The sequence below is a fragment of the Ralstonia sp. 22086 genome (assembly GCF_052045975.1).
Classification (GTDB): Bacteria; Pseudomonadota; Gammaproteobacteria; order Burkholderiales; family Burkholderiaceae; genus Ralstonia; species Ralstonia wenshanensis.
Genome location: NZ_JBQEPZ010000001.1, coordinates 852,058 through 909,198, shown reverse-complemented (window position 1 = coordinate 909,198; position 57,141 = coordinate 852,058). Strand labels below are relative to the sequence as shown.

General features: G+C 63.3%; 53 protein-coding genes and 6 tRNA genes (2 of these 59 cut by a window edge). 49 read left to right on the top strand and 10 right to left on the bottom strand.

Annotation, left to right across the window (positions count from 1 at the left end; all coding sequences use genetic code 11):
• From ACTJK6_RS04255 to nagZ, 22 genes are all read left to right on the top strand, one after another.
• Positions 1–56, top strand: partial view of a YceD family protein gene (locus ACTJK6_RS04255; protein WP_440816735.1) — the 3' end only. 481 nt of this gene lie to the left of the window's left edge; the window shows 56 of its 537 coding nt (coding positions 482–537); its start codon lies off the left edge, out of view; its stop codon occupies positions 54–56.
• A 116-nt stretch (positions 57–172) separates the two neighbouring features.
• Positions 173–352: a 50S ribosomal protein L32 gene (gene rpmF / locus ACTJK6_RS04250; protein WP_003268823.1), complete on the top strand. Its 180-nt coding sequence runs from the start codon at positions 173–175 to the stop codon at positions 350–352.
• Between the two features lie 190 nt (positions 353–542).
• Positions 543–1,604 carry a phosphate acyltransferase PlsX gene (plsX, locus tag ACTJK6_RS04245; RefSeq protein WP_232042399.1) on the top strand — a complete coding sequence of 354 codons (1,062 nt, stop codon included), beginning with the start codon at positions 543–545 and terminating at the stop codon, positions 1,602–1,604.
• 36 nt (positions 1,605–1,640) lie between these two features.
• Entirely contained in the window at positions 1,641–2,621 is a 981-nt protein-coding gene (locus tag ACTJK6_RS04240; RefSeq protein WP_232042400.1) for a beta-ketoacyl-ACP synthase III, read from the top strand.
• Between the two features lie 32 nt (positions 2,622–2,653).
• Positions 2,654–3,583 (top strand): ACP S-malonyltransferase, encoded by a 930-nt coding sequence (gene fabD / locus ACTJK6_RS04235; protein ID WP_440838400.1) that lies wholly within the window; start codon positions 2,654–2,656, stop codon positions 3,581–3,583.
• A 14-nt stretch (positions 3,584–3,597) separates the two neighbouring features.
• On the top strand, positions 3,598–4,347 hold the full coding sequence (gene fabG / locus ACTJK6_RS04230; protein WP_045204394.1) for a 3-oxoacyl-ACP reductase FabG: 750 nt from the start codon (positions 3,598–3,600) through the stop codon (positions 4,345–4,347).
• Positions 4,348–4,532: 185 nt separating this feature from the next.
• Positions 4,533–4,772 (top strand): acyl carrier protein, encoded by a 240-nt coding sequence (gene acpP / locus ACTJK6_RS04225; protein ID WP_004635650.1) that lies wholly within the window; start codon positions 4,533–4,535, stop codon positions 4,770–4,772.
• Positions 4,773–4,885: 113 nt separating this feature from the next.
• Positions 4,886–6,118, top strand: coding sequence for a beta-ketoacyl-ACP synthase II (gene fabF, locus ACTJK6_RS04220; protein WP_232042402.1), 1,233 nt, complete (start codon positions 4,886–4,888; stop codon positions 6,116–6,118).
• A 600-nt stretch (positions 6,119–6,718) separates the two neighbouring features.
• Positions 6,719–7,318, top strand: a complete 600-nt coding sequence (gene rpoE / locus ACTJK6_RS04215) for an RNA polymerase sigma factor RpoE (RefSeq protein WP_004635646.1) — start codon at positions 6,719–6,721, stop codon at positions 7,316–7,318.
• Between the two features lie 107 nt (positions 7,319–7,425).
• Entirely contained in the window at positions 7,426–8,058 is a 633-nt protein-coding gene (locus tag ACTJK6_RS04210; protein ID WP_316868711.1) for a sigma-E factor negative regulatory protein, read from the top strand.
• A gap of 11 nt (positions 8,059–8,069) precedes the next feature.
• Positions 8,070–9,167 (top strand): MucB/RseB C-terminal domain-containing protein, encoded by a 1,098-nt coding sequence (locus ACTJK6_RS04205; protein ID WP_440838399.1) that lies wholly within the window; start codon positions 8,070–8,072, stop codon positions 9,165–9,167.
• Between the two features lie 83 nt (positions 9,168–9,250).
• Positions 9,251–10,762 (top strand): DegQ family serine endoprotease, encoded by a 1,512-nt coding sequence (locus tag ACTJK6_RS04200; RefSeq protein WP_322016471.1) that lies wholly within the window; start codon positions 9,251–9,253, stop codon positions 10,760–10,762.
• On the top strand, positions 10,759–11,034 hold the full coding sequence (locus tag ACTJK6_RS04195) for a glutaredoxin family protein (protein ID WP_322016472.1): 276 nt from the start codon (positions 10,759–10,761) through the stop codon (positions 11,032–11,034). The genes ACTJK6_RS04200 and ACTJK6_RS04195 overlap by 4 nt, the downstream gene beginning before the upstream one ends.
• 216 nt (positions 11,035–11,250) lie before the next feature.
• Positions 11,251–13,050 carry a translation elongation factor 4 gene (gene lepA / locus ACTJK6_RS04190; RefSeq protein ID WP_316877920.1) on the top strand — a complete coding sequence of 600 codons (1,800 nt, stop codon included), beginning with the start codon at positions 11,251–11,253 and terminating at the stop codon, positions 13,048–13,050.
• Between the two features lie 30 nt (positions 13,051–13,080).
• Positions 13,081–13,974 (top strand): signal peptidase I, encoded by an 894-nt coding sequence (gene lepB / locus ACTJK6_RS04185; RefSeq protein ID WP_440838398.1) that lies wholly within the window; start codon positions 13,081–13,083, stop codon positions 13,972–13,974.
• 62 nt (positions 13,975–14,036) lie between these two features.
• Positions 14,037–14,405, top strand: coding sequence for a DUF4845 domain-containing protein (locus ACTJK6_RS04180; protein WP_092971570.1), 369 nt, complete (start codon positions 14,037–14,039; stop codon positions 14,403–14,405).
• Between the two features lies 1 nt (position 14,406).
• Entirely contained in the window at positions 14,407–15,177 is a 771-nt protein-coding gene (rnc, locus tag ACTJK6_RS04175; RefSeq protein WP_004635630.1) for a ribonuclease III, read from the top strand.
• Positions 15,178–15,185: 8 nt separating this feature from the next.
• A complete protein-coding gene (gene era, locus ACTJK6_RS04170) occupies positions 15,186–16,124 on the top strand; it encodes a GTPase Era (protein ID WP_004635627.1) in 939 nt (312 codons plus the stop codon).
• Positions 16,125–16,155: 31 nt separating this feature from the next.
• Positions 16,156–16,977 carry a DNA repair protein RecO gene (recO, locus tag ACTJK6_RS04165; RefSeq protein ID WP_232042409.1) on the top strand — a complete coding sequence of 274 codons (822 nt, stop codon included), beginning with the start codon at positions 16,156–16,158 and terminating at the stop codon, positions 16,975–16,977.
• Complete coding sequence (gene pdxJ / locus ACTJK6_RS04160) at positions 16,974–17,765, top strand: pyridoxine 5'-phosphate synthase (protein WP_232042410.1); 792 nt, start codon at positions 16,974–16,976, stop codon at positions 17,763–17,765. The genes recO and pdxJ overlap by 4 nt, the downstream gene beginning before the upstream one ends.
• Entirely contained in the window at positions 17,762–18,202 is a 441-nt protein-coding gene (gene acpS, locus ACTJK6_RS04155; protein WP_232042411.1) for a holo-ACP synthase, read from the top strand. The genes pdxJ and acpS overlap by 4 nt, the downstream gene beginning before the upstream one ends.
• Positions 18,199–19,248, top strand: coding sequence for a beta-N-acetylhexosaminidase (gene nagZ / locus ACTJK6_RS04150; protein WP_316868720.1), 1,050 nt, complete (start codon positions 18,199–18,201; stop codon positions 19,246–19,248). The genes acpS and nagZ overlap by 4 nt, the downstream gene beginning before the upstream one ends.
• Positions 19,249–19,323: 75 nt before the next feature.
• On the opposite strand, the gene efp is transcribed toward nagZ, so the two are convergent.
• Both efp and earP read right to left on the bottom strand, forming a co-directional pair.
• Positions 19,324–19,893: an elongation factor P gene (gene efp / locus ACTJK6_RS04145; protein ID WP_024542043.1), complete on the bottom strand. Its 570-nt coding sequence runs from the start codon at positions 19,891–19,893 to the stop codon at positions 19,324–19,326.
• Positions 19,894–20,015: 122 nt separating this feature from the next.
• Complete coding sequence (gene earP / locus ACTJK6_RS04140) at positions 20,016–21,209, bottom strand: elongation factor P maturation arginine rhamnosyltransferase EarP (RefSeq protein ID WP_440838777.1); 1,194 nt, start codon at positions 21,207–21,209, stop codon at positions 20,016–20,018.
• A 91-nt stretch (positions 21,210–21,300) separates the two neighbouring features.
• Between earP and uvrC the strand changes: the two genes are divergently transcribed.
• From uvrC to ACTJK6_RS04080, 12 genes are all read left to right on the top strand, one after another.
• Positions 21,301–23,274, top strand: a complete 1,974-nt coding sequence (gene uvrC, locus ACTJK6_RS04135; protein WP_440076868.1) for an excinuclease ABC subunit UvrC — start codon at positions 21,301–21,303, stop codon at positions 23,272–23,274.
• Between the two features lie 67 nt (positions 23,275–23,341).
• On the top strand, positions 23,342–23,917 hold the full coding sequence (gene pgsA / locus ACTJK6_RS04130; RefSeq protein ID WP_232042414.1) for a CDP-diacylglycerol--glycerol-3-phosphate 3-phosphatidyltransferase: 576 nt from the start codon (positions 23,342–23,344) through the stop codon (positions 23,915–23,917).
• 135 nt (positions 23,918–24,052) lie between these two features.
• Positions 24,053–24,128, top strand: a tRNA-Gly gene (locus ACTJK6_RS04125).
• Positions 24,129–24,181: 53 nt separating this feature from the next.
• Positions 24,182–24,257, top strand: a tRNA-Gly gene (locus tag ACTJK6_RS04120).
• A 92-nt stretch (positions 24,258–24,349) separates the two neighbouring features.
• Positions 24,350–24,423 (top strand) — tRNA-Cys (locus ACTJK6_RS04115).
• A 240-nt stretch (positions 24,424–24,663) separates the two neighbouring features.
• Positions 24,664–25,896 carry an MFS transporter gene (locus ACTJK6_RS04110; protein WP_440838397.1) on the top strand — a complete coding sequence of 411 codons (1,233 nt, stop codon included), beginning with the start codon at positions 24,664–24,666 and terminating at the stop codon, positions 25,894–25,896.
• Between the two features lie 395 nt (positions 25,897–26,291).
• On the top strand, positions 26,292–27,005 hold the full coding sequence (locus ACTJK6_RS04105; RefSeq protein WP_045204378.1) for a response regulator transcription factor: 714 nt from the start codon (positions 26,292–26,294) through the stop codon (positions 27,003–27,005).
• Positions 26,989–28,668, top strand: coding sequence for a FecR family protein (locus ACTJK6_RS04100; protein ID WP_414560416.1), 1,680 nt, complete (start codon positions 26,989–26,991; stop codon positions 28,666–28,668). The genes ACTJK6_RS04105 and ACTJK6_RS04100 overlap by 17 nt, the downstream gene beginning before the upstream one ends.
• Complete coding sequence (locus ACTJK6_RS04095) at positions 28,661–30,994, top strand: CHASE2 domain-containing protein (RefSeq protein WP_440838396.1); 2,334 nt, start codon at positions 28,661–28,663, stop codon at positions 30,992–30,994. Before ACTJK6_RS04100 ends, ACTJK6_RS04095 begins: the two co-directional genes overlap by 8 nt.
• Positions 30,995–31,170: 176 nt before the next feature.
• Positions 31,171–31,371 carry a hypothetical protein gene (locus tag ACTJK6_RS04090; RefSeq protein ID WP_260804236.1) on the top strand — a complete coding sequence of 67 codons (201 nt, stop codon included), beginning with the start codon at positions 31,171–31,173 and terminating at the stop codon, positions 31,369–31,371.
• 34 nt (positions 31,372–31,405) lie between these two features.
• Positions 31,406–32,119 carry a response regulator transcription factor gene (locus ACTJK6_RS04085; RefSeq protein ID WP_440838395.1) on the top strand — a complete coding sequence of 238 codons (714 nt, stop codon included), beginning with the start codon at positions 31,406–31,408 and terminating at the stop codon, positions 32,117–32,119.
• 26 nt (positions 32,120–32,145) lie between these two features.
• On the top strand, positions 32,146–32,397 hold the full coding sequence (locus tag ACTJK6_RS04080; protein ID WP_232042421.1) for a GlsB/YeaQ/YmgE family stress response membrane protein: 252 nt from the start codon (positions 32,146–32,148) through the stop codon (positions 32,395–32,397).
• 310 nt (positions 32,398–32,707) lie between these two features.
• On the opposite strand, the gene ACTJK6_RS04075 is transcribed toward ACTJK6_RS04080, so the two are convergent.
• Positions 32,708–33,463: a FadR/GntR family transcriptional regulator gene (locus tag ACTJK6_RS04075; protein ID WP_232042422.1), complete on the bottom strand. Its 756-nt coding sequence runs from the start codon at positions 33,461–33,463 to the stop codon at positions 32,708–32,710.
• Positions 33,464–33,548: 85 nt separating this feature from the next.
• On the opposite strand from ACTJK6_RS04075, the gene gudD reads away from it, so the two are divergent.
• The 5 genes from gudD (at position 33,549) to ACTJK6_RS04050 (ending at position 40,966) form a co-directional block, all read left to right on the top strand.
• On the top strand, positions 33,549–34,919 hold the full coding sequence (gene gudD / locus ACTJK6_RS04070) for a glucarate dehydratase (RefSeq protein WP_440838394.1): 1,371 nt from the start codon (positions 33,549–33,551) through the stop codon (positions 34,917–34,919).
• 88 nt (positions 34,920–35,007) lie between these two features.
• Positions 35,008–36,300 carry an MFS transporter gene (locus ACTJK6_RS04065; RefSeq protein ID WP_440838393.1) on the top strand — a complete coding sequence of 431 codons (1,293 nt, stop codon included), beginning with the start codon at positions 35,008–35,010 and terminating at the stop codon, positions 36,298–36,300.
• Positions 36,301–36,310: 10 nt separating this feature from the next.
• Positions 36,311–38,722, top strand: coding sequence for a TIM-barrel domain-containing protein (locus ACTJK6_RS04060; RefSeq protein WP_440838392.1), 2,412 nt, complete (start codon positions 36,311–36,313; stop codon positions 38,720–38,722).
• A 94-nt stretch (positions 38,723–38,816) separates the two neighbouring features.
• The gene (locus ACTJK6_RS04055; protein ID WP_440816787.1) at positions 38,817–40,025 is read left to right on the top strand and encodes a porin; all 1,209 of its coding nucleotides are present in this window, start codon (positions 38,817–38,819) and stop codon (positions 40,023–40,025) included.
• The gene (locus ACTJK6_RS04050; protein ID WP_440838391.1) at positions 40,025–40,966 is read left to right on the top strand and encodes an aldose 1-epimerase; all 942 of its coding nucleotides are present in this window, start codon (positions 40,025–40,027) and stop codon (positions 40,964–40,966) included. The genes ACTJK6_RS04055 and ACTJK6_RS04050 overlap by 1 nt, the downstream gene beginning before the upstream one ends.
• A gap of 286 nt (positions 40,967–41,252) precedes the next feature.
• Here ACTJK6_RS04050 and ACTJK6_RS04045 read toward each other — a convergent pair.
• Both ACTJK6_RS04045 and ACTJK6_RS04040 read right to left on the bottom strand, forming a co-directional pair.
• Positions 41,253–41,328, bottom strand: a tRNA-Lys gene (locus ACTJK6_RS04045).
• Between the two features lie 39 nt (positions 41,329–41,367).
• Positions 41,368–42,294: a LysR family transcriptional regulator gene (locus ACTJK6_RS04040; protein WP_433866798.1), complete on the bottom strand. Its 927-nt coding sequence runs from the start codon at positions 42,292–42,294 to the stop codon at positions 41,368–41,370.
• Positions 42,295–42,386: 92 nt separating this feature from the next.
• On the opposite strand from ACTJK6_RS04040, the gene ACTJK6_RS04035 reads away from it, so the two are divergent.
• Together ACTJK6_RS04035 and ACTJK6_RS04030 are read left to right on the top strand one after the other, a co-directional pair.
• On the top strand, positions 42,387–43,490 hold the full coding sequence (locus ACTJK6_RS04035; RefSeq protein WP_440838390.1) for a YeiH family protein: 1,104 nt from the start codon (positions 42,387–42,389) through the stop codon (positions 43,488–43,490).
• 149 nt (positions 43,491–43,639) lie between these two features.
• Entirely contained in the window at positions 43,640–44,374 is a 735-nt protein-coding gene (locus ACTJK6_RS04030) for a DUF899 domain-containing protein (RefSeq protein ID WP_440838389.1), read from the top strand.
• 39 nt (positions 44,375–44,413) lie between these two features.
• Here the strand turns inward: ACTJK6_RS04030 and ACTJK6_RS04025 are convergent.
• The 5 genes from ACTJK6_RS04025 to ACTJK6_RS04005 form a co-directional block, all read right to left on the bottom strand.
• A tRNA-Leu gene (locus tag ACTJK6_RS04025) sits at positions 44,414–44,504 on the bottom strand.
• A gap of 79 nt (positions 44,505–44,583) precedes the next feature.
• Positions 44,584–44,659: transfer RNA gene (locus ACTJK6_RS04020), tRNA-Asn, on the bottom strand.
• 110 nt (positions 44,660–44,769) lie between these two features.
• Positions 44,770–45,099 (bottom strand): ferredoxin FdxA, encoded by a 330-nt coding sequence (fdxA, locus tag ACTJK6_RS04015; RefSeq protein ID WP_004626101.1) that lies wholly within the window; start codon positions 45,097–45,099, stop codon positions 44,770–44,772.
• A 178-nt stretch (positions 45,100–45,277) separates the two neighbouring features.
• A complete protein-coding gene (gene recJ / locus ACTJK6_RS04010; protein ID WP_440818229.1) occupies positions 45,278–46,972 on the bottom strand; it encodes a single-stranded-DNA-specific exonuclease RecJ in 1,695 nt (564 codons plus the stop codon).
• 12 nt (positions 46,973–46,984) lie between these two features.
• Positions 46,985–48,064, bottom strand: coding sequence for a hypothetical protein (locus tag ACTJK6_RS04005; RefSeq protein WP_316877868.1), 1,080 nt, complete (start codon positions 48,062–48,064; stop codon positions 46,985–46,987).
• Positions 48,065–48,135: 71 nt separating this feature from the next.
• Between ACTJK6_RS04005 and ACTJK6_RS04000 the strand changes: the two genes are divergently transcribed.
• The 8 genes from ACTJK6_RS04000 to ACTJK6_RS03965 form a co-directional block, all read left to right on the top strand.
• Positions 48,136–49,386: a lipoprotein-releasing ABC transporter permease subunit gene (locus ACTJK6_RS04000; RefSeq protein WP_253536806.1), complete on the top strand. Its 1,251-nt coding sequence runs from the start codon at positions 48,136–48,138 to the stop codon at positions 49,384–49,386.
• Complete coding sequence (gene lolD / locus ACTJK6_RS03995) at positions 49,379–50,107, top strand: lipoprotein-releasing ABC transporter ATP-binding protein LolD (RefSeq protein WP_440838388.1); 729 nt, start codon at positions 49,379–49,381, stop codon at positions 50,105–50,107. Before ACTJK6_RS04000 ends, lolD begins: the two co-directional genes overlap by 8 nt.
• 84 nt (positions 50,108–50,191) lie before the next feature.
• The gene (locus ACTJK6_RS03990; RefSeq protein ID WP_440818230.1) at positions 50,192–51,004 is read left to right on the top strand and encodes a TatD family hydrolase; all 813 of its coding nucleotides are present in this window, start codon (positions 50,192–50,194) and stop codon (positions 51,002–51,004) included.
• Positions 51,005–51,013: 9 nt separating this feature from the next.
• Positions 51,014–53,536 carry a DNA internalization-related competence protein ComEC/Rec2 gene (locus ACTJK6_RS03985; protein ID WP_440838387.1) on the top strand — a complete coding sequence of 841 codons (2,523 nt, stop codon included), beginning with the start codon at positions 51,014–51,016 and terminating at the stop codon, positions 53,534–53,536.
• A gap of 105 nt (positions 53,537–53,641) precedes the next feature.
• Positions 53,642–55,126 (top strand): circularly permuted type 2 ATP-grasp protein, encoded by a 1,485-nt coding sequence (locus tag ACTJK6_RS03980; RefSeq protein ID WP_260802704.1) that lies wholly within the window; start codon positions 53,642–53,644, stop codon positions 55,124–55,126.
• 65 nt (positions 55,127–55,191) lie between these two features.
• Positions 55,192–56,142 (top strand): alpha-E domain-containing protein, encoded by a 951-nt coding sequence (locus ACTJK6_RS03975; protein ID WP_232042438.1) that lies wholly within the window; start codon positions 55,192–55,194, stop codon positions 56,140–56,142.
• A 57-nt stretch (positions 56,143–56,199) separates the two neighbouring features.
• The gene (locus tag ACTJK6_RS03970) at positions 56,200–57,045 is read left to right on the top strand and encodes a transglutaminase family protein (RefSeq protein WP_343619079.1); all 846 of its coding nucleotides are present in this window, start codon (positions 56,200–56,202) and stop codon (positions 57,043–57,045) included.
• Between the two features lie 83 nt (positions 57,046–57,128).
• Positions 57,129–57,141 carry the 5' portion of a peptidase gene (locus ACTJK6_RS03965; RefSeq protein ID WP_316868760.1) on the top strand. It continues 890 nt past the right edge of the window, so 13 of the gene's 903 nt are visible here — the first part of the coding sequence; the start codon lies at positions 57,129–57,131; the stop codon falls past the right edge of the window.

The window sequence follows — 57,141 nt, the reverse complement described above, 5'->3', positions numbered from 1 at the left end:
CTGAAAAGAAGCCATCGCCGTTCGCGGTGCTGGCCAACCTGAAGACCAAACATTAGGCGTGCGCGAACATTCGCGCGCGCTGATGGCAGTACGTTTCACACGCCTACCGGAATGGCTACGCTCCGGCTCCGTGTGATGTGATAAAATTGATCAAATTGCTTAGGAGTCAGTCATGGCTGTTCAACAAAACAAGAAGTCGCCGTCCAAGCGCGGCATGCATCGTTCGCACGATTTCCTGACGACGGCCCCGATCGCTGTCGAGCCGACCACCGGCGAAGTGCACCTGCGTCACCACGTGAGCCCGAACGGCTACTATCGCGGCCGCAAGGTTGTGAAGACCAAGAACGACTGATGCGATTTGCCAGTTTTCTGGCAAGCGTGTTGGGCTGGTCTGAACGCACAGGTTCATGATGCAAGCGAAAAAGCGGCAAGCCAATTTGCCGCTTTTTTGTTGAGCGAAATTCGGCAATGCGTGTACGGGTTTGTGTACCATACGCGCGCCAACGGCCGGAGCCGCACGTGAAACCGCAACTCAGACTCGCATGACCATCAAGCTTGCCATCGACTGCATGGGTGGTGATCACGGCGTTGGCGTGACAATCCCTGCAGCGATCCATTTTCTCGCTGCGCACGAAGACGTCGAAATGCTGCTCGTCGGGCAGTCCGATGCCATCGCGGCGCAGCTCAAGCGACTCCACGCTACCGCGAACCCGCGCGTTCACATCGTTCCCGCCTCCGAGGTGGTGTCGATGGACGATCCGGTCGAGGTGGCGCTGCGCAAGAAGAAAGATTCTTCAATGCGCGTGGCCATCAATCAACTCAAGGAAGGCGCAGCTCAGGCGTGCGTTTCCGCGGGCAATACCGGCGCATTGATGGCGGTGTCGCGTTACGTTCTCAAGACGCTGGACGGCATTGACCGCCCAGCCATCGCTACCGCCATCCCGAACGAGAAAGGTGCCGGCACCACCGTGCTGGACCTTGGCGCCAACGCCGACTGCGAGCCCGAGCACCTGCTGCAGTTCGCGCAGATGGCCTCGGCGATGGTGTCGGTGGTTGAGCAGAAGCCTCGCCCGACGGTTGGGCTGTTGAACATCGGCGAAGAAGTCATCAAGGGCAACGAGGTCGTGAAGCAGGCAGGCGAGCTACTGCGTGCTTCCGACCTGAACTTCTTCGGCAACGTTGAAGGCAACGACATCTTCAAGGGCACGACCGACATTGTCGTGTGCGATGGCTTTGTCGGAAACGTGGCGCTCAAGAGCACCGAAGGCCTGGCCAAAATGATCGGTGAGATGCTGCGCCAGGAGTTCAGCCGCTCGTGGTTCACGAAGCTGCTCGCCGTCGTGGCGCTGCCGGTATTGACGCGTTTCAAACGACGCGTGGACCATCGGCGCTACAATGGCGCCGCGCTGCTCGGTCTGCGTGGTCTGGTCATCAAGAGCCACGGCTCGGCCGATGCCTACGCGTTCGAGTGGGCCATCAAGCGTGCCTACGACGCTGCGGCTAACGGCGTGATCGCCCGCATTGCGCAGGCGTTCGAATCGCACCATGACGCAGCGGGCGCTGCGCCGGTCTCCACTTCCACTCCGGCTGCTGACGCTGCTTGAACGCGTCGCTCCCGAGAGAGATTTACCCCACCGCACATGACACGTTTCGCAAGGATCATCGGTACGGGCAGCTACCTGCCGCCCAAGCGGGTCACCAATGACGAACTGGCTGCCCAATTGGCCGAGAAGGGTATTGAGACGAGCGACGAATGGATCGTCTCGCGCAGCGGCATCAGGGCGCGTCATTTCGCCGAACCTGATGTTACGTGCAGTGATCTCGCAGTAAAGGCTGCTGAGCGTGCGATCGAAGCCGCCGGTATCGATCGTTCCGAGCTCGACTTGATCCTGGTGGCGACATCCACACCGGATTTCGTGTTCCCGAGCACAGCTTGCCTGGTGCAGCAAAAGCTCGGCATCACCAACGGCTGCCCTGCGTTCGACGTGCAGGCCGTGTGTTCCGGCTTCGTTTACGCGCTGGCGATCGCCGACAAATTTATCCGCTCGGGTGCGTACCGCAACGTCCTCGTGATTGGCTCGGAAGTCTTCTCGCGCATCATCGACTTCAGCGACCGCACCACTTGCGTGCTATTTGGCGATGGCGCTGGCGCCGTGGTGCTGCAGGCTTCTGAGGAGCCGGGCATCCTGTCGACAGCGCTGCATGCTGACGGTAGCCACGCCAACATCCTGTGCGTGCCGGGCAACGTTGCGGCAGGTGCAATTCAAGGCAGCGCCTTCCTGTACATGGATGGTCAAGCTGTCTTCAAGCTGGCCGTCACGGTGCTCGACAAGGTTGCCCGTGAAGCACTGGCGGCAGCGGAGCTCGATGCCTCGCAAGTCGATTGGTTGATCCCGCACCAGGCGAACATCCGCATCATGCAGGGCACGACCAAGAAGCTGGGCCTCTCGAACGAGCGCCTGATCGTGACCGTCGACGAGCACGGCAACACATCGGCTGCCTCGATTCCCCTGGCGCTCGACGTTGCTGTGCGCGACGGCCGTATCCAGCGCGGTCAGCACGTGATGCTCGAAGGCGTGGGCGGCGGCTTTACCTGGGGCGCCGCGCTGCTGCGCTTCTGATCGACGAATTTCCAGAACGAACAATACGAGCCATGACATTCGCTTTCGTCTTCCCCGGCCAGGGTTCGCAATCGGTCGGCATGCTCAATGCGTTTGCCGATCATCCTGCCGTGGCGGCCACGCTGGCCGAGGCGTCCGACGCGCTGGGCCAGGACATCGGCAAACTGATCGCCGAAGGACCGGCAGAAGAACTGAACCTGACGACCAACACGCAGCCCGTCATGCTGACGGCAGCGGTTGCCGTCTATCGTGCATGGCAGGCTGCCGGCGGCCCAACGCCGACCGTCGTGGCCGGCCATAGCCTTGGCGAGTATTCGGCGCTGGTCGCCGCTGGCGCCATCGCGTTCAAAGACGCTGTACCGCTGGTGCGTTTCCGCGCCAAGGCGATGCAAGAAGCCGTGCCGGTGGGCGAGGGCGGCATGGCTGCGATTCTCGGTCTGTCGGACGATGACGTGCGCGCAGCATGCGCCGAAGCTTCCGTCGCGGGTGTGGTCGAAGCCGTGAACTTCAACGCGCCTGCCCAGGTGGTGATCGCCGGTGCCAAGGCGGCCGTCGAGAAGGCTTGTGAAATCGCCAAGGCCAAGGGCGCCAAGCGGGCGCTGCCGCTACCGGTGTCGGCGCCGTTCCACTCTTCGCTGCTCAAGCCGGCGTCGGATCGTTTGCGCGAGTATCTCGCCAGCGTGACGGTCAATGCCCCGGTGATCCCCGTCATCAATAACGTGGATGTGGCTGTGCTGAACGACCCCGCCGCCATCAAGGATGCGCTGGTGCGCCAGGCAGCATCGCCGGTACGCTGGGTTGAGACGGTCCAGAAGATGAAGGCCGACGGCATTTCCCGCGTGGTCGAGTGCGGGCCGGGCAAAGTGCTGGCCGGTCTGGTCAAACGTATCGATGGCGAGATTGTCAGCAACGCAATCTTCGATCCGGCGTCGCTGGAAGCCGTGCTGGGCCAACTCAAATAATCAACGGGATTCGTATGACCCAAGCATTGAACAATCAGGTTGCTCTCGTCACCGGTGCTTCGCGCGGCATCGGCCGCGCCATTGCGCTGGAACTGGCGCGCCAAGGTGCGACGGTGGTCGGTACGGCCACGTCGGAAGCCGGCGCGCAAGCCATCACCGCGTACTTTGCCGAAGCTGGAGTGAAGGGTTCGGGTGTGGTGCTCAACGTGAATGATGCGGCGCGCTGCGAGGCGGTCATCGACGAAACCATCAAAACGCATGGTGGCCTGAACATCCTCGTCAACAATGCCGGCATCACGCAGGACAACCTTGCGATGCGTATGAAGGACGAAGAGTGGGTGTCGGTCATCGACACGAACCTCTCGGCTGTGTTCCGACTGTCGCGCGCCGTGTTGCGCCCGATGATGAAGGCGCGCGGTGGCCGCATCATCAACATCACTTCGGTCGTCGGCTCCGCCGGCAACCCGGGGCAGGCGAACTACGCAGCGGCCAAGGCTGGCGTGGAAGGTATGGCTCGAGCGCTGGCCCGCGAGATCGGTAGCCGGAACATCACGGTCAACTGCATCGCTCCGGGCTTTATCGATACCGACATGACGAAGGTCCTGTCGGAAGAGCAACATACCGCGCTGAAGGCGCAGATTCCGCTGGGCCGCCTCGGCGCGCCCGAGGACATCGCCAGCGCGGTTGCCTTCCTGGCGTCACCGGCGGCGGGCTACATTACGGGCTCGACGCTGCACGTCAATGGCGGCATGTACATGGGATAAGGAAGCCGTCCCGGCGGCGGGTGTGCGGGCTTTGCGTATGTACAAAATCCCGCGCGATCGCCGATTTAACTGGCTTTTAGCATCATGTTGGGCGCATTTTTTGCATGGATTCCGGCGCGGTTTTTCGCCGCGCAAACCTGCTAGAATGCGCGCACTTTTTGTCGAATACTTCCCTGGAGGGTTAAATGGACAACATCGACGCACGCGTTAAGAAGATCGTTGCAGAGCAACTCGGCGTGGCCGAAGCAGACATCAAGAACGAATCGTCCTTCGTGAACGATCTGGGCGCGGATTCGCTCGATACGGTTGAGCTGGTGATGGCTCTGGAAGACGAGTTCGGTATGGAAATCCCGGACGAAGAAGCCGAGAAGATCACCACGGTGCAGCAAGCCATCGATTACGCGACCGCCCACGTCAAGGCGTAAGCGTCAATCGATCTCTTGACATCGCGGGCCACAGAAAGGGCGGTTGTCCGGTTTGACCGGGTGGCGCGTTTTCTGTGGCCTTTGTCGCTGATACAGAGTTGCAGGAAAGCATAGTGAGCCGTCGTCGCGTAGTGGTAACCGGCCTGGGGCTGGTCTCTCCGGTAGGGAACTCGGTCGCCGAGGGGTGGGCCAATCTGGTCGCCGGCAAGTCCGGGATCGCCACCGTCACCAAATTCGATCCGTCGAACCTGGCCGTGCATTTCGCGGGTGAGGTGAAGGGCTTCAACGCTGAGGATTACATCCCGGCCAAGGAAGCCCGCAACATGGATACCTTCATCCATTACGGCATCGCTGCCGGCGTGCAAGCGCTGAAGGACAGCGGGCTGGAAGTGACTGAAGCCAATGCGGAGCGCATCGGTGTGCTGGTGGGTTCGGGTATCGGCGGTCTGCCGATGATCGAAGAAACGCACCAGACCTACGTTGATCGTGGCCCGCGCCGGATTTCGCCGTTCTTTGTGCCCGGTTCGATCATCAACATGATCTCTGGCCATCTGAGCATCATGTTCGGCTTGAAGGGCCCGAACCTGGCAGCCGTCACCGCTTGCACGACGGGTCTGCACAGCATTGGCCTGGCCGCGCGCCTGATCCAGGCCGGCGATGCTGACGCGATGGTCGCCGGCGGTGCCGAATCGACCGTGTCGCCGCTCGGCATCGGCGGCTTTGCCGCAGCCCGTGCGCTGTCCACGCGCAATGAGGATCCGGCTACTGCGTCGCGCCCCTGGGACAAGGACCGTGATGGCTTCGTCCTGGGCGAGGGTGCGGGTGTGATGGTGCTGGAAGAGTACGAATCGGCCAAGGCACGTGGCGCCACGATCTACGCGGAAGTCGCAGGCTTCGGCATGAGCGGGGACGCGTTCCACATGACGGCGCCGAACATGGACGGCCCACGTCGTTGCATGCTTAATGCACTGCGCGATGCAGGCATGAATGCGGATCAGGTCCATTATCTGAATGCGCACGGCACGTCCACGCCACTGGGCGATAAGAACGAGTCCGAAGCAATCAAGGCGGCATTCGGTGATCATGCAAGCAAGGTTGTCGTGAATTCCACCAAATCCATGACCGGCCACTTGCTGGGTGGGGCGGGTGGTCTGGAGTCGGTGTTCACGGTTCTGGCGCTGCACAATCAGGTGTCGCCGCCGACCATCAACATCTTCAACCAGGATCCCGAGTGCGATCTCGATTACTGCGCCAACACCGCGCGTGACATGAAGATCGACGTGGCCGTGAAGAACAACTTCGGCTTCGGCGGGACGAACGGTACGCTGGTGTTCAAGCGCCCATAAGGCAGAGCGGCACGTAGCCTTACGGCGCGTGCCGCTTCGTTTTTGCCTTGGTTGTCCAGCACATTGTCTTTCCAGCGTCGTATCGGCGATTGTGCGCGATCACTCGATTTGGCATGGCAGCCGTTGTCTGCTCGGTTGTTTGCTGGGCGATCAAAACGTGGGGCGCGGCATTGCCTTGGATTACATGGGGCGTCATCAGCGGGTTGGCGATGGCAGCTTGCCTTCCTTTGATGGTGAACCGTTCGCCGCTTGCGATGGAACTGATGTGGCGCGCTCGTCTCAAACAAGACGGAGAGCCCGGCCAAGCTGTATGGCAAGTCCGATTGAAAGCGGCAGAAGCGATCCAAAATGCGCCTCTGTTATGGTCGTGGCCGCTCGGAGAGCGCATCTTGGTCCTTGGTGTCGCGCGTCGGGGGTGGTGTCCGCAGATTTTTGTGCTGATGCCGCCGTGGTTTTCCGCCAGGACGCTACGTCGTATGCGAAGTCTGTTGCGCCTGGGGCCTCCGCGGGTGGCCTCCCAGGTGTCCGGTGTGTCGTAGGTAAAATACAACGTTTCCAAGTCACAAAAACTCAAGGCGATACACTGCAGGTGAAGAATCCGTGAGCGAACGCGAAGCCGACCAGATCCTCGTCGAGCGCGTCCAGCAAGGCGACAAGCGAGCGTTTGAGCTGCTGGTGGTCAAGTACCACCGGAAGATCATTCGGCTCGTCTCTCGCCTGATCCGTGACCCGGCCGAAGTCGAGGATGTGGCACAGGATGCCTTTATCAAGGCATACCGTGCGTTGCCCCAATTTCGGGGGGAATCCGCGTTCTATACGTGGCTGTATCGCATCGCCGTCAATACGGCCAAGAACTACCTGGCGACTCAGGGACGGCGCCCGGAATCGTCCAGCGACATCGACACCGAAGAGGCTGAAACTTTTGCCGACGGTGAGCTACTAAGGGATATCAATACGCCGGACTCCATGCTGCACACCAAGCAGGTGGCCGAAACGGTCAACCGTGCAATGGAAGCGCTGCCCGAGGAATTGCGGACCGCAATAACACTCCGGGAGATCGAGGGTCTGAGCTATGAGGAAATCGCTGAAGCGATGGAGTGCCCGATCGGCACGGTCCGGTCCCGCATCTTCCGGGCGCGCGAGGCGATTGCCGAGAAATTGCGCCCCCTGCTGGGAACAGTGGAGGGCAAACGGTGGTAGCCAGCCGATATGACAAGCCGGCGGCCGCATGCGGCTGCGAACGGTGAAACCTCGGGAAGTCTTCTCTCGGATCGTTGATTGGACGTTGGAGTTTTTGGGGTCGGGAAATGGGTCAGGCTCAATTGCAAACGGCAGAAGCGGAGTTCGCACAACGCATCTCTGCCTTGATGGACGGTGAAGTCGCAGCGCACGAGGTGTCGGCTGCCGTGGAACTTGCCAAGGATGGCGAGGGCGCGGGGCATTGGCGCGAATATCAACTGATCGGCGATGTGCTCCGGTCGGAAGATCTGCTGAACACGCGTTCCTCTGAAGATTTTCTCAGCCGGTTCTCGGCCAAGCTCGACGCCGAACCGCATCTGCTGGTGCCGGCAGTGGCGCAGCGCGCCAAAACTCAAGAGAGGCACCGCTTCCTGGTCAGCCCTGCTTGGGTCCGCCGGATCATGCCTACGACCGCCGTGGCAGCGGCGGTGGCGGCCGTTAGCTGGGTCGTCGTGCCGCAATTGCGCGGTCCTGCTGATGGCGCAGACGGCTCTCCCGCTTTGGTCGCCAAAGCGACGCAAGCTGCTGGTGCACAGGCACTGACCGTTGCGGCAACTGACAATACGCCGATGATTCGCGACGCCCGTCTGGATGAGTACCTGAGCGCCCACCGGCAATCAGCGACCAACGGTATGGTGGTTCCGTATCTGCGTGCAGTGGCCAATGGGGTGGCGAACACCCAGGACTCCAATCAGGAATAATGCGGGCATCCATGTCGAAGGTGTGGCACCCCGTTGCCGGGGCAGGCGCCCGCAAGCTTCAGGCCGTTCGTCGGTCGATTTTTCTTCTACTGTGTGTTTCGGCGCTGGCGACAGCTGCGCAGCCGCAGCCCGATCCCATGCCGCGCAAGGAGGCCGCCTCCTGGCTAGCAAAAATCCATCGCGCAGCGCTCAAGCAGAACTATGTCGGCACGCTGACGTATCAGCGCGGCAACGGCATGCATTCCACCCGCATCCAGCATTACGCTGATCTTTTCAACAACGAGTACGAGCGCGTCGAAGCGCTGGACGGCAAGCAGCGAGAAATGCTGCGCCACAATGACGTCGTCCGGAATCTGATTTACGACGTCAAACTCGTTGTGACCGAGAAGCAGGAACACAAGGACAGCTTTCCCGCGTTGCTCGCCACCACCAATGGCGATGTGCTTGATCAATACGACATGCGCCACCTGCCGGCAGAGCGTGTCGCAGGCATGGATTGCGAAGTCTTCCAGCTCGATCCGAAGGACGGCTACCGTTATGCCTACCGAATCTGGGCGGAGCGCAACAGTGGTTTATTGATGCGCGCTCAGACCATTGGTGAAGACGGCAAGGTGCTTGAACAGGTTGCCTTCTCGCAAGTTGAGTTGGGTGTGCCGTCGGAAAAGCAGAAGATCGTCAATGCGCTCAAGAATCTGAGCGGCTGGAATCAATATGAGATCGTGACCCAGCCGACTAACCTGGCCGAGCAAGGTTGGACGATCGGCAACCCCGTCAAGGGTTTTCAGAAGATCCGTGAGGTGCGTCGTCCGCTGGGCGATATTGCGCCGGCTGGCAAGCACGGCTCCGGTTTCGAAGTCCAGCAGGTCGTGTTTAGTGACGGGTTGGCAGGCCTGTCGCTCTTTATCGAGCCGGTCTCTGAAAAGCGTGCGCGCCGCGAAGGCTTTATCTCGCAGGGCGCTACCCATGTGATGGTGCGACGTGTTGCTGATTTCTGGCTGACGGTCGTGGGCGAAGTCCCATTTGCTACCATCAAGCAGTTTGGCGCAGCAGTCGACTACAAGCCGGTGTCTGCCAACGCGACCAACAAGCCGGCAAGCTCGCCGCAGTAGCCACAGAGCCGGCGTCTGTCTTGGATGCGCGACGTGATCGCGCAATGCCATTTCTCTATCTGTTCTTGTTCCGGGGAGCTTTCATGCGTACCGCTCGATCCGTTCACGCCTTGCGTCTTTTGTGCGTTGCCGCTGCTGTGGCGGTTGGGAGCGCACTGGCGCCGGCCCACGCACAGAACGCCACGGGTAGCGTGGCTACGGGCACGTATGGCCTACCCGATTTTGCCGATCTGGTCGAGAAGGTGAGCCCCGCTGTCGTCAACATTCGGACAACCGAGAAGGTCCGTATGCAGCAGGGTGGTCCGAACGATGACGACATGGCCGAATTTTTCCGCCGCTTCTTCGGGGTACCGATGCCGGGCATGCCTGGGCAGGGCCAGAAGCGCCGCAACGCGCCGCCGCAACAGGAAGAAGAGCAAAGCCGCGGTGTTGGGTCTGGCTTCATCATCTCGGGCGATGGCTACATCCTGACCAACGCGCATGTAGTGGAAGGTGCGGAAACCATCTATGTCACGCTGATCGACAAGCGCGAGTACAAGGCCAGGCTGATCGGCCTGGACAAGCGTACCGACGTGGCCCTCGTCAAGGTTGAAGCGGGCGGTCTGCCGAGCCTGAAGCTCGGTGATTCCGACAAGGTTCGCGTGGGCGAGTGGGTGCTCGCGATCGGTTCGCCGTTCGGTCTGGACAATACGGTGACAGCTGGCATTGTGTCCGCCAAGGGGCGCGATACGGGCGATTACCTGCCGTTCATCCAATCTGACGTAGCCGTCAACCCAGGTAATTCGGGCGGCCCGCTGATCAACCTGCGAGGCGAGGTGATCGGCATCAACAACCAGATTTATAGCCAAAGCGGCGGCTACATGGGCATCTCGTTCTCGATTCCGATCGACGAGGCGATGCGTGTGGCTGAGCAGTTGAAGGCGACAGGGCGCGTGACACGTGGCCGCATCGGTGTGGCAATCGACAACGTGCCGAAGGATGCAGCGGAGTCGCTGGGTCTGGGCCGTGCGCGCGGCGCCTATGTCGGCAATGTCGAATCGGGCGGTCCGGCGGACAAGGCCGGTATCGAGGCCGGTGACATCGTCTTGAAGTACAACGGCCGCGATGTCGAGAAGGCCGGAGACTTGCAGCGCCAAGTCGGCGAGACCAAGCCGGGCACGCGCGCTACGGTGCAGGTCTGGCGCAAGGGCGCGACGCGTGATCTGACTGTGACGGTCGCCGAGTTGCAGGCCGATACCAAGGTGGCGCAGCGCACCAAGGGCGCGCAGCCTGATAACAGCCAGCAGGGCCCGGGGAAGCCGAATGCGCTGGGACTGGTGGTGGCCGACTTGTCTGACGGCGCGCGTCGCGAGTTCAAGACGAAGAGCGGCGTTGAAGTGCAGGTCTCTGAAGGGCCGGCGGCGCGTGTCGGCATTCGACCGGGTGACCTGATTCTGCGCGTCGGTGATACCGATGTGTCTAGCGCCAAGCAGTTCAACGAGGTGGTCGCCAAGCTCGACAAAAACCGCATGATTGCGGTGTTTGTACGCCGTGGCGATGCGACCCAGGTGGTGACGCTGCGCCCGAGTGCGGCCCGTTCAGGCACCGGCCAGTGATTGAGTTGACGCTCTACGGGCGCACGTATTGCCATTTGTGCGACGACATGAAGAACGCGCTGGAACTGCTCCGGCGCGGTTTTTCTTTTGTGCTGCACGAGGTGGACGTCGACAGCGATCCAGTGCTGGAAGCGCGGTTTGACGAGCTGGTCCCCGTGCTGATGACGGGTGCCCCAGAGACACCGCCCGAAGACGCGCGTGAGCTGTGTCACTACTTTCTCGATGTGCCTGCCGTGCAGGCGTGGCTTGCAGCACAGACGGCGCCGAACTGACGCAACGCCGCTGCCGCAAAAAGAGGCGCGGGAAGCCCTCTGAAATCCGGTAAAATCGCCTGTTAGCGCCGATTTTTGCATTGCACGATTTTTGTGCCGCAGCCTCGGCTTGGAACCCAATACCTCCCGCCGGCGCAGCCAACGCGCGTCGGCCATGCCGGAACCGCTCGCGCTCCCGGCAGACGCGCCCGGGACGGGCGCTTTTCGACGCATTCGATGGACAATATCCGCAATTTCTCGATCATCGCCCACATCGACCACGGCAAATCGACGCTGGCCGATCGCATCATCCAGTTGTGTGGCGGGCTCTCCGACCGCGAGATGGAAGCCCAGGTGCTGGACTCGATGGACATCGAGAAGGAGCGCGGCATCACCATCAAGGCCCAGACCGCAGCGCTGTCCTACAAGGCACGCGACGGCAAGGTCTATAACCTCAACCTGATCGACACCCCGGGGCATGTTGACTTCAGTTACGAAGTCAGCCGCTCGCTGTCCGCATGCGAAGGTGCTTTGCTGGTTGTCGATGCTTCCCAAGGTGTGGAAGCGCAAACCGTCGCCAACTGTTACACCGCCATCGAGCTGGGCGTGGAAGTTGTGCCAGTGCTCAACAAAATCGACCTGCCTGCGGCCGATCCGGACAACGCGATCCAGGAAATTGAAGACGTCATCGGCATCGACGCGACCGACGCTACGCGCTGCTCCGCCAAGACCGGCGTAGGCGTGGCCGACGTGCTGGAAGCGCTGATCGCCAAGGTGCCGGCGCCCAAGGGTGACCCGGCCGCGCCGCTGCAAGCGCTGATCATCGACTCGTGGTTCGACAACTATGTCGGCGTGGTGATGCTGGTGCGCGTGGTGAACGGCACGCTGCGCGCCAAAGACAAAGTCCTGCTGATGGCAACCGGTGCGCAGCACTTGGTGGAGCAGGTGGGCGTGTTCTCGCCGAAGTCGGTGCCGCGCGATTCCTTGTCTGCCGGGCAGGTAGGCTTTGTCATCGCGGGCATCAAGGAACTGAAGGCTGCCAAGGTGGGTGACACCATTACCCACGTTGCACCGCGCAAGGCCGAGGCGCCGCTGCCGGGCTTCAAGGAAGTCAAGCCGCAGGTGTTTGCCGGCCTGTATCCAGTGGAAGCCAATCAGTACGAAGCGCTGCGCGAATCGCTGGAAAAGCTCAAGCTCAACGACGCGTCGCTGCAGTACGAGCCGGAAGTGTCGCAGGCACTGGGTTTCGGCTTCCGCTGCGGCTTCCTTGGCCTGTTGCACATGGAGATCGTGCAGGAGCGTCTGGAGCGCGAGTTCGACATGGATCTGATAACCACCGCGCCCACGGTGGTCTATCAGGTGCAACTGCGCGACGGCACGATGGTGCAGGTGGAAAACCCCGCCAAGATGCCCGCGGACCCGAGCAAGATCGAGGCGATTCTCGAGCCGATCGTCACGGTCAATCTGTACATGCCGCAGGATTACGTGGGTGCCGTGATTACGCTGTGCGAGCAGAAGCGCGGCTCGCAGATCAACATGAGCTACCACGGTCGCCAAGTCCAGCTCACGTATGAGATCCCGATGGGCGAGATCGTGCTGGACTTCTTCGATCGGCTGAAATCCGTTTCGCGCGGTTATGCGTCGATGGATTACGAGTTCAAGGAATACCGCGTGTCGGACGTGGTCAAGGTCGACATCCTGATCAACGGCGACAAGGTCGATGCGCTGTCCATCATCGTCCACCGTTCGAACGCCACATATCGTGGCCGTGAAGTGGCCGCCAAGATGCGCGAGATCATTCCGCGCCAGATGTACGACGTGGCCATCCAGGCAGCCATTGGCGCCAACGTGATCGCCCGCGAAAACGTCAAGGCACTGCGCAAGAATGTGCTGGCCAAGTGCTACGGCGGTGATATCTCGCGCAAGAAGAAGCTCCTCGAAAAGCAGAAAGAGGGCAAGAAGCGCATGAAGCAGGTTGGTACCGTTGAAATTCCGCAAGAGGCCTTCCTGGCCATCCTGCGCGTCGAAGAAAAATAATCCAGACATCGCTCGGACGATCTCTCATCCATGAACTTCGCCCTGATTCTGTTTGTTCTCGTCGTCCTCACCGGTATTGCGTGGGTGGCTGACAAGCTTGTGTTTCAGCGCCAGCGTCAGGCGGCTGCGGCCGCGGCACTGGCTGAATTTGATGCGCGTGCGCAGGTGCAAGCGCAGTACGGCGGCGGTGGCGACATCGGTGCCGCGCGTTTGCAACTGGCTGAAGACAAGTTGCGCCAGCCCTGGTGGCTGGAGTACACCGCCAGTTTCTTCCCGGTGATTGCCGCAGTGTTCCTGCTGCGCTCGTTCGTGATCGAGCCATTCAAGATTCCGTCGGGTTCGATGATTCCCACGCTGCAGATTGGCGATTTCATCCTCGTCAACAAGTACACGTATGGCATTCGTTTGCCCATCGTGAACAAGAAGATCGTCGAGTTGAATCAACCGCAACGCGGCGACGTGATGGTCTTTCGTTATCCGAAAGACGAGTCGATGGACTACATCAAGCGCGTGATCGGCGTGCCCGGCGACGTGGTCAAGTACGACAACAAGCGCCTGACCGTGAACGGCCAGCCGGCCACCTACGCACCGCAATCCGATTACCTCGATGGCGAGCGCTTGACGTACTCGAAGCAGTATCAGGAGACGCTGGGCAACGTGACCCACAACATCCTGAATGACGCCGACCGCCCAGCTTATGTCTCCGGGCCGGACGATTTTCCCTTCCGCGAAAACTGCACTTACAATCAGACCGGTTTCACCTGCAAGGTACCTGAAGGTCACTATTTCATGATGGGCGATAATCGCGACAACAGCGCGGACTCCCGCTATTGGGGTTTCGTGCCGGACAAGAACATCGTCGGGAAAGCGTTCTTCATCTGGATGAACCTGGGTGACCTGAAGCGGATCGGTGCTTTTCATTGATCCCATAAGTGATGCAAAAAGCTCTTATGAAAACTCGGCGATTGCAAAACGGGGGAAATGCAATGCGAATTCGTCAGGCAGGTCTGAAACGCCCGTCGCGCGGGATTACGATGTTCGGCATCCTGATCGGCATCATTGTGCTGATCACGTTTGTGTTGCCGGCCATTCGATCCGTCCCAAGCCTGATGGAATACCAGGCCATCACGCGCGCTGTGAAGCAGGCGCGTGAGCGTGCAAGCACGCGCGAGGAAGTGGCCAATGCCTTTGACAAGCAAGCCGCGATTGACGACATCACGTCGATCAAGGGTGAAGATCTGGAAGTGCTGGACGGGGGCGGCTCCATCCAGGCGGTGCGTTTCTCGTACAAGCGCGAGATCCCGTTATATGGCCCCATCGGTCTGGTGATCACCTATTCGGGGACCCAGCGTTGACATGAGTCTGGATGCACTACAGCAACGTCTTGGCTACCGCTTCAGCAAACCAGAGTTGCTGCAGCAGGCGCTCACCCATCGCAGCCACAGTGCGATGCATAACGAGCGCCTGGAATTTCTTGGCGATTCAATCCTGAATTGCGCCGTCGCCGACATGCTCTACGGCATGTTCGGCAAGCTGGACGAGGGCGATCTCTCGCGCGTGCGGGCCAATCTGGTCAAGCAACAGGCGCTGTATGAGATTGCACAGATGTTGCAGTTGCCCGATGCCCTGCGTTTGGGCGAAGGTGAATTGAAAAGCGGTGGTTTCCGCCGGCCTTCCATCCTGGCTGATGCGCTCGAAGCGATTTTCGGGGCGGTCTTCCTTGACGGCGGCTTCGATGCTGCCCGCACGCTGATCCGCAAGCTCTACATCCCGATCCTTGAACAAGTTGACCCGCGCACGCTGGGCAAGGATGCCAAGACGCTGTTGCAGGAGTACCTCCAAGGTCACAAGATTGCGTTGCCCTTGTACACGGTGGTTGCCACCCACGGCGCGGCGCATAATCAGCAATTCGAGGTCGAGTGCTCGATCCCGAAGCTGGAGATTCGCGTCTCCGGCAGCGGGGCATCGCGGCGCGCGGCCGAACAATCGGCGGCCAAGCTGGCCCTGGATGAAGCGCATCGCCTGGTGCCGCAGCTCGTCAAGCGCAGTCGCGCCGAGCGCACCGGCAAGACGCGCAAGCAGGCTACGCCGCCCGATCCGCAGTTGTCTCTCAGGTTGAAGGAATAATCAGGTAAATGAGCGACACCCCCTTGCAGCCTCCGCAGCCAGAATCTGGTGTGCCGGAGGGGTTCCGCTGCGGCATGGTCGCCATTGTTGGGCGGCCGAACGTCGGCAAATCCACGCTGATGAATGCCCTGGTGGGCCAGAAAGTCAGCATCACGTCGCGCAAGGCGCAGACGACGCGCCACCGCATCACCGGCATTCAGACGACGGATGACGCGCAGTTCGTCTTCGTCGATACGCCGGGCTTCCAGACGCGTCACGCCACGGCGCTGAACCGTTCGCTGAACCGCGCGGTCACCTCCACGCTCACGTCGGTGGATGCCGTGTTGTTCGTGGTTGAAGCGGGGCGCTATGGCCCGGACGACGAGAAGGTGCTCTCGCTGCTGCCGCGCGAGACGCCCGTGATCCTGATCGTCAACAAGGTCGACCGGCTCGACGCTTACACGCGCGCCGAGATGGTCGCCGTGTTCCTGCAGGACATGGCACAGGTGTTTCCGTTTGCCGAAATCGTACCGATGTCGGCCAAGAACCGTGACGATATCGACCGCTTGCTCGGCATCGTGCGCCCGTATCTGCCGGAAGGCGAACCCATGTACGACCCGGAGGCGCTGACCGATCGGAGCGAGCGCTTCCTGGCCGCAGAAATCGTTCGCGAGAAGGTGTTCCGCTGGACTGGCGACGAGCTGCCGTATTCCAGCACGGTCATCGTCGACAAATTCGAGACCGAAGGCCGCCTGCGCCGCGTATTCGTGACCATCCTCGTCGATCGCGACGCGCACAAGGCGATGATCATTGGCGCGAAGGGCGCCAAGCTCAAGCAGATCTCCACCGAAGCCCGCATGGACATGGAAAAACTGTTCGACGGCAAGGTGTATCTCGAGGTCTGGATCAAGGTCAAGAGCGGTTGGGCCGACAACGAAGCCGGCCTGCGCGCCTACGGCTACGAGTAACCGCCTAACCGGGCCACTCTACACACGCTCGATGGCGGGACGATCCGATCCGATTCCGGACGAAGCCGCGGAATGGCTCGCCGAGGAAAGCGTAGCCGGCGCCGCGCCGCGCAAAAGCTTTCCTGCCGGGCGTTCCGAAACACGCGTTGCTGCGCAGCCGGCCTTCGTGCTGCACAGTTACCCGTATCGGGAAACCAGCCTCATCATCGATGTCTTCACGCCGGACTATGGGCGCATGGCCCTGGTCGCCAAGGGCGCCAAGCGACCGCATTCGGCCCTGCGTGCGGTATTGCAGACGTTCCAGCCGCTGTCGCTCTCCTGGAGCGGGCGCGGTGATGTGCGCACGCTGACCCGTGCCGAGTGGGTGGGCGGCATGCTGCCGCTGGGCGGGGAGGGGCTGCTATCCGGTTTCTATCTGAACGAACTGCTCGTCAAATTCGTCGCCCGCGAAGACGGGCACCCGGTACTGTTCGCACATTACGTCGAAACGCTCAATAAGCTGGCCCATGGTGAACCTGCTGCCTTCACGCTGCGCGCGTTCGAACGGGTGCTACTGAGGGAGACCGGCTTTGCCGCGCAGCTCGACCGCTGCATCGACGGTGAGCCCGTGCAGGCCGACGCCGAATATGTCTATCACCCGGAGCGCGGCATTCGGCGGACACTGCCGAGCGATCCATCGTCCTGGCCTGTTTTGCGGGGCCAGACGCTGATCGACATGGAGCGCGACGATTACGCCTCACGCCCAACGACCGCGCAGCAAAGCCGCAGCCTGATGCGTTTCCTGCTGCATTATCATTTGCATGGCACGCCGCTTTCGACGCGCCAGATCCTGATCGACTTGCAGAAACTATGATCTTTCATGCCTCGCCGGGAATCATCGACCTGGGCATCAACATCGACCATGTCGCCACGCTGCGCAACGCGCGCGGCACCACTTACCCGGACCCGATCGCCGCGGCGCTGCTGGCTGAAGAAGCCGGCGCTGATCTCATCACGCTGCACCTGCGCGAAGATCGCCGCCACATCAAGGATGCCGATGTGCGCGCGCTGCGGCCGCAGTTGCGCACGCGCATGAACCTGGAGTGCGCCGTCACGCAGGAGATGCTCGACATCGCGTGCGACATCGGCCCGCAGGATGTCTGCCTCGTGCCCGAGCGCCGTCAGGAAGTCACCACCGAGGGCGGTCTGGACGTGGTGGGCGGTTTTGCCAAGGTGCAGGCTGCCTGCAAGCAACTGGCCGATGCAGGCATCCGCGTGTCGCTGTTCATCGATCCGGATGCCGCACAGATCGAGGCTGCAGCCGCTGCCGGTGCGCCCGTCATCGAACTGCACACGGGCCGCTATGCCGAAGCGACGGACGATGCCGAGTTGCGGGCGGAACTCGTCCGCATCGAAACGGCGGTGGAAGAGGGCATCCGCTGGGGCGTGCGCGTGAACGCCGGCCACGGCCTCCACTACACGAACGTGCAGCCGATTGCGGCCCTTGCTGGCATTCACGAACTCAACATCGGCCACGCCGTCGTTGCGCATGCGGTGTTTGCCGGCTGGCAGAACGCAGTGCGTGAGATGAAGGCGATCATGGTTGCGGCCCGGCTGTCGTCCACCACGCCGGCGGCCGCTCACCCCGGCGTGCCCGTATGAACGAACGCGCCGCCGCCGCGGCGTCCGGTGCGATTTACGGCATCGGCACCGACATCATCCAGATCGAGCGCGTCGACGGCGTGATGCAGCGGACCCACGGCCGCTTCGCCGAAAAGGTGCTGGGCCCCGATGAGCTGCGTGTCTACCACGCCCGCAAGGCGCGCTCTGAGCGGCGCGGCCTTGCCTTTCTCGCCACGCGCTTTGCCGCCAAAGAGGCCGTGTCCAAGGCCATCGGCCTCGGCATGCGCTGGCCGATGACGTGGCGGGCGGTACAGACGCTCAACTTGCCATCCGGCCAGCCGGTCGTGCGCTATAGCGGCGAACTGGCCGACTGGATTGCGCAGCACGGCCTTCATATCCAGATCAGTGTGACGGACGAACGCGACTACGCGGTCGCCTTCGCCGTCGCCGAGTTGCAAACCAAATCCTCCGCATGACTCAAACCAAGAAGCAGAAGCACCCCGGCCCGATCGTTCTGGATGTTGCCGGCCTTGAACTTGGCCCCGACGATGTTCGCCGCATTGCCCATCCGTTGACGGGTGGCGTGATCCTGTTCGCGCGCAACTTCGAATCGCGCGCGCAATTGACCGCGCTGACGCAGGCCATTCGCGCGATTCGGAGCGACGTGCTCATTTGCATCGACCACGAAGGCGGACGCGTGCAGCGCGCCAAGACCGACGGCTTTACGCACCTGCCCGCCATGGGCGCGCTGGGCAAGCTCTGGGACACCGACGTGCTGGCCGCCACGCGCGCTGCCACGGCTTGCGGCTACGTGCTGGCCGCCGAACTGCGCGCGTGCGATATCGACCTGAGCTTCACGCCCGTGCTCGATCTCGACTATGGCAGCAGCAGTGTGATCGGCGATCGCGCGTTCCATCGCGACCCGCGCGTGGTAACCATGCTGGCCAACCACTTGACGCTGGGCCTGCGCTTGGCCGGCATGTCGAACTGCGGCAAGCATTTCCCCGGCCACGGCTACGTCCAGGCGGATTCGCACATCGCTGTACCGGTGGACGAGCGTCCGCTGGAGGCCATCCTCGCTGACGACGCGCAGCCGTACGGGTGGATGGGAATCGGTCTGCAGTCGGTAATGCCGGCGCACGTGATTTACTCGGCCGTCGATCCGAATCCAGCGGGCTTCTCTCGCTTTTGGCTGCAGGACATGCTGCGCGCGCATTTCAACTTCGACGGCGTGATCTTCAGCGATGACCTGAGCATGGAAGGCGCGAGCGTAGCCGGCACGGTCGTCGACGGCGCGCGAGCGGCGCTCACGGCCGGCTGCGACATGGTGCTGATCTGCAATGCGCCGGAAAAGGCCGATCAACTGCTCGGCGAGTTGGATGTGCCGATGGGCAAGGCGTCGCAGCGGCGCGTGCGTCGGCTGTTTGGCGGTCGTGCCGTGAAGGACTGGACGAAGCTACAACAGCAATCGGCTTACAGGCAGGCGCTGCGTACGTTGCGCGAGGCGAAACTCATCAAGTAGCGTCGAAACGCCAAGAAGATTGATCGCAAAAGAAAAGGCTCCCGAGGGAGCCTTTCTTCTTGCTGCGACGCCAGCTTACTTGGCGCGGCTACGGTACTCGTCGGTACGCGTGTCGATTTCGATCTTCTCGCCGATGTTGCAGAACAGCGGGACCATGATCGTGAATTCTTCGTTGTCGTTGATGCGAGCCGCCTTCAGAACCTTGCCCGACGACGTGTCGCCCTTGACGGCGGGTTCGGTGTAGACGATTTCGCGGACAACTGTGGTCGGCAGTTCCACCGAGATGGCGTTCTCGTTGTAGAACGTCACTTCGACCTTCATGCCGTCTTGCAGGTAGTTCAGTGCGCTGCCCATGGCGGCGGGCTCAACGTTGTACTGTTCGTACGTGACCGGGTCCATGAACACGTACATCGTGCCGTCGAAGTAGGAGTACTCGGCTTCCTTCTTCTCCAGGATGACTTGGTCCATCTTGTCGTCGGCGTTGAACACCGACTCGCCGCCTGCGCCCGTCAGCAGGTTCTTGTACTTCATCTTGACGACGGCGCCCGAACGGCCCGAACGGCTGTACTCGGTCTTGAGCACGACCATCGCGTCGTTGCCGATCATGAACACGTTGCCAGCGCGGAGTTCTTGCGCGATTTTCAAAGCCATTTCAAATTTCCTGAGAGTAAGAGGGTTCGATGCGCGCCAAGCAACGAAGCACCGCGCGATACCCTCCGGGCCGCGCGAACCAGGTCAGAGCCGGGGGTCGCATACAGATCAGCCCGCTATTTTACCTGTTTTTCGCAAAATGCCACCAAATTCGCGGCGAGATCGCCTAGTTGCATCAAGCTTTGCTCCCACGTGACGGCTCGTGCGCGCAGGTGCTCTGCGGTGGCAGCAAAGTCCGCCCAGTTGAGTGACGCCGGCGCACCATTCCAGGCGTGCCAGAAGGCGATCAGCGCTTTGGCATCGGCCTCTGTCAGGGCGGGGGTATAGCGGGCCAGAAATGCGTCCAGCTTCGTGAGGTGCACGTCGTCGCTTTGCGGGTAGATGTGCCAGACAAAGGGCTTCAGCGCCCATTGAGCCCGTACGAACGAGTCTTCCCCGCGCACGAAGTTGATGTCGCAAGCCCAGAGCAGCGGGTCGTAATGCTCCTGCGGCACGAATGGCACGACGGCTACGCTCAGGTTGCCGCGCGTCCAGCGAGCACCTGTCTTGGCGCCACCGGCGTCACCCAGTAGCTCGGCGATCTGCTGGGCGGCCAAGCCCTCCGGGACCAAGCAGATCACCGGTTGGGGCGATGCTTCCCATTGAGCGACCAGCGTTGGCAGCGCCGGGTTGGCATAGGCGAACAGGCTCACTCGCAGGGCGTCAGGGTTGTCGCGCATCACGTCGTCGACGCCGAGGCGGTGCCACAACGCCTGGTGGGCGGCGGGGCTTGCCTCGAACGTCTTGCGTTGGGCGCCAAGATGCGATTCTCGCAGTACGCCGCCGGTGTTGCGCGCAAAACCGGGGAAGAAGAAGTGTTTGACGAGCGGCAGTCGCAGATGTGGCGACTGCATCGCGTGATGCTCGGCCACCCAGTTCTCGGCGCTCAGGTATTCCAGGTTGATCCAAACCGGTGCCATGCCTTGGGATGCCCGCTCGGCCATGAGCGTCAGCACTGGCTCCGGGACAGCGCATGCGAAGGCGCCAATCACCACGTCGTGCAACGCGGGGTGCGCATCGGCGGCGAGGAGATTGGCGACCTGCGCATCGTCCATCCATTGGCGAATATCCACGCCTGAAACGCGCTGTGCCTCGGTTTTTGCGTCGACAGCAGGGCAGAGCTTTTCGAACGAGCGGAGATCGTCCACCCACAGGCGGACCGTATGGCCGTGCTCCTGTACAAGCTGGCGGGCCAGACGCCAGCAGACGCCAATGTCGCCGTAGTTGTCGACGACGCGGCAGAAGAGATCCCAGGATTTGATGGTGCGCATGCAGGAAGGCCAGCCGGGCAACGAAGAAGATGGGCCGACATTGTAGTCGGCGGCTTGTTCTAAACTGACGGCCTCTGATCCCGCGAACGCCATGTCGTCCGACCCCACGCAACCCCAGCCCCCTGAGACGCCCGAGAGCGTTGAGCCCAGCGCGCCCGCAACTGCGCCCGAATTCGACGCGAAAGCGCACATCGCGCGCCTGCCGAACCTGCCGGGCGTGTATCGCTACTTTGATGCGCAGGGCAACGTGCTCTATGTGGGCAAGGCACGCGACCTCAAGAAGCGCGTGTCGAGCTACTTCAACAAAACGCTGCTTTCGCCGCGCATCGCGATGATGGTGGCGAAGATCGCGCGCATCGACACCACCGTGGTGCGCAGCGAGGCTGAAGCGCTGCTGCTCGAGAACAACCTCATCAAGGCGCTGGCGCCGCGCTACAACATCCTGTTTCGCGACGACAAGTCGTATCCGTATCTGAAGCTCACGCAGCACGCATATCCGCGCATGGCGTATTACCGCGGCGCGACCGATCGCAAGCACCAGTACTTCGGGCCATTCCCGAGTGCGCATGCCGTGCGCGAGAGCATGCAAATCCTGCAGAAGGTGTTCCAGCTCCGCACGTGCGAAGACACGGTCTTCAACAACCGCACGCGGCCGTGCCTGCTGCATCAGATCCATCGCTGCAGCGGCCCGTGCGTGCAAGCGATCAGCGCAGAGGATTACGCGCGTGACGTCGCCAATGCGGCCGGCTTCCTGCAAGGCCGTCAGGACGAGGTCATGCAGACGCTGCAGGACAAGATGCAGCGCTACGCCGAGTCGCTGGCGTTCGAGCAGGCCGCCATCGTGCGCGACCAGATCGGCGCGTTGTCGACGGTGCTCAAGCAGCAGTCTGTGGAAGAAGTCGGCCACGCCAGCGACATCGACATCCTGGCCGTTGCCATCAAGGGCGGCCACGCCTGCGTGAACCTCGCGATGGTGCGCGGCGGGCGCCACCTGGGTGACAAGGCTTACTTTCCAACGCACGTGGAAGAGGGTGCCGCGATTGTCGGCGTGGATGTGGAAGCCGACGGCGAGCCGGCGGCAGAAGCGCCGCGCGATGCCGAACGCATGGCCAGCGACATCCTCGAAGCCTTCGTTGCGCAGCACTATCTCGATCAGTTTGTGCCGCCGGTGCTGGTGGTCAGTCATCAGATTCACGCAACCGAGCTGATCGACGCGTTGGCCGAGCAGGCCGGGCGCCGCGTTTCGGTTGTGCGCCAGCCGCAGGGCGGGCGCCGCGCATGGCTCGAGATGGCGGAGAAGGGCGCTGAGCTGTCGCTGATGCGCCGGCTTTCCGAACAAGGCAGCCAGCAGGCCCGCACGCTCGCGCTGGCCGAGACCATCGGCATTGATCTCGAAGACCTTGCTGCGCTGCGGGTCGAGTGCTTCGACATCAGCCACACCGCTGGCGAAGCCACGCAGGCCTCGTGCGTGGTCTTTCACAGCCACGCCATGCAAAACAGCGAATACCGCCGCTACAACATCCAGGACATCACCCCCGGTGACGACTACGCGGCCATGCGGCAAGTTCTCACGCGCCGCTACCAGAAGATCGTCGAGCAAGCTGGCGAGGACGCCCCCAACATGCCGAGCATCGTGCTGATCGACGGCGGCAAGGGGCAGGTGGAAGTCGCGCGACAGGTCTTTGAAGAGCTGGGGCTGGATATTGGATTGCTCGTCGGCGTGGCCAAGGGCGAGGGACGCAAGGTCGGCCTGGAAACGCTCATCTTTGCCGATGGCCGTCCGTCACTGGAGCTGGGGCAGGGCAGTGCCGCGCTGATGCTCGTCGCGCAGATTCGCGATGAAGCGCACCGCTTTGCCATCACCGGCATGCGCGCCAAGCGGGCCAAGGCGCGCAACACGTCACGGCTGGAAGAGATCGAAGGCATTGGCGCAAAGCGTCGGCAGCGTTTGCTGGCGCGCTTTGGTGGCCTGCGTGGCGTGATGGCGGCGAGCGTCGATGAACTTGCCACGGTGGAAGGCATCTCGCAGACCCTGGCCGAAGAAATCTACCGTCAGCTGCATTGATCGGCGACAATGCCCCATCTTGTCGCGTGGGTCCGAGCTTGCGCGGCGGTTGTCCTCTCGATTTGCCATGCCTTTCAACTTCCCGATCCTCCTGACCTGGTTGCGTGTGGCCATGATCCCGCTGGTGGTGGGCGTGTTCTACGTACCGGACACCTGGATGGCACTGCCTGCCAAGAACCTGACGGCTGCGGTGTTTTTCATCGTCGCAAGCCTCACCGATTGGTTCGACGGCTTTCTTGCTCGCCGCTGGAACCAGACCTCCGCCTTCGGGGCCTTCCTCGATCCCGTGGCCGACAAGCTGATGGTGGCCGCGGCGCTGCTGGTGCTGCTGTCATTGGGCCGCGTGTCAGACGTCATCGCGCTCGTCATCATCGGCCGCGAGATCACCATCTCCGCCCTGCGTGAGTGGATGGCCCAAATTGGCGCGTCGAAAAGCGTGGCCGTGAACTTCCTCGGCAAGCTGAAGACGACCTTCCAGATGATTGCGATTCCGTTGCTGCTGTTCGAGGGCCGCCTGTTCGACATGATCGACGCGCAGGTGTGGGGCACGTGGCTGATTTACGTGGCGGCGGTGCTTACGCTGTGGTCGATGGCGTACTACATGAAGCTCGCCTGGCCGCAGATTCGCGAGCGCGCAAAATGAGGCTGTAAAAACTCTTGAGCAAAACTGTTGACGAGGACGATTCTTCTTTGCCATAATCTCGTTCTCGCGTTGCAGTGATGTGACGCAAACGGTCTGGCAGCACAAAGGTTGTACGGCAGTGCTGGTAGCCAAAATGCGGGAATAGCTCAGTTGGTAGAGCGCAACCTTGCCAAGGTTGAGGTCGCGAGTTCGAGCCTCGTTTCCCGCTCCAGTTTTAAATATGTGGCCGTGTTGATGTGATGGCGCGGCGGCATAACCGGTTACGCGGGAATAGCTCAGTTGGTAGAGCGCAACCTTGCCAAGGTTGAGGTCGCGAGTTCGAGCCTCGTTTCCCGCTCCAATCCCGAAGGGAAGCCTTGCTTCCCTTTTTCTTTATCGGCACGGCAAGCACGCGGTTCTCCACGAATTGCTACAATGCGGTGCTGAGCCCCTGGCGGGGTAGCAAAGTGGTTATGCAGCGGCCTGCAAAGCCGTGTACGCCGGTTCGATTCCGGCCTCCGCCTCCAGAACGCAAGAGAAAAGCCCCGACTGGTTCGGGGCTTTTTGTTTTTTCAACGTGCGCGATGCGCGTGCTTCGGGCTGAGCGTTCCTCGCCGTGCATTCTTCTGTTTGGACAGCGCACACCTCAGCGTTGATGCAGCCGCCCATCGGCGTCGCCAGCCAATCCCTTCAGCCAAGTAGTTGCATAAGAAAACCAGGTTGCCTAGACTCAAGTGGTTTTAAATTAAAACCAAGTAAGGTAGCGGATGCCCCCTGATTGTGTTGCCGAGCATTCGTCTACCGGGCGTGCCAGCCCCTCCCGGGCGTTGCCGCACGCGTGGGTTGCCATGCTGGCGCTCTGCGCAGCGGCTAGCGTGTCGAACGTCTACTTTGCCCAGCCGCTGCTCGATCCGCTGGCCCGTGACTTTGCGCTCAGCGATGCCTGGGCCGGCGGCATCATCGGTGCAACGCAGGCTGGCTGCGCACTTGCCCTGGCGCTAGTCGTGCCGTTAGGGGATCGCTGGCCGCGCAAGCCGCTGCTTCTGGTGCAGCTCGTCTTGCTCACGCTGGCGTTGCTCGCGGTAGCGCTTGCACCGGTGCGCTGGTGGTTGCTGCTTGGCATGTTTTCCGTTGGTTTGCTGGGCACAGCGATGACGCAAGGACTGATCGCCTGCGCCGCCGCGTTGGCGCAATCGGCGGAGCGCGGGCGTGTGGTGGGTGCGGTGCAGGGTGGGGTCGTGATCGGTCTCTTGCTGGCGCGCGCCGCGGCGGGCTTGATTGCGGATGCCGCAGGCTGGCGTGCCGTCTATATGGTGTCAGCCGGTCTCTCGGCAGCGATGGTGTTTATGCTCTGGCGCTCACTACCGGCACCGCCGACTGCGCTTTCGCCCATGAGATATACGGCGCTCCTGCGCTCGATGTGGCAACTTCTGAAGACCGAACGGGTGTTGCAGGCGCGCGGCCTGATCGGTTTGTTGATGTTCGCGGCGTTCAATGTCTTCTGGAGCGCGATGGCGCTGGCTCTGAGTGCGCCGCCCTATGCGTTCTCGCCGGCAGGCATTGGAGCATTCGGTTTGGTCGGTGCGATTGGTGCGGTGGCTGCCGCGCGAGCCGGGCATCTGGCGGACCGTGGTTGGGCGCAGATGGCGACGGGCGTCGCCTTGGGTTTGTTGCTGCTCGCGTGGTGGCCGCTCGGTCTCGGATTGCAGCATCTGGCGTGGTTGATCGCCGGCGTGATTCTGTTGGACCTGGGTGGGCAAGCGGTGCACGTGCTCAACCAGAGTCTGATTTTTCGCTTGCAGCCAGAGGCGCACAGCCGGCTGGTGGGCGCCTACATGCTGTTCTATGCGGCGGGCAGTGGGTTCGGAGCGGTGACTTCGACGCTGGTGTATGCGTCGGCCGGCTGGTCAGGGGTGTGTGTTCTGGGGGCCGCTCTCAGCTTGGCGGCGCTGGTGTTCTGGGCGGCGACCGCGGCTTGGACGCGCAAGCGAGACAGCTAGCGGCAGGTTCTGCAACGAGGACCTGGAGGCAGCGTATACCCGGTAGGGCCTCCAGCCCGTTGGTCGGCTCCTATACTTCCTGAGGCCTCGCACCTTGTAATGGCGCGATAAAAAATGATAGAACGCCAAGGAAACCCGGCTCTGCGCTTAGCTTTTCACAATTGTTTGCAATATGACAGAGGCGGCCTTTTAGCATGAGCTGGGCTCAAGCCGGCGTGCCACACATGCTGGCGGGGCGTGGGTAAGGTCTTGCGCGGCGGACACGTGCCGCGCCGATGGTGGCTGGTGGATCGAACAACGATGCGCCGGTCCGGGACCCCGATCACAACGACGAACGGAGTGAGCCGGCATTTCGCATAGCGATGCCGGACCCGAAACGGGGAAAGGCAATCCAGATGGCGATACGAATTGCCTCGGTAGAAGACAACCAGGCGCAGTCCGATTTGATCCGAGAGATCCTGGTTTCGTCCGGATACGAATGCGAGTGTTTCAGTAACGGCGATGCCTTCGTCAAGGCGCTGCGGGATCGGACCTTCGACCTGCTGCTGCTCGACTGGCAGTTGCCCGATATCAGTGGCATCCAGCTTGTGAGCTGGGTGCGGCAGACGGTCGGCCCGGCCCTGCCGGTGCTGTTCCTGACCAACCGATCGCTCGAAGACGACGTGGTGCGCGGGCTGGCCGCCGGCGCCGATGATTACGTCGTCAAGCCGGTGCGCCGCGCCGAGCTGGTAGCGCGCGTCGGTGCGCTGCTGCGTCGCGCCGCGCCGCGCACGAGCGAATCGCTCGAACGCATTCGCGTCGGCCCGTACGCGGTGGACCCGGTCGGGCGCGTGCTGACGTTGAATGGCTCGCAGGTCGAGCTGTCGCCGCGCGAGTTTGATCTTGGGCTGTACCTGTTCCGCAATGTCGGCAAGCTGGTGCCGCGAGAACTGATTGAGCAGGCAGTCTGGGGTCGCAGCATTGGCCCGGATTCGCGCACGCTCGCCACGCACATTTCAAAGCTTCGGCTCAAACTCGATCTCAATCAGAAGAATGGCGTGCGACTGGTCTCGGTGTACTCGCATGGCTATCGGCTCGAAACCACGCAGGAAGATGGTGAAGCAAGCTGACGCAATTTGGAGTGGTTTGATTGGGCGCGCCGCGTTTGTCGGCGCGCTCGTTCTTTTTGGCGGCGTGTGGCAGGCGGCCATGGCCCAGCCTTCCGGCGCCGACGGCAGCGATTTCCTCTATCGCGTGCGGCAAGGCGATACGTTGATCAACCTCGCGGAACGTTACATGGACAGCGTCGATGGCTGGCGCCTGCTGCAGCAGCGCAACCATGTCGCCGATCCGTATCGGCTGAAACCCGGCTCGCTGCTGCGCATTCCGTTCGATCGCATTCCGGTGGTGCCCGCCACGGCGCAGGTCGTGTTTGCGCGCGATGCAACGACCGGCGGCAAGCCGCTGCAAACGGGCATGAGGCTCGCAGAAGCGTCGCAGATTGATACCGGCGACAAGGGCGCCGTGACGCTGGCATTTGATGACGGCACGCGCGTGACGGTCCCGCCGGGCAGCCACGTGGCGCTGTCGCGTGTGCGCGCGTTTGCGCGTGCCGGGCTGATCGATGTGCGTGTGCACGTGAAGCAGGGCGAGGCCGAATCCAACGTCTCGCCCAGAAAAACCGGCGTGGGCCGGTACGAGATTTCCACGCCGGCGCTGGTGACAGGTGTGCGCGGTACGCGTTTCCGCGTGCAGGCAAGCGACGCCGTGTCGACGAGTTCCGTGCTCGAAGGTGAGGTGGCCACGCGCGCCGGTCGTCAGAAGCAGGCGGTCAAGGCCGGCTTTGGCGTGCAGGCATCGGATGGACACCTCAAGCGCGCAGCGCTGCCTGCTGCGCCAATTCTCGACGCCATCCCCCAGCTTGTGCAGACGCCGTGCCTGCGCGCGACGTGGCAGCCGGTCAAGGGCGCGGTCGGCTATCGCGCTGCCGTGGCACGCGATGCCGCGCTGACCGAACTCAGCGCCTACCAATCGAGCAAGACGCCCGCAGTAACGCTCTGCGGCGATGAGGACGGCGACTACACGCTCGTCGTGCAAAGCATCGATGCGCTCGGGCTGACAAGCGAGTCGGCCACGCGGCCGTTCACCGTGCGCCTGCACCCCGAAGCGCCCTATACGATCCAGCCCGCCAGCGGCCGGACCTACCGCAGCGGCGACGTGGCATTCGCATGGGCTGCCGTGTCCGATGCCGGCAGCTACGACATGGAAGTGGCCGGCACCGAAACCTTCACCTCGCCTGCCGTCCAGCAACATGGCAAAGATGTGCGTCTGACCAAGCCACTGACGGCCGGCACATGGTGGTGGCGTGTGCGCTCTGTGGCCGCAGACGGTAAAACTGGCCCGTGGAGCGATGCGCTGCGTTTTCGCGTGCTCGACATTCCGCCAGATGCCGTACCGACAGCCGCAGTGGAAGCCGGCAATGATGGCAAGCTGCATGCCCACTGGTCTGCGCTGTCGCCCGAGCTAGCCGCATCTGGTGGGCGCACGCGTGTGCAACTGGCGGGTGACACAAGCTTCGCCAAGCCCATCGCCGACATCGTGAGCGAAGGCAACGAGGCCTCCATTCCGCGGCCGCCGTCGGGCGTCTATTACATCCGCACTGGCGTAGATCTCGGCGATGCGGCATCGGTGGTCTACGCCAAGCCGCAGCGCATTGACGTCGGCACCTTCGTCGGTGATTCCGCTCGCAGCCCGGTGCAGAGCGGCGGCGGCAATCTGCTTCTCAATGACTGAACCCGTGCCCGCCAAATCGGACGTGCGCAGCCTTGGGCGGCGCGCTCTGGTGGAGTGGGTCGTGCTGGTGGCGCTGGCTGCGCTGCTGACGTTGGGTGCGGTGCGCTGGAGCGTGGTCGGGCGGCTCGATGCGGCGCTGTACGACACCGCCGTCACGCTGCACGGGCATGCGCCGCGCGACGATATCGTCATCGTTGCCATTGATGACCAAAGTCTCGATGCAGTGGGGCGCTGGCCCTGGCCGCGCGCCCGGCTGGCCGATCTGATTGCGCGCGTGGGGCAGGCGCAGCCACGTGCCATCGGTGTCGATATTCTGCTGATCGAACCCGATCTTGTGCAGCCCGAAGGCGATCGGGCATTGACCGCCGCCATCGAGCAGGCTGGACACGTCATCCTGCCGGCGCTACCCGAGCGCACGGAGCACGGACGCGTATATCACTATCCGTTCCTCGGTATCAACGCGTCTGTCGCGCATATCAATGCTGCCCCCGATGCGGATAGCGTCGTGCGTGGCATGTATCTGGCCGAGGGTCCGCGTGCGCATGTGCTGGACCATCTTGCCGTGCAGCTCGCGCGACAGGCGCTCCAACCGCCGCCCTCCATATCTGCGCTGCCTGATGTAGAGACCGACGCCAGCGGCTGGACGCGCCGTGCGCATATCCGCCTGAATTTTGCGGGGCCGGCCGGTACATACCGGCATGTGCCGGCTGTGGACGTGCTTAACGGCCACGTGCCGCCCGAGGCGCTTGCCGGCAAGCTGGTGCTGATCGGGGCAACGGCATCCGGCGTATCCGATATTTTTGCGACGCCCCCGTCGCGCACGATGAGCGGTGTGGAGGTGCTGGCCAATGCCACGCAGACCGTACTCGACGGCAGTGCCATCCTGCCGGCGCCACCCGGCGTGTTCTGGGCGATGACGCTGCTTCCCTTGCTGATGACCGCGTTTGCGGTGCGTTGGCTCACGCCAAGGATGGCGCTTGCCGTGGCGGTGGCGGGTGCCGCCGTGTTGTTGTTAAGCGCGATCGGCGCGCTGGTGTTCGGCAATCGCTGGCTGCCACCGTTTGCCGCGTTGGTCGGCCCGCTGGTGTTGTATCCGCTGTGGAGCTGGCGCCAGCAGGAAGCCGCGTTGCGCTTCCTGCGTGACGAGATGCAGCGTCTGGCGCGCGAGCCTGGCCTGCTGGCCGATGCCGCGCCGCTCGCCCGCACAGGCCCCACCCTCGGTGCGCACATGGATGCCGTCGCCTCGCTCACCGATAAGCTGCGCGGGCTGCGCCGCTTCCTGGCCGATGCGCTCGAGAGCCTGCCCGATGCCACGGTCATCTGCACGCATGACGGCACGATCCGCCTGGCGAATGGCCGCAGTGCAGATCTGGCCGGCCAGCTGCAGACGCCCGGTCAGAATCGCGCGGCCGCATTGCGCGACCTGCCGACGCTGTTGGCGCGTGCGTTTCCCGACCCCGCCGCCGGTGAGCACTACTGGGCACGCTGGCTGGCCAATCCCACCGGGCTCGAACCTGTCGAGCTGCAAACGCACGACGGCCGCTCGATGTTGATGCACGCCGCCGCGTTGCGGGACGAAGCGGGCCGCCCCGTCGACATCATCGTCAGTTTTGCCGACATCACCCCCGTGCGTCAGGCCGAGCGTCATCGCGAAGAAGCGCTGCGGTTCATCTCGCACGACATGCGTTCGCCGCAGAGCGCCATCCTCGCGCTGATCGAACTGCAGCGCGACGCATCGCGCGCGTTGGATCGCGAAGCGCTGCTCGCGCGCATCGGGCAGCTGTCGTCGCGCACGCTTGAACTGGCCGATGCCTTTATCGATCTGGCGCGCGCCGAATCGCAAACACTCAAGCTGGTGGACGTGGATCTGATCGGCCTCGTGCTCGATGCTGCCGATGAGGTCTGGCCGCTCGCGAATCGTCACCAGGTGGAAGTGCGCGTGGTGGCCGACATCGAAGCGGCCGTGCGGGGCGAGCCACGCTTGCTGGTGCGCGCGCTGGTGAATCTGCTAAACAACGCCATCAAGTTCAGCGCGGCGGGTTCAGTCGTCACCGTGTCGGTCAAACAGGACGAGGCGATGTTCTCGGTGGCCGTGGCCGACCAGGGCGCGGGCATTACCCTGGACGATCAGCCGCGGTTGTTCCAGCCGTTCCACCGCTTGCATGAGGGCGCGGCCAATGCGCCGTCCGGCAGTGGACTGGGTCTTGTATTCGTGAAGACAGTGGTCGACCGCCACGGCGGCCGGATTGCCGTGCAGAGCGCGCCGGGGCTCGGTTCCACCTTCACGCTGTGGCTGCCGCGCGCGGCGCATCGCCACGACGCCTGAGGCCATCGCGGTCTCGTGTGGCCTTTGCCACATTTCCTTTTCAATCATTTGCATTTCTGCACTGCGGCGGCCCTACAGTTCATTGGCCGACCCGCACAGCATGCGCCGGTGACACACCGGTCGAGAGACGACGGCACCTTGGAAAACCGAGCACAGACACGCCCGAGGCGCCACGAATGTTGAGCCAGACTGCAACCGATGTTTTGAGCGAATGCGATTACGAACGCGTTCGCGCCCAACTGCATCAAGCCCTGCGCGGCGACGGGAACCCGCCGCAGGTCGAACGCTTCTGGCTGGCTGGTCGGCATGTATCCATGTGGCGCGGCGGCGGTCGCGACGGCAGCAATGCACAAGACCATCGCCGCACCGCCGCCTGACCGCGCCGCACGCAGTCAACCTCGAAACCGAGCCATGAAAATCGGTCTGATCGACACGCACCTCGCCCGCCAGCAGGCGATCCACTCCGCGCTGCAGCCCACCCGCTTCGAATGTGTGCCGCTGTTTCTCTCCCGCCAAGTTTTTGAAGCCATTGATGTGCACGGCATCAACCTGTTGATGGTCGGCGCGCATGCGCACGACATGCCGGGCCTCTCGCTGGTGCGCACCGTGCGCGAGCGCGTGGGCCCCGGCATGGCAATCGTCTACCTTGCCGACGGCCAGGCCGATACCGATACCGAAACCGCAGACGCGCTCAATCACGGCGCTGACCTGTGCTTCCAAGGTGATATCCGTCCGCCTGAGTTGCTCGCGCGGCTTGATGCCTTGATCCGCCGCTTCGCCGTCAGCCGGGCGGTGAGAGCGTCGGAGATTCAGTTGGGCCCGTACACGCTGGACCGGCAAAATCGTTCCATCCGGTTGCGCGATGTTTCGGTGTCGGTGCATGCGCGTGAATTTGAGCTGGCGTTGCTGTTGTTCGCAAATGCGGGGCGCGTTCTCTCGCGCGCCGACATCGAACTCGCGCTCTGGGGCCGTGAGTTGAGCCCGTATTCACGCACGCTCGATACGCATGTCTCGCGCTTGCGCAAGAAGTTGCTGCTCGGCACGGAGAATGGCTTGCGCCTGCGCGCAATCTACGGGCAGGGCTTCTGCCTGGAGCGCGTGATGGATGCGGCGGCAACGCACTGACAGGCGCAACCCACGGAGCCACTGCCATGCAACTGCTCTGTCTCACCATCCTCATCGGCTTTCTGGCCGGTCTTGTGTCCAGGTGGATCACGCCAGGACGAGGCGTCAGCGGTTTCCTGCTCACGATCATGGTCGGCATTGCCGGTGCGCTGGCAGCCGCCTTTCTCGGCCAGTTGATGCGCTGGTATGAGCCGGGCCAATTGGCGGGATTTGTCGGTTCGGTGGCCGGCGCCGTCATCCTGCTCGCCGGCTATCACCTGATGGCGCGCGATCGCTGAGTGCGGCGCTTGAAAACAAAAATGCCCCGCGAGTCGGGGCTTTTTTATTGGGCCGGGGGAAGGGCGGATTGAGTGGCGGGCCCAAAAAGAAACGCCCTGACACTCGGGACAGCAGCATCAGGGCCAAGAAGGCCGCGGCTCTCTCTTCCGCGACCGGAGCGCACCCACGAGGGGTCGGTGCAAGCTCAGGTTACGTGGCTGAGAGCGAGGGAATGCAAATCTTTATCAACAGCGCCAACGCCATGGGGGCGCGATGATAGCCGGCGTCGAGTAATAGGACGTCGTACAACTTGACGGCCCTGGTGTCAACTCAGCCTGCCGTTGCCGCTGTTTGCGCGCCGGCCGCTTCATGTGCGCGGCGCAGGCGTTCCCGGCTGTTTGAGAGGTGCATGCGCATGGCAGCGCGCGCGGCTTCGGGGTCTTTGCGGGCGATGGCCTCGAAGACGCTGTGGTGCTCGCGGTTGACCGTGGCACGCAGTTCCGGCGCATTCAGATAACCCACTTGGGCCAGCCCCATCCGCGTGCGAGGGATGAGTGTTTTGCCGAGCTGGGCGAGGGCGCCAACAAAGTGTTCATTGCCCGTGGCGCGCGCGATGCTCAGGTGAAATTGCAGGTCGGAGGTGGCGCTGTCGTTGCCGTCCGCCTGGTCCTGCTCGATGGCTTCGAGCGCCAGGCGCAGGGTGTCGATTTCGGCAGGAGAGATGCGCTGCGCGGCCAAGCCTGCGCACTCCGTTTCAATGGCCACGCGCAGCTCCAGCATGCTCAAGATGTCGTGCAGTGTGGACGCATCGCCCAGCGGGATGCTGTTATCTGCGCGCGGCGGCAGGACAAAACTGCCGATGCCGTGACGCGTTTCGATCAGCCCTTTGGCCTGCAGGCGCGAAATGGCTTCGCGTATTACCGTGCGGCTCACGCCGAGCGCTTCCATCAACGCGGATTCTGTCGGCAGCTTGTCGCCAACGCGCAGGGATTCATTGGCGATGCGCCCCTTGATATGGTCCACCACCACGTCCGCCAGGCTTTGGGTGCGGCGCACAAGCGTTGCGGGCGGGTGGGTGGTGGGCATGCAATCTCCGGAGGGGCGGGTTTACCAGGGGTGGTTCAGCAGGAATGTGTCAATTATAGTCCCGTTCCATGTTGTACGACGACTGATGACATACGTGATGACCATGAATCACCAAGCTTCCGAAACCCCACTGCACACGCCGCGCGTCACGCGCCTCCAGGTCATTCCCGTGGCCGGCCGAGACAGCATGTTGCTGAATCTGAGCGGCGCCCACGGCCCGTTCTTCACCCGCAACATCGTCATTCTGGAAGACTCCGAGGGGCATACCGGCGTGGGCGAGGTGCCGGGCGGCGAGTCCATCCGCAAGACCATCGAGGATGCGACGCCGCTGGTTGTCGGACAACCCATCGGTGCGTACAACAACGTGCTCAACAGCGTGCGCCGCCAATTTGCCGATCGCGACGCCGGCGGCCGCGGGTTGCAGACCTTTGACCTGCGCACCACCGTGCATGCGGTGACGGCGCTGGAAAGCGCGCTGCTCGACTTGCTCGGCCAGCATCTCGGCGTGCCCGTGGCGGCGCTGTTGGGGCAGGGGCAACAGCGCGCCAAGGTGCCGGTGCTCGGCTACCTGTTCTTTGTGGGCGACCGAAAGCGCACCGACCTGGACTACGCCGACGGCAGCGACGCCACTGACGACTGGACCCGCGTGCGCCACGAAGAAGCGCTCACGCCGGAAGCGGTGGTGCGCCTGGCCAAGGCGGCCCACGCGTGCTACGGCTTCAAGGATTTCAAGCTCAAGGGTGGCGTGCTGAGCGGCGATGACGAAATGGTCGTCACAACCGCGCTGGCTGAAGCCTTTCCGGAAGCGCGCGTCACGCTGGACCCGAACGGCGCGTGGTCGCTGGCGGAGGCCATTCGCCTGTGCCGCGACAAGCACGACGTGCTGGCCTACGCCGAAGACCCGTGCGGTGCAGAAGGCGGTTACTCCGGCCGCGAGGTGATGGCCGAATTCCGCCGCGCCACGGGTCTGCCGACGGCCACCAACATGATCGCCACCGACTGGCGCCAAATGGGGCACGCCATTCAGCTGCACTCGGTCGACATTCCGCTGGCCGATCCGCATTTCTGGACGATGCAGGGCTCGGTGCGGGTGGCGCAGATGTGCGACGACTGGGGCCTGACGTGGGGCTCGCACTCCAACAACCACTTCGACATTTCGCTGGCGATGTTTACGCATGTTGCTGCTGCCGCGCCGGGCAACATCACCGCCATCGATACGCACTGGATCTGGCAAGACGGCCAGCGGCTGACGCGCGAACCGTTCCAGATCGTCGGCGGCGAGATTGATGTGCCGGCCGCACCGGGCCTGGGCGTCACGCTCGACATGGAACAACTGGAAGAGGCCCACGCGCTGTACAAGCAGCACGGCCTGGGCGCACGCGACGACGCAATCGCCATGCGCCAACTGATTCCCAACTGGCAGTTCGATAACAAGCGCCCCTGCATGGTGCGCTGACCGCTACGGCGGCACCCCGGGACGGCGCCAGTCGTATCGTGCCGTCCCGTAAGTCAATCACGAATAAGAAGACATCGGAGACAACACCGTGAAGACCATCAAGGGCTTGCGCTGGTGGATCATCGTGCTGGTGTGCCTGGGCACGATCGTCAACTATCTGGCGCGCAACTCGCTGGGCGTGCTGGCGCCCACTCTCAAGGATGAGCTGGGGATGAGCACCCAGCAGTATTCCTACGTGGTGGCTGCGTTCCAGGTCGGCTACACGGTCATGCAGCCCGTCTGCGGCTTTATCGTTGACCTTGTCGGCTTGCGTATCGGCTTTGCGTTGTTTGGTGTGTTGTGGTCGTTTGCTGGCGTGCTGCATGCGGGCGCAAGTGGTTGGCTGTCGTTGGCGGGCTTTCGTGCACTGATGGGGCTGACCGAAGCCGCTGCCATTCCGTCGGGCATGAAGGCGGTGGCGGAATGGTTTCCGGACAAGGAAAAATCCGTTGCCGTCGGCTGGTTCAACTCGGGTACGTCGCTCGGTGCGATGTTGGCGCCGCCGCTGGTGGTCTTCCTGCACCTGCGTTACGGCTGGCAGTCGGCGTTTGTCGTGACTGGCGCCCTCGGCTTCTTGTGGGCCGCGTTGTGGTTCGCGTTCTATCGTTCGCCGAAAGACCATGCCGCGTTGTCCGATGCCGAGCGCGAAAAGATCATCGGCGGGCAGCTTCGCCCTGTGAGCGCCGAGCGCGGCAAGCGCCCGGTCAAGGATGTTGTGACGTCGCGCCGCTTCTGGGCGATTGCGCTGGCGCGCTTCTTTGTCGAGCCGGCCTGGCAAACGTTCAGCTTCTGGATTCCGCTTTACTTCGTGAACGAGCGTCACCTCGATCTGAAGGAGATCGCCATGTTCGCGTGGCTGCCGTTCCTGGCGGCGGACCTGGGCGGGCTGGCGGGCGGCTACCTGTCGCCGTTCCTGATCAAGCGTTTCCGCATTCCGCTGGTGTGGTCGCGTGTGTGCGGTGTTGTGCTGGGTGCATTCATGATGATTGGTCCGGCGTGCGTCGGGCTCGTGGCGTCTCCCTATACGGCCATTGCATTGTTCTGCGTGGGCGGCTTTGCGCACCAGATGATTTCTGGCCTGGTCAACACGCTGTCTGCGGACGTGTTCGACCCGGAAGAAGTGGGTACCGCCAGCGGCTTTGCCGGCATGGCTGCGTGGATCGGCGGCCTGGGCTTCTCGCTGCTGGTGGGGGCGCTAGCCGACAAGGTTGGCTATGGCCCGCTGTTCGGCATGCTGGGCGCGTTCGATCTGATCGGCGCGGTGCTGCTGATCGTGTTGATTCGCGGGCAATCGCAGGAAGAGCGCGCCGCGCGCCAGATGAGTCTCTCTGCTTCACACTGAGTTGAAAACGATGTCCATGTTGCATCCCCCCCGCTTCGAACTGCAGGCGCACGAAGGCAACCGGCTGCGCCTGGCCAGCAGTGCCGGCGCTGCGATTGAACTCTTCGTGCTGGAAGAAGACATCATTCGCGTGCTTGTGCTGCCGCAGGGCGACCTGCGCGGCCCCGCCACGTGGTCGATTGCACCGGGCGGTGACGACACGCCGCTCGAAGGGCGCGACCGCCGCGACCTGAGCGGCTTCTCGCTGCCCGCTTTTGCGCTGCACACCGATGCCGACACGCTGCGCGTGGAAACCAGCAAGATTCGCCTGAGCGTCGCCCTGGCCGGCGGCTTCTGCACATGGCAGATTCGCGGCGCCGGCGAATGGCAGACCGTACTGAACGATCGCCCCACGCAGGCCTACAACTTTGGCTACTGGGACGAGCAGGTCTACCACTACGTGCGCCGCGAACCGGGCGAGATGTACTTCGGCCTGGGCGAGCGTGCTGGGGACATGAATCGTGCGCACCAGCGTTATGAGATGCGCAATATCGATGCGATGGGCTACAGCGCACGCACGACCGATCCGCTGTACAAGCACATCCCGTTCTACGTGACGTGGCAACCGGAAAATCGCACCGGCTTCGGCCTGTTCTACGACACGCTGTCCGATTGCAGCTTCGACATGGGCCGCGAGCTGGACAACTATCACGGGCACTATCGTTACTTTGTGGCGCCGCACGGCGATCTCGATTACTACTTCATCGCCTCGCCCGAGACGCCGCTCGACGCCACGCGCCGCTTTACATGGATGACCGGCCGCCCCGCGTGGATGCCGAAGTGGGGCCTCGGTTATTCCGGCTCGACCATGACATACACCGACGCGCCCAACGCGCAAGAGCAGATGGCCGAGTTCATCAAGGGATGCCGTGAGCACGACATCCTGTGCGATTCGTTCCATCTGTCGTCGGGCTATACGTCGATCGGACCGAAGCGCTACGTCTTCAACTGGAACACCGACAAGTTCCCCGATGCGCGCGGCTTCGTCCAAAGCTACTTGGATGCGGGTATTCGCCTGTGCCCGAACATCAAGCCGTGCCTGCTCCGCGATCACCCGAACTTTGAAGAAGCAAGAGAAGCCGGCCTGCTGATTTGCGACGCAAATGGCGAGCCGGCCTGGGTGCAATTCTGGGACGAGGTCGGCGCGTATCTCGACTTCACCAACCCGGAAACGCTCGACTGGTGGAAGGCCAACGTCAAGAGCGCGCTGCTCGAATACGGCATGGCGTCCACCTGGAACGACAACAACGAATTCGAAGTCTGGACGCCCGATGCTTTCGCCCACGGGTTCGGCAAGAAGGCGCCCATCCGCGAAGCCAAGGTGCTGCACACGATGCTGATGATGCGTGCCTCGCGCGAAGCACAGCTTGAGTTCGCGCCACAGCGTCGGCCCTTCCTGGTGTCGCGCTCGGGCGGTGTCGGCATGCAGCGCTATGTGCAGACGTGGTCCGGCGACAACTACACGTCGTGGGAAACGCTGCGCTACAACCTGAAGATGGGTTTGGGGCTCGCGCTATCGGGGGTCTCGAACATCGGCCACGACATTGGCGGGTTTGCGGGACCTGCGCCGTCGCCGGAGCTGCTGGTGCGCTGGGTGGCGTTTGGCGTGTTCATGCCGCGCTTCTCCATCCATTCGTGGAACGACGACAAGACCGTCAACGAGCCATGGATGTATCCGCAGGTCACCGCGCAAATCGCCTCGCTGATCAAGCTGCGCTATCGGCTGATTCCGTATCTGTACGAACTGCTGTGGCAATCCACGCAGGCCTACGAGCCGGTGCTGCGCCCCACGTTTGCCGAGTTCCCGAACGACCGCCGCTGCTACGCCGAGTTCGATGACATGATGCTCGGCACTTCGCTGCTGGTGGCGCCGACGGTGGACGAGGGGCAGACCGAGCGCACCGTCTATCTACCGGCAGGCGCACGCTGGGTTTCGTACTGGAGTGGCGAGGCCTTCGATGGCGGACAGACCATCAGGCTGCCTTCGCCGTGGGACCAGCCGGTCATGCTCATTCGCGAAGGCGGCGTGATCGCGTTGAACGTGGCGGAGCAGCATTTCGACCAGCGCGCCGACCAACGCGGCTTCGTTGTTGTACCGATGCATGGCATTGGCGAGGCGATTGGCGGCTGCATTGAAGACGACGGCGAAACCGAAGCGTGGCGCAACGGCGAGCAGGGGCGTTGGAGCGTGCGAGCGGTGTCGGATGCGCAGGCCATCACGCTGCACGTATCGCGCGAGGGCAAGATGCCGACACACGCCGACACGCTCGAGATTTACCTGCCCGCGGGTGATGGACGGCAAGTGCAGACGCCGCATGCCCGCGTGCTGGATGCCGATGTTGCGGGTGGCTGGCGCCGCTTGAGGTTGCAATTGCTGGCCTAGTGCCGCATCCTCGCTGCGCATCAAATTCGAGGTCCGGAGAGGCCCGGCGGTGCGCGGTGTTCCCTTGGTGCAGGAGATTTCAGAGATAACAACGATGAAGACGACACGAGCCAAACGTTCCTTTTCGATCCGCCCGGTCTACGCATCGGTTGCGCTGCTTTGTGCGGGCGCTTCGATGCACGCCGCAGCGCAAACGTCGGTCACGCTGTATGGCGTGGTCGACAATGCCTTTGCTTATTCGAGCAACCAGGGCGGCCACTCCAATGCCTACATCAACTCGGGCGCCTTGCTGGCCAGCAAGTTCGGCCTGTATGGCACGGAAGACTTGGGCGGCGGCAACACTGCGCTGTTCCGGCTGGAGAGCGGCTTCAATGCCGACACAGGGCAGCAAGCCCAGGCTGGCTACATCTTCAACCGCCAGGCCTACGTCGGCCTGAGCAACACGAACTACGGCCAGGTCACGCTCGGTCGTGCGTACACGCCGTACTTCCAGTACGTCGCATCGCTGGGCCCGACCAACGTGCTGACGGGTGCCACCGGCGCGCACCCCGGCGACGTCGATGCGTTGGATACCACGCTGCGCTTCAACAACTCCATCACCTACACCACGCCGGTGTGGGGTGGTCTGCAAGCGGGCGTGCAATACGGCTTTGGTGAGCAGGCGGGCAGCGTTTCCAACGGCAGCAGCGTGAGCACCGCGTTGCGCTATGACTATCAGGCTTTCTCGTGGGGCGTTGGCTATACGCGGCTGAAGAACGTGTCGAGCGGCTCGACGGCCGGCAACTTCAGCAACGTCGGGACGTTCGCCAACAACTCGCCGGTCAACTCCGGCTATGCCACGGCCGACTCCGCGCAGCTCATCGCCACGGCCGCGCGCTATACGTTCGGCAAGCTGATGGTGGGTCTGAACTACTCGAACGTTCAGTACAAGCCGGGCGCACTGTCGCTGTTCACGCAGTCGGCCACGTTCAATACGGTGGGCGCGATTGCCACCTACGATCTGACGCCGGCATTGCGGCTCGCTTTCGGCTACAGCTACACGGCTGAGAAGGCGCGCAACGGTATCAGCTCGCCGGCCAAGTACAACCAGTTCTCGATGGAGCAGTTGTATTCGCTGTCCAAGCGCACCGCGTTCTATGCGATCCAGGCGTACCAGCGCGCCAACGGCCAGACGCTGCGCGCTTCGGGGACGAGCACATCCATCGTGGATGCGGTGGCGTCGGTGGGCGACTCTCAGAACGGCACGCCGTCGAACGGGCGCAGCCAGTTCGTGGGCATGGTCGGCATTCGGCATTCGTTCTGATGGATAGCAAGACCAAGACTTGGCTTGCGCCGGGGCCAATACATACGCTGCAGGCCGGTGCGCTGACGATGGATGTCGCGCCGGCGGCAGGTGGCCGCATTGCCTCGCTGGCTTCGACCAGCGAGGGCGGCCGGCGGGTCGACTGGTTGGCGCCGATGTCGCCCGATTGCCTGCGCGGCGGTTTCGACGGGCTGGCGTGGCCCAAAGCCGGGTGCTATCCGCTGCTGCCGTTCTCCAACCGCATCCGCGATGGACGCTTCCATTGGGACGGCCGCGAGGTCCGTCTTGCACCGCATCCGGGCCAGGCGCATGCCATGCACGGGTTGGCGCACGCACGTGCCTGGACAGTGAAGCAGGTCACGGCGTCGTCGATCGAACTCGGTTTGCGCTACGTGCCCGAGGCAGACAACTGGCCCTGGCCGTTCACTGCCACCCAAACGCTGGTGCTGAGCGAATCCGGCCTGGATGCCGTCATGACCCTGCGCAATGACGGCGACAGCAGCATGCCGGCCGGTGGCGGCTTTCATCCGTACTTTGCGCGCACGCCCGATACGCGCGTGCAGTTCGATGCTGCGACGATGTGGCCAACGGATGCCGGTGAAGTTGCCGTCCGCCGCGAGCCGATCACGGCGCGGGAAGATTTCCGCCACGCCCGCGCATTGCCGGACGCAGCGCTCAGTGTCTATTACAGCGAATGGCGGCAGCGTGCCGTGGTGTCGTGCGCGGGTGGGGTGCTTACGCTCAGCGCCGATGACCCGCTCGACCACTTCATCCTGCACGCGCCGCACGCGCAGCCATATTTCTGCCTGGAGCCTATTTCGCACGTGGCTGACGCGATCAACCTGGCGGCCCAAGGATGGGAAGGCACGGGCCTGCGTGCTTTGGCGCCCGGAGAGACGCTGCAGATGCGCATGCAATTGCGCATCGAATCCACGGCCTGAAATGCGTCGCCGCGCTAGCGGCGCTCGCTGGCCCACAGCGCCTCTTTGTCGAACCGCGCCGTCAGGAAGCCGGTGAATGCGCTCACCTTGGCAGGCAGGTGGGCGCGTTGCGGTTACACCGCGAAGATGTCCGCCGCGGGCAGCGGCTGGGGAGAGGACTCTGCGGATCGATCGGCCGGCGCCACAAGCGTCGGCCGCTTTGTTTTCTGCGCACTGAAGCAAAAGCGCATCGCAAATTGCGCAAATAAAAAAGGCCCGACAGTTGCCTATCGGGCCTTTCATATTCTGGTGGGGCGTGAGTGACTCGAACACTCGACCTACGGATTAAGAGTCCGCTGCTCTACCAACTGAGCTAACGCCCCGCGAAGAAGTGAGACTATATCAACCTTTTTCGGATCGCGCTAGTCTTCTGCGCGAATTTTTTTCGAATCGGTTGTGTGACCGCGCAGCACGTCGATGAATTGCGTGAGCCCGTGTGTCGGATGCTTGTCGCGATGCCGCACGATCAGCAGCGGCCGGGCGATACGCGGCAGGCCGCTGTCGACCACGACCAGCCGGCCGTCGCGCAAGGCGTCGGCCACCACGTGGCGCGACAGGCAACTGATGCCGTAGCCTGCCGCCACCGTGCGCTGAATGGCCTCGGAGTGGCCGAGTTCAAGTGCCACATGCAGCGGCCCGACCACCGAAGCGATGCGGCTGTCGATCAGTTCGCGCGTGCCGGAGCCGGGTTCGCGCATCAGCCAGCCCGCTTCGCGCAGCGCCGCGTGTGAGACGGGCCCGGTTCCTCGCGTGAGTGGATGCCCCGGCGCGGCCACGATCACCATCTCATCGTCGATCCACGTTTCGATTTCCAGCGCTTCGCCGCGGCAGGTGCCCTCAATCAGGCCGATGTCGACCTCGAAACGCTGCACGGCATCGACCACGTCCTGCGTATTGCCGATCAGCACATCGAGCTGGCTGTCGGGTGCGATCTCGTGCCGGAAGCCCGCGAGCAGGGCGGGCAGCACGTAGTTGCCGATCGTGCTGCTGGCCGCGAGCTTCAGGCGCACGTTCGGCTGGGCGGTCGCGTGTTCCAGTGCATCGGCGTGATCGAGCAGCGCCTGTGCCTGGGGCAGAAGCTGTCGGCCCAGCGCATTCAGATGTAGACGGCGCGCATGCCGGTCAAACAGCGGATGTCCGAGGGTGGATTCCAGTTCCGCCAGCGCCGCGCTGACGGCCGATTGCGACAGGCCAAGAGCTTCACCGGCCGCAGTGGTCGTTTCACTGCGTGCGATGGCGGCGAAGACAGCCCATTGCCGCAACGTGACGCGAGGCGCCTTATTATCCATAAAAGTGGTTGGAATGACGAAAATTACCTGTTTTACATGTTATCACGATCCGCATATCGTTATGCGTATAGCGAATAAGCAAGGCGAATGTGATGACGATTGCACAGAAGCAGTTGGCGCCCCAGGGCGTGACAGCAGGATTCGACGGCCGGACGCTCGTCAGCGTGGGGGTGTTGTTCGGGTGTGCGGGGATTGCGGTGGCGCTCGGTGCCATGCCGTGGGCAGGGCATCTGGGCTTGAGCGCACTGACGCTTGCCATCCTGCTCGGCATGGCCGTCGGTCATGTGCCGGGGCACCAGCGTTGGCTGACCCCAGGGGCAATCCAGTTTGCCCGCCATACACTGCTGCGCGCGGGCGTGATTCTCTACGGCGCCCGGCTGACGCTGGCGCAGATCCACGATCTGGGGACTTCGGGCGTGGTGATTCCTCTGCTGGTATTGGCCGCGACGATGCTGGCCGGTACGTGGATCGGCACGCGTTGGTTTCGCCTCACGCGCTCACAAGCTGTGTTGGTAGCGGCTGGCAGTGCGGTGTGTGGGGCGGCGGCCGTGCTGGCCGTTGCGCCAGCGGTGAAGGCCTCACCACGCGAAACGGCCGTGGCGATCGCCAGCGTGGTGCTGTTCGGCACGATCGGCATCTTTCTGTATCCGTGGCTGTACGCGCTTGTTACGCATGCCGGTGTGGCCATCACGCCAGAGCACTTTGGTGTCTACATCGGTTCGACGATGCACGAGGTCGCGCAGGTGATTGCCGCCGCGCGTCCGTTAGGCGACGACGCCACCAACGCGGCGGTCGTGAGCAAGATGGTGCGTGTGCTGGCGCTGGCTCCTTTGCTCGTGGTGCTTGCGTGCACAACCCCCGATCAAGGTCAAAGTTCGGCTTCGTCGCCTTCTGAGAGTGCGCTTCGCAAGGCCGCTGGCCACGCCTGGAAAGCGATGCCCTGGTTTGCGGTGGGGTTGCTCGTCGTGACGCTGCTGAATTCCGCTGGCGCGATCCCCGCCGCATGGCATGCCCCCATCGACGCCATCGACACCGCCATGCTCGCCTGCGCGATGTTTGCCATCGGCACGCAAACGCATGTGCCGATGCTGCTGAAGTCCGGTGTGCGTCCGCTGCTGTGCGCCGCAATCCTGTGGGTGGGGCTGGTGGGTGGCGGTGCGCTCCTCAACGTGGGCGTGCGCTGGCTGGTGGGCTGATCCGGCACCTGAAGTTGGATGTACAGAGGCGGTTGATTCTCTTCGATGGCGCGCAAGTCGCATCCGGTTGGCGACTTGCGCGCCGCGGCTTTTCATTCGAACGCAGCCGCCTAGTATGAAGTCCTGAGTCTTAGGACAGAGGGGCAATCATGCAAACGCATCCCGTAGTTTCAAGAGACGAATGGTTCATCAAACGCCGAGCGTTGCTGGCGCGCGAGAAAGAGGCCATCCACCTGCGCGACGCTGTCAACGCCGAGCGCCAAGCGCTGCCGTGGGTCAAGGTCGATACGGAATACATATTTGAATCATCGGAAGGCAAGAAGACGCTGGCCGAGCTGTTCGACGGCCGCAGCCAGTTGGTGGTCTACCATTTCATGTTCGGGCCCGACTGGGATGCGGGCAGCCCAGGGTGCTCCTTCTTCGCCGATGATGTTGGCGGCATGCTCACGCATCTGAACCACCATGACGTGACGTTCGTCGCCGTGTCTCGCGCGCCGATGGGCAAAATCGCCGCCTACAAGAAGCGCATGGGCTGGCAATTCCCGTGGGTCTCATCGTTCGGCACAACGTTCAACCACGACTATCGCGTGAGCTTCTCGCAAGACGAACTCGCCAGCGGCTCGGTCGACTACAACTACACGGCCACGCCCCGTGAGCAAGCCCACGACGAACTGCCCGGCATGAGCGCGTTTTACAAGGACGAGGCGGGCGACGTCTTCCACACGTTCTCGACGTATGCGCGCGGCTTGGAAGACATGGTGGGGACACTGCTGCTGCTCGACCGCGCGCCACTGGGTCGCAACGAGACCGGCCCGCTGTCATGGGTGCGCCGTCACGACGAATATGAAGATGCACCGAAGGTGCGCGGCTGCTGCGCGGCGTAAGGGACTGAAGCGCAACGGAGGCAGAAGCGAAGAGGGGATTGGTGCCCGGAGCCGGGATCGAACCGGCACGCGCCGATTAGGGCGCAGCGGATTTTAAGTCCGCGGTGTCTACCAATTTCACCATCCGGGCATGACGATCGATGCAGACAATACACGCACCAATGCCACAAATGAAAACGCCCCGCACGAAGCGAGGCGTTTTGTTATTTTGGCTCCCCGACCTGGGCTCGAACCAGGGACCTACGGATTAACAGTCCGGCGCTCTACCGACTGAGCTATCGGGGAATCGCTGCAACAGCGAAGAAATGAATTCTAGCTAGTTTCTGATCTGCCCGTCAACACCTTTTTTGCGATGCACTACAAAAAGTGTGTCGGGCAAGTGCGCTCAATCGCGTTCAGCCGCGGTCGAGATACTGCTCCTTGTCCTTCACGTCCTTCCAGTCGTCCGCGTCGGGCAGGGGTTGCTTGGTCTTGGTGATGGAAGGCCAGCCGGCTTGAGCCAGTTCAACATTGATGGCGATCCACTTCTGCTGATCAGCGGGCACGTCTTCTTCCGCATAGATGGCGTTGACCGGGCATTCGGCCACGCAGACGGCGCAGTCGATGCACTCGTCCGGATCAATCGTCAGGAAGTTCGGGCCTTCACGGAAGCAGTCGACGGGGCAGACGTCCACGCAGTCGGTGTACTTGCAGCGGACACAGCTTTCGGTAACGACGTGAGTCATTTCGCTTGGAAGTTGAAGCTAGGAATTCGTGGGGCGCGCGACCATGGAGGCTTACGCGCCTCCATGCCGGCAATCCCGCATTGTAACGCACCGACCGTGCCCGACTGCTGCGTCATTGGTGCGCCGTCAGACAGTTTTCGCATGTGTTTATGCGTTGGCGCAAGGTTTGACCCATTCGCTATTGCGCATGCTCGATCACCATCTGGACGCGCGTGATGCCGTTGAAGGTGTTGTTGTCGAGCCGGTAGGCCACATACGCCGAGGCGCCGAGCGGCTCCGCGTGGTTGAACCAGATCGCGTCGAAATGCTGCTTGCCGCGGCCGAGCTTGAGCTTCAGGTGCTTCTCTTTCAGTACGGCCTGCGATAGCACATCGAACTCGCCGCAGAAGCTTGGTGCCGGAAAGCCCTGACCCCAGACCTGGGTTTCGAGCAGCTCGACGAACTGCGGTGTGAAGCATTCGGGGTCGGCCTCGCCATCGGTTTCGAGCACGCGTGAGAGCAGCGCCTCGGTCAGCCATTCGCGGCCGACGGCCTCGAAGGTGGTGACGAATGCATCGAAACCGTCTTCGCGCAGCGTGAGCCCAGCCGCCATGGCATGGCCGCCGAACTTCACGATAAGCCCCGGGCTGCGCTTGTGTACGGCGTCTAGTGCATCACGGAGGTGGAAGCCGGGAATCGAGCGGCCCGAGCCCTTGATGACGCCGTCGTCGCCGGGTGCGAAGGTGAAGACCGGGCGGTGGAATTTGTCCTTGATACGCGAGGCGACGATGCCGATCACGCCCTGGTGCCACGTTTCGTTGTAGACCGCGATGGTGTGCCGGCCGGCGCCATCGAGGGCGTTCATGCTGTCGAGGATGGCGAGGGCTTCCTGCTGCATGCCGGCTTCGATCTCGCGGCGCTCGCGGTTCATGCCGTCAAGTTCGGCGGCGATGGACATGGCGCGGTCGTAGTCGTCGGTGAGCAGGCATTCGATGCCGAGCGACATGTCGGCCAGCCGCCCGGCGGCGTTCAGGCGCGGGCCAAGGCCGAAGCCGAGATCGAACGTCGACGCGCGGCGCGCCTCGCGGCCGGCCACGCGGAACAGCGCGGCGATGCCCGGGCACATCCGCCCCGCACGCATGCGCTTGAGACCCTGCGCGACCAGCAGACGATTGTTGGCGTCGAGTTTGACCACGTCGGCCACGGTGCCGAGTGCCACCAGATCGAGCAGCGCATCGAGGCGCGGCTGATCTTGCGGCGTGAACACGCCGCGCTTGCGCAGCTCTGCCCGCAGCGCCAGCAGCACGTAGAACATCACGCCCACGCCCGCCAGATTCTTGCTCGGGAAGCCGCAACCCGGCTGGTTCGGGTTGACTATCACGCGCGCCTCGGGCAATTGCGCGCCGGGCATGTGGTGGTCTGTCACGACAACGTCGATGCCCAGCGCGTTGGCGGCCGCCACGCCCGCCACGTCGGCGATGCCGTTGTCGACGGTGACCAGCACGTCGGGCTTCTCGCGCGCAGCGAGCGCCACGATTTCGGGCGACAGGCCGTAGCCATACTCGAAGCGGTTCGGGACGATATAGCTGACCTGCGCGCCCAGCATGCGCAAGCCACGCACGCCCACGGCGCAGGCGGTGGCACCGTCGCAGTCGTAGTCGGCAATGATCAGCAGGCGCTTGTTGGCGGCGATGGCGTCGGCGAGGTAGTGGGCTGCGTCGTCAATGCCCTTGAGTTGCGCGGGGGGCAGGAGGTCGGTCAGCTCGGTCGATAGTTCGTCGGGCCGGGCGACGCCCCGGGCGGCGAGGATGCGTGCGAGGACTGGATGGATGCCGTGGCCGGCCAGCGTGGTGGCGGCGTCTGCGGAATGCGAACGGACAGCGATGCGGGTCATGCAGGATCAGGCTCAAGCGGCCATGGAAAGCGGGGAGAGCGCATCACGCAAGGTGCGTGGACGACTGAAGCGGCGCAGCCAGCCGAACGGGCCGTTGGCGAGCTCGCGGCGCGTGACGCGGTAGTGGGCGTAGTGCGAGTCGCCGGTCAGCACGAGCGAGACGGCGTCGATTCGGCCGTCCGCCAGCGCATCGGCGGCGGGGGTAAACCAGTCGCGGTCGTAAGCGCGGAGGGTTTCGATCCAGTCGTACCAGTCGGCGGAAAGATATGGCTTGCCGGCGTCGCCCAGCAGCACGGCGGCGCTTGTGTCGTCGAACGGCACAGCAGCCAGCGTTTCCGCGCAGAGTTCGGTGGCGTTGCCGGCGTGACACAGTCCGGCGAAGAATGGATCAGCGCCGATCATGCGCTCCGCAATGGGGCGGGCATCGACCAGCGCGCCCTGGCCGAATAGCCAGACCGAGTTGACCGGCAGCAGGCCGCGCGCCTCGCGTGCCTGATTGACGGGGTGGTCGTACCACGTCATCTGGATCTCGTTCTGGAACTTGCGCCAGGCGCGCTCCTGCTCGCCCTTGTGCATCCAGATGTCGATGTTGTGGCCGGTGGCGCGCTGCGGCGCGGCGGCAATCAGGTCGCCAAAGGGCGAATCGGCGACGTACCAGCGCGCGGCGTGCGTGGCATCGAGCGTGATGCCCATTTCGGCAACCAGCGGGGCGATGGCGGCGCGCAGGGCGTCGGCGTCGGCGGCTTCTAGGCGGAGCTGGGCCGGGTCGAGCATCACCAGATGGTCGCGGGCGGCGTGGATGTGGACCGGCTGCAGGCAGGCCCAGGTGCGCGTGTCGGCGGTGCCGCCATCCGCCAGGCGCATGTACGGCGCCGACGGCAGCGGAGAAATGGGCAGCCCGGCGTGCTTGGCCAGCCAGCGCTCGTGCGGCAGCGTGGGCAGGTAGGCGTCGTCGTGGCGCTCGCGTTCTGCTTCGCGCGCACGAGCAAGCAACCTTTCCAGGCCCGGCAAGGTCAATTGACGATAAGCGTCGTCCGCCACCTCGGCAGCGGGCGCGCAAAACGGGACAATCAGGGTGAGTTCAGGAATCATGGCTCCGAGATTGTAAACTTCCGGCTCGTCGGCCAGTGAGCCGGACAAATCACACCCACGGGGAATCCCCTTTGAAACTTCCATACGAATGGCAGATCGGCTGGCGGTATACACGCGCAAGCAAGCGCGCCAGCCGCAACAGCTTCATCTCTTTCATTTCGCTCATCTCCATGCTCGGCATTGCGCTCGGGGTGGCGGCGCTGATCATCGTGCTCTCGGTCATGAACGGCTTCCAGAAGGAGGTGCGGGACCGCATGCTGTCGGTGCTGGCGCATATCGAAGTGATGGCGCCGAACAGTCTGCCGGACTGGCAGCGTACCGCCAATGAGGCGATGCAGAACAAGGAAGTCATCGGCGCGGCGCCGTACGTGGGCGCGCAGGCCATGATCACGCGTGACGAGGCGGTGCGCGGTGTGCTGCTGCGCGGCGTGTCGCCCGCCGACGAGCCGAAGGTGTCGGACATCGCCAAGGACTTCAAGACAGGCACGATCGACGACCTGAAACCGGGCGAATTCGGCATCGCCCTGGGCAGCCAGCTCGCCAACGGCCTGGGCGTGCACCAGGGGGACAAGGTCACGCTGGTGGCGCCGCAGGGCACCATCACCCCGGCGGGCGTGTTGCCGCGCCTGAAGCAGTTCACCGTGACGGGGATCTTCGAATCGGGCCACTACGAGTTCGACAGCTCGCTGGCGCTGATCAACATGGAAGACGCCGAGCGCCTGTTCCGCCTGGACGGCCCGACCGGCGTGCGCCTGAAGCTGGTGGACATGGACCGAGCCCCGCAGGTGGCCGAAGCCCTGTCGCGCACGCTGACCGGCGAGCTGTACATCCGCGACTGGTCGCGCCAGAACCGCAACTGGTTTGCCGCCGTGAAGACCGAGAAAAAGATGATGTTCATCATCCTCACGCTGATCATCGCCGTGGCGGCGTTCAACCTGGTGTCTACGCTGGTGATGACGGTGACGGACAAGCAGGCTGACATTGCCATCCTGCGCACCATGGGCGCACAACCGGCATCAATCATGAAGATATTCATCGTGCAGGGCGTGGCGATCGGTTTTATCGGCACATTGCTGGGCGTCGGCTTCGGCACGCTCATCGCGTACAACATCGACGTGATCGTGCCGTTCATCGAGCGTCTCTTCCACGTGCAATTCCTGCCGCGTGACATCTATTTCATCAGCGAACTGCCCTCGGACCCCCGCGTGAACGACATTGCGACCATTGGCATCATCTCCTTCATCCTCGCCTCGGTGGCGACGCTGTATCCAAGCTGGCACGCTTCGCGCGTGAATCCGGCGGAGGCACTGCGCTATGAATGAGGCCGTCATGACTTCCATGGAAGCGCCGGCCGCGGCGCCGCAGGGTGTGGTGGTGCAAGCCGAAGGGCTGTCCAAGTCGTTCCGCCAGGGCGGCCTGAACGTAGATGTGCTCAAGGGCGTGGACATCCGCATCGGCGTGGGCGAGAAGGTCGCCATCGTCGGCGCCTCGGGCTCGGGCAAGAGCACGTTGCTGCATGTGCTGGGCGGGCTGGATGAGCCGACGTCGGGCCGCGTCTCGCTGCTCGGCAAGCCTTTCACCGCAATGAAAGAGCGCGAACGCAATACGCTGCGCAACCGGGCGCTGGGCTTCGTCTATCAGTTCCACCATCTGCTGCCGGAATTCACGGCGCTGGATAACGTCGCGATGCCGCTGCGCATTCGCGGCGTGGAAGAGGCGCAAGCGCGCCACACCGCACAGGCGATGCTCGAACGCGTGGGTCTGGGCCCGCGCACGGCACACCGTCCGGGCGAGCTGTCCGGCGGCGAACGCCAACGGGTGGCGATTGCGCGTGCGCTGGTCGGGTCTCCGGCTTGCGTGCTGGCTGACGAGCCCACCGGCAACCTGGACGACCACACGGCCGGTGAAGTGTTCGACCTGATGCTGGAACTCACGCGCACGCTTGGCACCAGCTTTGTCATCGTCACGCACGATATCGAGTTGGCAGGCCGTTGCGATCGCATTTTCCGCCTGCGAGAGGGCCATCTGCACCAGGAGCGCTGAGTCGGGTGGCACGATCGGAAAAGGCGGATTCCAGAACACCCCGCTTTCCGGTACGTTGCCGCCTTTTCCAACGCAGAACGGACTATGTGGATCGATACCCATTGCCACCTCGACGCCAGCGACTTTGATACCGACCGTGATGCGATCGTTGCGCAGGCGCGTGCGGCGGGGGTCAACCTCATTGTCGTGCCGGCGGTCGCACGCTGGAATTTCGATGCGGTGCGGGCGCTGGCCCATCAGCATGCCGGGTGCAGTTATGCGCTGGGCATCCATCCAATCTACGCCGCGCAGGCCAGCGACGACGATCTGCTCGAGTTGCGCCGCCAGATCGCCGCGTCAATGGACGACCCGCGTTTCGTGGCCGTCGGCGAGATCGGCCTCGATTTCTTCATTCCCGACCACGACGTCGAACGGCAGACCGCCGTGTTCCGCGCGCAACTGCGCATCGCACGCGAATTCGATCTGCCTGTGCTGATGCACGTGCGCAAGTCGCAGGACCAGGTGCATAGCGCCGCCGCCAAGGCGGGCGTGCGTGGTATTGCGCATGCGTTCAACGGCAGCCCGGAACAGGCGCGTCGCTTTGTCGATTCGGGCTTCAAGCTCGGGTTTGGCGGCGTCTTTACCTTCTCGCGTGCCAACCGGGTGCGTCGGCTGGCGCAGGACATGCCGATCGAGTCGATCGTGCTGGAAACCGACGCGCCCGACCTGGCCCCCGCCTGGCTTGCCGACGACCAGTTCGGCGAGCAGGGCGCTGCGCGCAATGCACCCGCCGAAGTCGCTCGTATCGCCGAGGCGATGGCGCAACTGCGCGGCATCTCTATCGACGCGCTGGCCGCCCAGGCACGCCGCAACAGTATCGAAGCCATTCCTCGCTTGGCTGCGCTCCTGCACGCTTGACGCTCGCACATGCGTCTTGGGTTGATCGGCTTCGTTGCCGGCTGCGTGGCATTGCAGATGCAGGCGGCGCTGCCGCCGGTTTGGCAGCCGCTTTGCGTGCTCGTGCTCTGTCTGTCGCTGGCGGCCGTCATGCGGCGTCGACCAGCGCTGTTTCCCGTGTTGCTCGTCGCCAGCACCGTTGCGGCTGGTTTCGGCTGGAGCGACTGGCGCGCGCAGCAGCGCATGGCCGTGGCGCTCAGTCCTGCGTGGGAAGGCAAGGACATCATCGCGACCGGCGTGGTGGCCGAGCTGCCGCAGACGGGCGATGAGGCCACGCGTTTTCTCTTCCACATCGAATCCAGCAATGCGGGTGATGCCGTGCCGCCACGCGTGCGCCTGTCCTGGTATGGCACGCGGAACTGGGGCAACGTGGGCGAAGAGGGCGCAAAGCCCGATCGACGTGCCGGCATCCCCGATCTGCAACCCGGCCAGCGCTGGCAACTGACGCTGCGCGTCAAGCGCCCGCACAGCCTGACCAACCCCGGCGGCTTCGATGGCGAATACGCGATGCTGGCCGACGATATCCGGGCCGTCGGCTATGTGCGTACAGGCAAACGCGCGCAGAACATCGCGCTGGATGAGGAGGGTGCCGGGTTTGGAATTGGCGTGGAGCGCTGGCGTGCCAGCGTGCGGCGCCACATCTTGGCCGCGTTGCCCGATGCACGCTACGCGGCTGTCATGGTGGCGCTCGTGGTGGGCGACCAAAGCGGCATCGCCCGCGACGACTGGGGCCTGTTCCGCCGCACAGGCATCAGCCACCTTGTCAGCATTTCAGGGTTGCACGTCACGATGATCGCCGGGCTGTTTGCCGCGTTGTGGATGGCGTTGTGGCGCCGGTCGTTCGGGTTGGCGCGCTGGCTGCGCACGCCGTTGCCGCTGCGTATGCCTACCCCGCGCGCAGGTGCCGTCGCGGCCATGTTGGGGGCGTTCGGCTACTGCTTGCTTGTCGGCATGGGCGTGCCAGCGCAGCGCACGCTGCTGATGCTGTCCACCGTAGCCATCGCCCGGCTGACCGATCGCAATGTGCCGGCCAGCCTGTCGCTGTGCTGGGCGGCGGCAGTGGTGGCGATGGTGGACCCGTGGGCAGTCATGTCGGCGGGGTTCTGGTTGTCGTTCGGCGCGGTGGCGATCATCTTCTTCGCCGCCCGAATGGCTGTCGATGACACGCGCAATGGCGAAGTCGACGGCAAATTTGAAGGCATCCGCCGAGCGGTGGTTGGTGCTACGCGGATTCAGTTTGCCGTCACGTTCGGCTTGTTGCCGTTGACCTTGCTGCTGTTCCAGCAGACGTCGGTCGTCTCTGCGGCGGCCAACGGGCTGGCGATCCCCATGGTCAGTTTCGTGACGACACCGTTGGCGCTGATCGGCGCAGCGCTCCCTGATCCGCTGGCGCAGCCCGTGCTGATGTTGGCCGAGGCGAGCTTCCGCTGGCTGGCGGTTTGGCTTGAGTGGCTGGCGCAGCCGCGCTGGGCGGTGTGGGTTGCGCCGGCCGCGCCCAAGTGGGCGTTGCTGCTGTCGTTGCTTGGCGTAGCGCTATTGCTGGTGCCCGGTGGCGTGCGTGCATGGGCGTGGCGCGCTCAGGGCGCCTTGCTCCTCTTGCCGCTGGTGCTGGCGCGGGTGCCAATGCCATTACCCGGCGAATTCCGGCTTGTCGCGTTCGACATCGGGCAAGGTGCCGCAGCATTGGTCGAAACCGCCAACCATCGTCTGCTGTTCGACACCGGCCCGCGCTACGGCGATCACGCGGATGCTGCCGCCCGCGTCATCGCTCCTTACCTGCGCAGCCACGGCGTGGAATCGCTCGACACGCTTGTCGTCAGCCACGAAGACAGCGACCACGCCGGTGGCACCGAAACGGTGATCGGTGCGGTGCCGGTGCGCACCATGTTGGCGTCTTTGCCTCCGGGACACGCCTTGCGCGGCGTGGCCGATGAAAGCGGCGTCCGCTTTGCCGATTGTTTGGCTGGGCAAACATGGACGTGGGACGGCGTTGTCTTTGAGGTGCTGCACCCCCTGCGCCTGCCCGCTGAAAGCGAGCGCGTGTCCAGCAATGCTCGCAGTTGTGTGCTGCGTATCGCCAATGGCCGCCATGCTGCGCTGCTGACGGGCGATATCGAAGCCGCCCAGGAAAGCGCCCTGATCGCCGCTGAAACGCCTGAGCGACTGATGGCAGACATCTTGCTTGTGCCGCATCACGGCAGCAAGACAAGCTCCAGCGGCGCGTTCTTGGACGCGGTTTCTCCGCAGGTGGCGGTTTTCCAGGTCGGCTACCGCAATCGGTACGGACATCCGCATCCGCAGGTCTGGCAGCGCTATGTGGCGCGCGACATCGACGGTTTGCGCACGGACAAGACCGGTGCCGTCGTCATCGAGACCGGCGGCGATGTGCTGAACGTCCAGACCGCGCGCACCATGCGGCCGCGGTACTGGTCTTCCGCGCAGGAAGTCGAACCCCTGGCAACGGCCGCCGGCGCCGTCGACGCCCAGCCGTGAAACTTGGTGGCATAACGGGTTGGCCCCATTGTGGGGGTCAAAACCGCTGTGCTATAAAAACCACGTGCCGCGTACATCGCGCGGCGCCGTCAGGGGGAGAAAAGCATGGCAGTCCGGTTCTACGATGAAATGCTCAACTGGCATGACGGGGGCCGCAACCCCCATGCCGCCGAACCGGCCCCGGCAGCACTCGTCCAGCAGGGCGAGGTACGCGGCCACTACGGACGTTTCGCCGAATGGCTGGGCGCGCAATCGGCCACGACGCTGCAGAACAAGCGCGCCGAGGCAGACCTGATCTTCCGCCGCGTCGGTATCACCTTTGCTGTGTACGGCGACAAGGACGAATCGAACAGCGGCACCGAGCGCACGATTCCGTTCGACATCATTCCGCGCATCTTCCCGGCCAGCGAGTGGGCCACGCTCGAGCGCGGCCTTCGGCAACGCGTCGATGCGCTCAATCGCTTCCTGCACGACATCTATCACGAGCAGAACATCCTGCGCGCCGGTGTCATTCCGCCCGATCAGATCTACAACAACGCCCAATACCGCCCCGACATGCTCGGCGTGGACGTGCCGCGCGACATCTACGCGCACGTGGCCGGCATCGACATCGTGCGTGCCGGCGAGGGCGAGTTCTACGTGCTGGAAGACAACCTGCGCGTGCCATCGGGTGTGTCGTACATGCTGGAAAACCGCAAGATGATGATGCGGCTGTTTCCGGAGCTGTTCGCGCGCAATCGTGTGGCGCCCGTCGCGCATTACCCCGACATGCTGCTCGACATGCTGCGCAGCGTGTCGCCGCAGAACATCGCCGACCCGACGGTGGTGGTGCTTACGCCCGGCATGTACAACTCGGCGTATTTCGAGCACGCGTTCCTTGCGCAGCAGATGGGCGTGGAGCTGGTGGAGGGGCACGATCTTTTCGTGCAGGACGATCACCTTTATATGCGCACGACGCAGGGCCCGCAGCGCATCGACGTCATCTACCGCCGGGTGGACGACGACTTCCTCGATCCGCTGGTGTTCCGCCCGGATTCTTCGCTGGGCGCGGCTGGGCTGCTGTCGGTCTATCGCGCGGGCAACGTCACCATCTGCAATGCCATCGGCACCGGCGTGGCAGACGACAAGTCGATCTATCCGTACGTGCCGGACATGATCCGCTTCTACCTCGGCGAGGAGCCGATCCTCAATAACGTGCCGACGTACATGTGCCGTCGCCCCGACGACCTGCAATACGTGCTCGACCACATGGGCGAACTGGTGGTCAAGGAAACGCACGGTGCAGGCGGCTACGGCATGCTCGTCGGTCCGGCGGCCACGCAGGAGGAGATTGCCGCTTTCCGTGAGGTGGTGAAGGCTCGCCCCGATCAGTACATCGCCCAGCCAACCCTGGCACTGTCGACTTGCCCGACGTATGTGGAAGCCGGTATCGCGCCGCGCCATATCGACCTGCGGCCGTTCGTGCTATCCGGCAAGGATGTGCGCATGGTGCCCGGTGGCCTGACGCGTGTGGCGTTGCGCGCCGGCTCGCTGGTGGTCAACTCGTCGCAGGGCGGCGGGACGAAGGATACGTGGGTGCTGGAGCGCTGAACGCTCGCGCAGTGTCGCAACAGGCAATCGATCAATCGCCTATCGAATACGTAGAAGGGAACGCCATGCTCAGCCGCACCGCAGACCACCTTTTCTGGATGGCGCGCTACACCGAACGCGCCGAGAACACCGCCCGCATGCTCGACGTGAACTACCAGACCTCGCTGCTGCCGCAATCCGCGGAAGTGGCCGAGCAGGGCTGGTGGGCAATGCTCGACATCTCCGAACTGACGCAGGTCTTTGACGAGCGCTATGGCCTGCTCTCGCGCGACGATGTGATCGATTTCATGGTGCGCGACATGACCAACCCGTCGTCGATCATGAGCTGCCTGCGCGGCGCGCGCGAGAACGCCCGGGCGGTTCGCGGCTCCATCACGACCGAGGTTTGGGAGACCATCAACACCACGTGGCTGGATGTGCAGCGCCTGATTGCCGAAGGCATGCTGCGCGATGATCCGTCTCAGTTCTTTGAGTGGGTGAAGTTCCGCTCGCATCTGTCGCGCGGCGTGCAGGTCGGCACCATGCTGACGGACGACGCGTTCCATTTCATGCGCCTGGGCACGTTTCTGGAGCGCGCCGACAACACTGCGCGGCTGCTGGACGTGAAATTCCAATCAACGCCTACGCGCGATGAAACGGCGGCGGAGCAGGGCGACTTCTACCATTGGGCTGCCACGCTGCGCTCGGTGTCGGGCTTCGAGGTCTACCGCAAGATTTATCGCAACGTCATCACGCCGACGCGCGTGGCGGAGCTGCTGATTCTGCGCAGCGACATGCCGCGGTCGCTGCTGGCCAGCATGGACGAGGTGGTCGAGATTCTTTCGACAGTGCGCAACAGTCAATCGGCAGAGACTGAACGTCGCGCTGGTAAACTGCACGCCGACCTGCGGTACGCCCGCATCGAAGATATTTTTGCTGTTGGCCTGCATGCCTGGCTGACCAACTTCCTGGAGCGGATAGGCGACCTAGGCAACGGCATCAGCCAGGATTTCCTGGTGCCGCTCGAGGTGGCGTGACGTGCAGGACAACGTGCATACATCGGGGCGCCGCTTTCGGGTGGCGCCCGTGTCATCGTGAAATACCAAATTCGACATACGACGGTCTACCGTTATGCCGAGCCGCTGCGCCACAGCGTGCACGAGCTGCGGCTGACACCTCGCAGCGGCGAGCTGCAGCAGGTGGACACCTGGCAGATCCATGCGCCCGGTAACCTCACGCGCGCCACCGACGGTTTCGGCAACGTCGTTCATCACTTCACCCTCGGCAACCGTACGGAAGACGTCATCATCGACGCGCGCGGCGTTGTCGAGGCGTTTCCTGCGGGCTCGCCGGGCAGTCAACGGTTTGTCGATGCGCCTGGGCAAGGGCGCTATCGCGTATCGCCGCTGTACTTTTTGAGTGCCACGCCGCTGACTTCCGCGCCGCCCGAGATGATCAACTTCGCGCGCGAGCACGCGCTGGTGCTCGGAGACGCGGAATCTGCCGTGCGGCTTGCGCAAGCTATCGCCAAGCGCGTGAGCTATAAGCCGAATACCACTCACGTCGGCACTACCGCAGCGGAGGCGTTTGGCCTGGGCACGGGCGTATGCCAGGACCAGGCGCAGGTGATGGTCGCGTGCTGCCGGGCGTTGGGCGTGCCGGCGCGCTATGTCAGCGGCTATTTCCACGCCGTGGGCGAAGAAGACCTCGCCAGCCACGCGTGGGCCGACGTTTGCCTCGATGCCGAATCGCACATCTGGTGCAGCATCGACGTCACCCACCAGTGCTTTACCGATGCCCGCCACATCCGGTTGGCGGTCGGGCGCGATTACCAGTCGGCAGCACCGGTACGCGGCGTGCGGCAGGGCGGGGGTGCCGAGACGCTGGATGTCAGCATTTCCATTGAGCCATTGCCCGTCGAGGCGGCTCGAGTGAATTGAGCACCTCTTCCAAGCGCGCGGATGGGTTCCGATCGGCGCGCTAGAATGCCTTCAACCTACCGATTCCGTTTGTTGCTTCGCCCATGACTTATTGCG

Coding starts and splice junctions, on each gene's coding strand:
- ACTJK6_RS04085 (WP_440838395.1), top strand. CDS start 31,406: ATGAAAATCGGTCTGATCGACACGCACCTCGCCCGCCAGCAGGCGATC.
- ACTJK6_RS04090 (WP_260804236.1), top strand. CDS start 31,171: ATGTTGAGCCAGACTGCAACCGATGTTTTGAGCGAATGCGATTACGAA.
- ACTJK6_RS04200 (WP_322016471.1), top strand. CDS start 9,251: ATGCGTACCGCTCGATCCGTTCACGCCTTGCGTCTTTTGTGCGTTGCC.
- acpS (WP_232042411.1), top strand. CDS start 17,762: ATGAACGAACGCGCCGCCGCCGCGGCGTCCGGTGCGATTTACGGCATC.
- uvrC (WP_440076868.1), top strand. CDS start 21,301: ATGTCGTCCGACCCCACGCAACCCCAGCCCCCTGAGACGCCCGAGAGC.
- fdxA (WP_004626101.1), bottom strand. CDS start 45,099: ATGACTCACGTCGTTACCGAAAGCTGTGTCCGCTGCAAGTACACCGAC.
- pdxJ (WP_232042410.1), top strand. CDS start 16,974: ATGATCTTTCATGCCTCGCCGGGAATCATCGACCTGGGCATCAACATC.
- gudD (WP_440838394.1), top strand. CDS start 33,549: ATGACATACGTGATGACCATGAATCACCAAGCTTCCGAAACCCCACTG.
- lolD (WP_440838388.1), top strand. CDS start 49,379: ATGAATGAGGCCGTCATGACTTCCATGGAAGCGCCGGCCGCGGCGCCG.
- ACTJK6_RS03990 (WP_440818230.1), top strand. CDS start 50,192: ATGTGGATCGATACCCATTGCCACCTCGACGCCAGCGACTTTGATACC.
- ACTJK6_RS04060 (WP_440838392.1), top strand. CDS start 36,311: ATGTCCATGTTGCATCCCCCCCGCTTCGAACTGCAGGCGCACGAAGGC.
- ACTJK6_RS04240 (WP_232042400.1), top strand. CDS start 1,641: ATGACACGTTTCGCAAGGATCATCGGTACGGGCAGCTACCTGCCGCCC.
- ACTJK6_RS04110 (WP_440838397.1), top strand. CDS start 24,664: ATGCCCCCTGATTGTGTTGCCGAGCATTCGTCTACCGGGCGTGCCAGC.
- ACTJK6_RS04210 (WP_316868711.1), top strand. CDS start 7,426: ATGGGTCAGGCTCAATTGCAAACGGCAGAAGCGGAGTTCGCACAACGC.
- ACTJK6_RS04075 (WP_232042422.1), bottom strand. CDS start 33,463: ATGCCCACCACCCACCCGCCCGCAACGCTTGTGCGCCGCACCCAAAGC.
- ACTJK6_RS04205 (WP_440838399.1), top strand. CDS start 8,070: ATGTCGAAGGTGTGGCACCCCGTTGCCGGGGCAGGCGCCCGCAAGCTT.
- ACTJK6_RS04100 (WP_414560416.1), top strand. CDS start 26,989: ATGGTGAAGCAAGCTGACGCAATTTGGAGTGGTTTGATTGGGCGCGCC.
- pgsA (WP_232042414.1), top strand. CDS start 23,342: ATGCCTTTCAACTTCCCGATCCTCCTGACCTGGTTGCGTGTGGCCATG.
- plsX (WP_232042399.1), top strand. CDS start 543: ATGACCATCAAGCTTGCCATCGACTGCATGGGTGGTGATCACGGCGTT.
- recO (WP_232042409.1), top strand. CDS start 16,156: ATGGCGGGACGATCCGATCCGATTCCGGACGAAGCCGCGGAATGGCTC.
- ACTJK6_RS04030 (WP_440838389.1), top strand. CDS start 43,640: ATGCAAACGCATCCCGTAGTTTCAAGAGACGAATGGTTCATCAAACGC.
- ACTJK6_RS03980 (WP_260802704.1), top strand. CDS start 53,642: ATGGCAGTCCGGTTCTACGATGAAATGCTCAACTGGCATGACGGGGGC.
- lepB (WP_440838398.1), top strand. CDS start 13,081: ATGAACTTCGCCCTGATTCTGTTTGTTCTCGTCGTCCTCACCGGTATT.
- fabG (WP_045204394.1), top strand. CDS start 3,598: ATGACCCAAGCATTGAACAATCAGGTTGCTCTCGTCACCGGTGCTTCG.
- ACTJK6_RS03975 (WP_232042438.1), top strand. CDS start 55,192: ATGCTCAGCCGCACCGCAGACCACCTTTTCTGGATGGCGCGCTACACC.
- ACTJK6_RS04180 (WP_092971570.1), top strand. CDS start 14,037: ATGCGAATTCGTCAGGCAGGTCTGAAACGCCCGTCGCGCGGGATTACG.
- ACTJK6_RS04035 (WP_440838390.1), top strand. CDS start 42,387: ATGACGATTGCACAGAAGCAGTTGGCGCCCCAGGGCGTGACAGCAGGA.
- rpmF (WP_003268823.1), top strand. CDS start 173: ATGGCTGTTCAACAAAACAAGAAGTCGCCGTCCAAGCGCGGCATGCAT.
- ACTJK6_RS04055 (WP_440816787.1), top strand. CDS start 38,817: ATGAAGACGACACGAGCCAAACGTTCCTTTTCGATCCGCCCGGTCTAC.
- earP (WP_440838777.1), bottom strand. CDS start 21,209: ATGCGCACCATCAAATCCTGGGATCTCTTCTGCCGCGTCGTCGACAAC.
- ACTJK6_RS04095 (WP_440838396.1), top strand. CDS start 28,661: ATGACTGAACCCGTGCCCGCCAAATCGGACGTGCGCAGCCTTGGGCGG.
- rnc (WP_004635630.1), top strand. CDS start 14,407: ATGAGTCTGGATGCACTACAGCAACGTCTTGGCTACCGCTTCAGCAAA.
- ACTJK6_RS04005 (WP_316877868.1), bottom strand. CDS start 48,064: ATGATTCCTGAACTCACCCTGATTGTCCCGTTTTGCGCGCCCGCTGCC.
- ACTJK6_RS04080 (WP_232042421.1), top strand. CDS start 32,146: ATGCAACTGCTCTGTCTCACCATCCTCATCGGCTTTCTGGCCGGTCTT.
- nagZ (WP_316868720.1), top strand. CDS start 18,199: ATGACTCAAACCAAGAAGCAGAAGCACCCCGGCCCGATCGTTCTGGAT.
- ACTJK6_RS04050 (WP_440838391.1), top strand. CDS start 40,025: ATGGATAGCAAGACCAAGACTTGGCTTGCGCCGGGGCCAATACATACG.
- ACTJK6_RS03985 (WP_440838387.1), top strand. CDS start 51,014: ATGCGTCTTGGGTTGATCGGCTTCGTTGCCGGCTGCGTGGCATTGCAG.
- fabD (WP_440838400.1), top strand. CDS start 2,654: ATGACATTCGCTTTCGTCTTCCCCGGCCAGGGTTCGCAATCGGTCGGC.
- era (WP_004635627.1), top strand. CDS start 15,186: ATGAGCGACACCCCCTTGCAGCCTCCGCAGCCAGAATCTGGTGTGCCG.
- ACTJK6_RS04040 (WP_433866798.1), bottom strand. CDS start 42,294: ATGGATAATAAGGCGCCTCGCGTCACGTTGCGGCAATGGGCTGTCTTC.
- ACTJK6_RS04105 (WP_045204378.1), top strand. CDS start 26,292: ATGGCGATACGAATTGCCTCGGTAGAAGACAACCAGGCGCAGTCCGAT.
- lepA (WP_316877920.1), top strand. CDS start 11,251: ATGGACAATATCCGCAATTTCTCGATCATCGCCCACATCGACCACGGC.
- recJ (WP_440818229.1), bottom strand. CDS start 46,972: ATGACCCGCATCGCTGTCCGTTCGCATTCCGCAGACGCCGCCACCACG.
- acpP (WP_004635650.1), top strand. CDS start 4,533: ATGGACAACATCGACGCACGCGTTAAGAAGATCGTTGCAGAGCAACTC.